The organism is Microbacterium sp. NPDC090007, assembly GCF_044748345.1.
Taxonomy (GTDB): domain Bacteria; phylum Actinomycetota; class Actinomycetes; order Actinomycetales; family Microbacteriaceae; genus Microbacterium.
The window spans coordinates 967249-1024919 of record NZ_JBIVFV010000001.1 but is presented as its reverse complement, the minus strand read 5'-3'; the positions used below and the strand labels follow the sequence as shown (position 1 = coordinate 1024919).

The 57671-nt window shown below is 69.4% G+C and carries 57 protein-coding genes (1 of these 57 running past the window's edge); 4 read left to right on the top strand and 53 right to left on the bottom strand.

What is annotated here, in order from left to right; translation table 11 throughout:
• Positions 1–111 carry the 5' portion of a hypothetical protein gene (locus tag ACIPVB_RS04785; protein ID WP_400367375.1) on the bottom strand. It extends 372 nt beyond the left edge of the window, so the window shows 111 of its 483 coding nt (coding positions 1–111); it begins with the start codon at positions 109–111; its stop codon lies off the left edge, out of view.
• 279 nt (positions 112–390) lie between these two features.
• Between ACIPVB_RS04785 and ACIPVB_RS04780 the strand changes: the two genes are divergently transcribed.
• Positions 391–2130, top strand: coding sequence for a DUF4012 domain-containing protein (locus ACIPVB_RS04780; protein WP_400367374.1), 1740 nt, complete (start codon positions 391–393; stop codon positions 2128–2130).
• Between the two features lie 169 nt (positions 2131–2299).
• Positions 2300–2848, top strand: a complete 549-nt coding sequence (locus ACIPVB_RS04775) for a hypothetical protein (RefSeq protein ID WP_400367373.1) — start codon at positions 2300–2302, stop codon at positions 2846–2848.
• A gap of 97 nt (positions 2849–2945) precedes the next feature.
• On the opposite strand, the gene ACIPVB_RS04770 is transcribed toward ACIPVB_RS04775, so the two are convergent.
• The 47 genes from ACIPVB_RS04770 to ACIPVB_RS04540 all read right to left on the bottom strand — a co-directional run bounded on the left by ACIPVB_RS04770 (position 2946) and on the right by ACIPVB_RS04540 (position 43430).
• On the bottom strand, positions 2946–3638 hold the full coding sequence (locus tag ACIPVB_RS04770; RefSeq protein ID WP_400367372.1) for an endonuclease/exonuclease/phosphatase family protein: 693 nt from the start codon (positions 3636–3638) through the stop codon (positions 2946–2948).
• A gap of 68 nt (positions 3639–3706) precedes the next feature.
• Positions 3707–4564: a tRNA pseudouridine(38-40) synthase TruA gene (truA, locus tag ACIPVB_RS04765; RefSeq protein WP_400367371.1), complete on the bottom strand. Its 858-nt coding sequence runs from the start codon at positions 4562–4564 to the stop codon at positions 3707–3709.
• A gap of 82 nt (positions 4565–4646) precedes the next feature.
• Complete coding sequence (rplQ, locus tag ACIPVB_RS04760; RefSeq protein ID WP_400367370.1) at positions 4647–5189, bottom strand: 50S ribosomal protein L17; 543 nt, start codon at positions 5187–5189, stop codon at positions 4647–4649.
• 43 nt (positions 5190–5232) lie between these two features.
• Complete coding sequence (locus ACIPVB_RS04755) at positions 5233–6222, bottom strand: DNA-directed RNA polymerase subunit alpha (protein ID WP_055959305.1); 990 nt, start codon at positions 6220–6222, stop codon at positions 5233–5235.
• A 175-nt stretch (positions 6223–6397) separates the two neighbouring features.
• A complete protein-coding gene (rpsK, locus tag ACIPVB_RS04750) occupies positions 6398–6796 on the bottom strand; it encodes a 30S ribosomal protein S11 (RefSeq protein WP_013583990.1) in 399 nt (132 codons plus the stop codon).
• Between the two features lie 36 nt (positions 6797–6832).
• Positions 6833–7207 (bottom strand): 30S ribosomal protein S13, encoded by a 375-nt coding sequence (gene rpsM, locus ACIPVB_RS04745; protein ID WP_058623963.1) that lies wholly within the window; start codon positions 7205–7207, stop codon positions 6833–6835.
• 145 nt (positions 7208–7352) lie between these two features.
• Entirely contained in the window at positions 7353–7469 is a 117-nt protein-coding gene (gene rpmJ, locus ACIPVB_RS04740) for a 50S ribosomal protein L36 (RefSeq protein ID WP_005050492.1), read from the bottom strand.
• A gap of 60 nt (positions 7470–7529) precedes the next feature.
• On the bottom strand, positions 7530–7751 hold the full coding sequence (infA, locus tag ACIPVB_RS04735; protein WP_013583992.1) for a translation initiation factor IF-1: 222 nt from the start codon (positions 7749–7751) through the stop codon (positions 7530–7532).
• Positions 7752–7891: 140 nt separating this feature from the next.
• Positions 7892–8593: a DsbA family protein gene (locus ACIPVB_RS04730; protein ID WP_400367369.1), complete on the bottom strand. Its 702-nt coding sequence runs from the start codon at positions 8591–8593 to the stop codon at positions 7892–7894.
• The gene (gene map, locus ACIPVB_RS04725; protein ID WP_400367368.1) at positions 8593–9432 is read right to left on the bottom strand and encodes a type I methionyl aminopeptidase; all 840 of its coding nucleotides are present in this window, start codon (positions 9430–9432) and stop codon (positions 8593–8595) included. Before map ends, ACIPVB_RS04730 begins: the two co-directional genes overlap by 1 nt.
• Position 9433: 1 nt before the next feature.
• Positions 9434–10021, bottom strand: a complete 588-nt coding sequence (locus ACIPVB_RS04720) for an adenylate kinase (RefSeq protein ID WP_400367367.1) — start codon at positions 10019–10021, stop codon at positions 9434–9436.
• On the bottom strand, positions 10018–11340 hold the full coding sequence (gene secY / locus ACIPVB_RS04715) for a preprotein translocase subunit SecY (RefSeq protein ID WP_400368183.1): 1323 nt from the start codon (positions 11338–11340) through the stop codon (positions 10018–10020). Before secY ends, ACIPVB_RS04720 begins: the two co-directional genes overlap by 4 nt.
• A gap of 109 nt (positions 11341–11449) precedes the next feature.
• Complete coding sequence (gene rplO, locus ACIPVB_RS04710; RefSeq protein ID WP_400367366.1) at positions 11450–11983, bottom strand: 50S ribosomal protein L15; 534 nt, start codon at positions 11981–11983, stop codon at positions 11450–11452.
• On the bottom strand, positions 11983–12168 hold the full coding sequence (gene rpmD, locus ACIPVB_RS04705) for a 50S ribosomal protein L30 (RefSeq protein WP_013583998.1): 186 nt from the start codon (positions 12166–12168) through the stop codon (positions 11983–11985). Before rpmD ends, rplO begins: the two co-directional genes overlap by 1 nt.
• Positions 12168–12848, bottom strand: a complete 681-nt coding sequence (rpsE, locus tag ACIPVB_RS04700) for a 30S ribosomal protein S5 (protein ID WP_013583999.1) — start codon at positions 12846–12848, stop codon at positions 12168–12170. Before rpsE ends, rpmD begins: the two co-directional genes overlap by 1 nt.
• Complete coding sequence (gene rplR, locus ACIPVB_RS04695) at positions 12845–13204, bottom strand: 50S ribosomal protein L18 (protein WP_108317400.1); 360 nt, start codon at positions 13202–13204, stop codon at positions 12845–12847. The genes rpsE and rplR overlap by 4 nt, the downstream gene beginning before the upstream one ends.
• 2 nt (positions 13205–13206) lie before the next feature.
• Positions 13207–13743, bottom strand: coding sequence for a 50S ribosomal protein L6 (gene rplF / locus ACIPVB_RS04690; RefSeq protein ID WP_400367365.1), 537 nt, complete (start codon positions 13741–13743; stop codon positions 13207–13209).
• Positions 13744–13749: 6 nt separating this feature from the next.
• Positions 13750–14148, bottom strand: coding sequence for a 30S ribosomal protein S8 (rpsH, locus tag ACIPVB_RS04685; protein ID WP_013584002.1), 399 nt, complete (start codon positions 14146–14148; stop codon positions 13750–13752).
• 93 nt (positions 14149–14241) lie between these two features.
• Positions 14242–14832: a 50S ribosomal protein L5 gene (gene rplE / locus ACIPVB_RS04680; protein ID WP_400367364.1), complete on the bottom strand. Its 591-nt coding sequence runs from the start codon at positions 14830–14832 to the stop codon at positions 14242–14244.
• Between the two features lie 2 nt (positions 14833–14834).
• Positions 14835–15194, bottom strand: a complete 360-nt coding sequence (gene rplX / locus ACIPVB_RS04675; protein ID WP_094736303.1) for a 50S ribosomal protein L24 — start codon at positions 15192–15194, stop codon at positions 14835–14837.
• Positions 15195–15196: 2 nt separating this feature from the next.
• Positions 15197–15565, bottom strand: a complete 369-nt coding sequence (rplN, locus tag ACIPVB_RS04670) for a 50S ribosomal protein L14 (protein ID WP_013584005.1) — start codon at positions 15563–15565, stop codon at positions 15197–15199.
• 35 nt (positions 15566–15600) lie between these two features.
• Positions 15601–15927, bottom strand: coding sequence for a 30S ribosomal protein S17 (gene rpsQ, locus ACIPVB_RS04665; protein ID WP_076673706.1), 327 nt, complete (start codon positions 15925–15927; stop codon positions 15601–15603).
• Entirely contained in the window at positions 15927–16241 is a 315-nt protein-coding gene (gene rpmC / locus ACIPVB_RS04660; RefSeq protein WP_058623969.1) for a 50S ribosomal protein L29, read from the bottom strand. The genes rpsQ and rpmC overlap by 1 nt, the downstream gene beginning before the upstream one ends.
• On the bottom strand, positions 16241–16660 hold the full coding sequence (gene rplP / locus ACIPVB_RS04655; RefSeq protein ID WP_056226254.1) for a 50S ribosomal protein L16: 420 nt from the start codon (positions 16658–16660) through the stop codon (positions 16241–16243). Before rplP ends, rpmC begins: the two co-directional genes overlap by 1 nt.
• Positions 16660–17418 carry a 30S ribosomal protein S3 gene (rpsC, locus tag ACIPVB_RS04650; protein ID WP_400367363.1) on the bottom strand — a complete coding sequence of 253 codons (759 nt, stop codon included), beginning with the start codon at positions 17416–17418 and terminating at the stop codon, positions 16660–16662. Before rpsC ends, rplP begins: the two co-directional genes overlap by 1 nt.
• On the bottom strand, positions 17418–17816 hold the full coding sequence (rplV, locus tag ACIPVB_RS04645; protein ID WP_013584010.1) for a 50S ribosomal protein L22: 399 nt from the start codon (positions 17814–17816) through the stop codon (positions 17418–17420). The genes rpsC and rplV overlap by 1 nt, the downstream gene beginning before the upstream one ends.
• Positions 17817–17838: 22 nt before the next feature.
• Positions 17839–18120 carry a 30S ribosomal protein S19 gene (gene rpsS / locus ACIPVB_RS04640; protein WP_013584011.1) on the bottom strand — a complete coding sequence of 94 codons (282 nt, stop codon included), beginning with the start codon at positions 18118–18120 and terminating at the stop codon, positions 17839–17841.
• A 12-nt stretch (positions 18121–18132) separates the two neighbouring features.
• The gene (rplB, locus tag ACIPVB_RS04635; RefSeq protein WP_013584012.1) at positions 18133–18972 is read right to left on the bottom strand and encodes a 50S ribosomal protein L2; all 840 of its coding nucleotides are present in this window, start codon (positions 18970–18972) and stop codon (positions 18133–18135) included.
• Between the two features lie 24 nt (positions 18973–18996).
• On the bottom strand, positions 18997–19296 hold the full coding sequence (gene rplW, locus ACIPVB_RS04630) for a 50S ribosomal protein L23 (protein WP_056226248.1): 300 nt from the start codon (positions 19294–19296) through the stop codon (positions 18997–18999).
• Positions 19293–19955 carry a 50S ribosomal protein L4 gene (rplD, locus tag ACIPVB_RS04625; RefSeq protein WP_400367362.1) on the bottom strand — a complete coding sequence of 221 codons (663 nt, stop codon included), beginning with the start codon at positions 19953–19955 and terminating at the stop codon, positions 19293–19295. The genes rplW and rplD overlap by 4 nt, the downstream gene beginning before the upstream one ends.
• Before the next feature lie 2 nt (positions 19956–19957).
• Positions 19958–20617, bottom strand: coding sequence for a 50S ribosomal protein L3 (rplC, locus tag ACIPVB_RS04620; RefSeq protein ID WP_056226244.1), 660 nt, complete (start codon positions 20615–20617; stop codon positions 19958–19960).
• 8 nt (positions 20618–20625) lie between these two features.
• A complete protein-coding gene (gene rpsJ / locus ACIPVB_RS04615) occupies positions 20626–20934 on the bottom strand; it encodes a 30S ribosomal protein S10 (RefSeq protein ID WP_013584016.1) in 309 nt (102 codons plus the stop codon).
• A 434-nt stretch (positions 20935–21368) separates the two neighbouring features.
• Positions 21369–21587 (bottom strand): hypothetical protein, encoded by a 219-nt coding sequence (locus tag ACIPVB_RS04610; protein WP_400367361.1) that lies wholly within the window; start codon positions 21585–21587, stop codon positions 21369–21371.
• 158 nt (positions 21588–21745) lie between these two features.
• Entirely contained in the window at positions 21746–22939 is a 1194-nt protein-coding gene (tuf, locus tag ACIPVB_RS04605) for an elongation factor Tu (protein WP_108317909.1), read from the bottom strand.
• A gap of 159 nt (positions 22940–23098) precedes the next feature.
• Positions 23099–25213: an elongation factor G gene (fusA, locus tag ACIPVB_RS04600; RefSeq protein ID WP_400367360.1), complete on the bottom strand. Its 2115-nt coding sequence runs from the start codon at positions 25211–25213 to the stop codon at positions 23099–23101.
• An 87-nt stretch (positions 25214–25300) separates the two neighbouring features.
• Entirely contained in the window at positions 25301–25771 is a 471-nt protein-coding gene (gene rpsG, locus ACIPVB_RS04595) for a 30S ribosomal protein S7 (protein ID WP_013584050.1), read from the bottom strand.
• Positions 25772–25776: 5 nt separating this feature from the next.
• Positions 25777–26145, bottom strand: a complete 369-nt coding sequence (gene rpsL / locus ACIPVB_RS04590) for a 30S ribosomal protein S12 (RefSeq protein ID WP_013584051.1) — start codon at positions 26143–26145, stop codon at positions 25777–25779.
• A 350-nt stretch (positions 26146–26495) separates the two neighbouring features.
• Positions 26496–27314, bottom strand: a complete 819-nt coding sequence (locus tag ACIPVB_RS04585) for a hypothetical protein (RefSeq protein ID WP_400367359.1) — start codon at positions 27312–27314, stop codon at positions 26496–26498.
• Positions 27311–28924 carry a DUF5684 domain-containing protein gene (locus tag ACIPVB_RS04580; RefSeq protein WP_400367358.1) on the bottom strand — a complete coding sequence of 538 codons (1614 nt, stop codon included), beginning with the start codon at positions 28922–28924 and terminating at the stop codon, positions 27311–27313. Before ACIPVB_RS04580 ends, ACIPVB_RS04585 begins: the two co-directional genes overlap by 4 nt.
• Positions 28921–31338, bottom strand: coding sequence for a transglutaminaseTgpA domain-containing protein (locus tag ACIPVB_RS04575; RefSeq protein ID WP_400367357.1), 2418 nt, complete (start codon positions 31336–31338; stop codon positions 28921–28923). Before ACIPVB_RS04575 ends, ACIPVB_RS04580 begins: the two co-directional genes overlap by 4 nt.
• A gap of 92 nt (positions 31339–31430) precedes the next feature.
• Positions 31431–32807: a DUF58 domain-containing protein gene (locus ACIPVB_RS04570; RefSeq protein ID WP_400367356.1), complete on the bottom strand. Its 1377-nt coding sequence runs from the start codon at positions 32805–32807 to the stop codon at positions 31431–31433.
• Between the two features lie 46 nt (positions 32808–32853).
• Positions 32854–33819 carry an AAA family ATPase gene (locus ACIPVB_RS04565; RefSeq protein ID WP_400367355.1) on the bottom strand — a complete coding sequence of 322 codons (966 nt, stop codon included), beginning with the start codon at positions 33817–33819 and terminating at the stop codon, positions 32854–32856.
• 51 nt (positions 33820–33870) lie between these two features.
• Positions 33871–39816 (bottom strand): Ig-like domain-containing protein, encoded by a 5946-nt coding sequence (locus ACIPVB_RS04560; protein ID WP_400367354.1) that lies wholly within the window; start codon positions 39814–39816, stop codon positions 33871–33873.
• On the bottom strand, positions 39813–40949 hold the full coding sequence (locus ACIPVB_RS04555) for a serine/threonine-protein kinase (protein WP_400367353.1): 1137 nt from the start codon (positions 40947–40949) through the stop codon (positions 39813–39815). The genes ACIPVB_RS04560 and ACIPVB_RS04555 overlap by 4 nt, the downstream gene beginning before the upstream one ends.
• Before the next feature lie 103 nt (positions 40950–41052).
• A complete protein-coding gene (locus ACIPVB_RS04550) occupies positions 41053–41715 on the bottom strand; it encodes a spermidine/putrescine ABC transporter substrate-binding protein (protein ID WP_400367352.1) in 663 nt (220 codons plus the stop codon).
• Positions 41716–41812: 97 nt separating this feature from the next.
• On the bottom strand, positions 41813–42295 hold the full coding sequence (locus ACIPVB_RS04545) for a hypothetical protein (RefSeq protein WP_400367351.1): 483 nt from the start codon (positions 42293–42295) through the stop codon (positions 41813–41815).
• A 10-nt stretch (positions 42296–42305) separates the two neighbouring features.
• Entirely contained in the window at positions 42306–43430 is a 1125-nt protein-coding gene (locus ACIPVB_RS04540; RefSeq protein ID WP_400367350.1) for an ABC transporter, read from the bottom strand.
• A gap of 119 nt (positions 43431–43549) precedes the next feature.
• Between ACIPVB_RS04540 and ACIPVB_RS04535 the strand changes: the two genes are divergently transcribed.
• Complete coding sequence (locus tag ACIPVB_RS04535; RefSeq protein WP_400367349.1) at positions 43550–44134, top strand: hypothetical protein; 585 nt, start codon at positions 43550–43552, stop codon at positions 44132–44134.
• Positions 44135–44174: 40 nt separating this feature from the next.
• Here ACIPVB_RS04535 and ACIPVB_RS04530 read toward each other — a convergent pair whose 3' ends face one another.
• From ACIPVB_RS04530 to ACIPVB_RS04510, 5 genes are all read right to left on the bottom strand, one after another.
• On the bottom strand, positions 44175–44774 hold the full coding sequence (locus ACIPVB_RS04530) for a hypothetical protein (protein WP_400367348.1): 600 nt from the start codon (positions 44772–44774) through the stop codon (positions 44175–44177).
• A 208-nt stretch (positions 44775–44982) separates the two neighbouring features.
• Positions 44983–48858, bottom strand: a complete 3876-nt coding sequence (rpoC, locus tag ACIPVB_RS04525; protein WP_400367347.1) for a DNA-directed RNA polymerase subunit beta' — start codon at positions 48856–48858, stop codon at positions 44983–44985.
• 56 nt (positions 48859–48914) lie between these two features.
• On the bottom strand, positions 48915–52412 hold the full coding sequence (locus tag ACIPVB_RS04520) for a DNA-directed RNA polymerase subunit beta (protein WP_400367346.1): 3498 nt from the start codon (positions 52410–52412) through the stop codon (positions 48915–48917).
• A gap of 272 nt (positions 52413–52684) precedes the next feature.
• Positions 52685–54241 carry a 5-oxoprolinase/urea amidolyase family protein gene (locus ACIPVB_RS04515; RefSeq protein WP_400367345.1) on the bottom strand — a complete coding sequence of 519 codons (1557 nt, stop codon included), beginning with the start codon at positions 54239–54241 and terminating at the stop codon, positions 52685–52687.
• Entirely contained in the window at positions 54235–54987 is a 753-nt protein-coding gene (locus ACIPVB_RS04510) for a 5-oxoprolinase subunit PxpA (protein ID WP_400367344.1), read from the bottom strand. The genes ACIPVB_RS04515 and ACIPVB_RS04510 overlap by 7 nt, the downstream gene beginning before the upstream one ends.
• Positions 54988–55150: 163 nt before the next feature.
• Between ACIPVB_RS04510 and ACIPVB_RS04505 the strand changes: the two genes are divergently transcribed.
• The gene (locus ACIPVB_RS04505; RefSeq protein WP_400367343.1) at positions 55151–56818 is read left to right on the top strand and encodes an ABC transporter ATP-binding protein; all 1668 of its coding nucleotides are present in this window, start codon (positions 55151–55153) and stop codon (positions 56816–56818) included.
• Positions 56819–57671: the final 853 nt, after the last annotated feature.

The following is a 57671-nucleotide window of genomic DNA, read 5'->3' as shown; positions in this document are numbered from 1 at the left end:
CGACAGCGTCGACCAGTAGTCGACGGTCGCCCCCACCGCACCGGCGGTCAGCGTGCGCTGGGTGGAGCCGCTCGACAGGTCGTTGCGAACCGGTTGCGGCGCCGCGGTCATGGAGGGCGCGGACGTCGTCGCCGCCGGCTCCTGCCCGCCGCCCTGCGCCCACGGAGGAGCTCCACACCCGCTGAGCAGGAGCAGCGATCCGCCCATCAGCGCCGCGACAGCGGCACACTTGCCTCGTGGTCCTACGACGCCCATGAACACTCCCCCGGATCGTCTTCTCAGTGTAGGTGTCGTGTCCGACCGGTGACGTACTCGCCGAGACGCCGCGTCTATGGTGGCCGGGTGGTCGACAGGTCCCCGTCTCGCTCCCGTCCTCCCCGCCTCCGTCGCGTGGTCGGTGCAGCGGTGATCGTCGCCGTTGCACTCGGAGCTGCGGCGGGGCTGTGGGTCGGTGTCCGCCTGGCGCTCGCCGCCGACCACCTGACCGCGGCGCGATCCACCGTGGCCGCCGCCGCGGAGGCGGTCGAAGACCCCGAGGTCGCGGTGTCGATGCTCACCCCGGCGGGCGGGGAAACCGCCGCCGCCCGCGCCCTGACGAGCGATCCGATCTGGCGTGCGGCAGAGATGGTGCCCTGGATCGGTCCGCAGTTGGATGCCGTCTCCCGCACGGCCGCGGCGGCCGACGACGCCGTCCGAGAAGGCCTCATCCCCCTCCTCTCGGTCGCCGACGAGATCTCGGCCGCCGCGCTGCGGCCTTCGGGCGGGGTCGTCGACGTCGCCCGCATCGCCGCGGCCGCGCCGGCCGCGGCCGCCGCTTCGACGGCACTGCGACGCAGCGCCGAAGAGGTGGAGGGAATCGATCACGCTCCCCTGCTCGGACGTGTGTCCTCGGGCGTCGCCCACACCGCCGAGATCCTGAGCACCGGCGCCGATCGTGCCGATGACCTGCGGCGCGCGACCATCCTGGTCCCGCTCATGCTCGGGGCCGAGGGGCCGCGATCCACCCTGGTGCTCTTCCAGAACAACGCGGAGTGGCGCTCACTCGGCGGCGTGGTCGGCGCGGTGGCCCAGATCGATGCGCTGGGGGGACGCCTCAGCCTCTCGGCCCAGGCATCCTCCGGCGATTTCGCCGAACTGAGCGCGCATCCGGTGGCCGCCCTGCCGGACGACGTCCGGACGCTGTACGACACACGTCCGGCCCGCTACATCCAGAACACGACGCAGGTCCCCGACTTCACCGTGGGTGCACCCCTCGCGCGCGAGATGTGGCGTCGGGTGCACGGGACCAGCGTGGATGCGGTGGTCGCGGTGGATCCCGTCGCCCTGTCCTACCTGCTGCGCGCGACCGGTCCGATCGAACTCCCCTCCGGAGAGGAGATCACCGCCGACACGGCGGTCCCCTTGCTGCTGCATGACGTCTACGCGCGTTTCGCCGATCCGGAGGCGCAGGACGCGTTCTTTCAATCGGCCTCCGCGGCGGTCTTCGACGCGCTCGCCCGGGGGCGGGCGGACCCCGTCGCCCTCGTCCACGCGCTCACGCGCGCGTCGACCGAGCGGCGGCTCCTGATCTGGAATGCGGATGCCGCGGCACAGGCCGTCCTGGACGGCACCACGCTGCAGGGAGTATTGCCCGTGTCAGACGCGGCGCGCTCCACCATCGGGGTCTACTTCAACGACGGCACGGGGTCGAAGATGGATTACTACCTGAACCCCCGGGTGGAGACGGCGTGGTGCGCCCCGGGGACGGCCTCGGTGCACGTCGAGCTCCGCAGCGATGCGCCCGATCCCGCGATGCTGCCGCCCTACGTCACCGGCGACGGCGCGTACGGCGTCCCCGCGGGCGACGTCGTGACGGGTGTCTACGTGTACCTCCCCCCGGGCGCGTCGGTCGTCGACCAACGCTCGTCGAGCGGCAGCGCGATCCCGCCTGGCTTCGCGGGTGGCACTCACGACGGCCGCACCGTCGTGAAGTGGTCGGTCGAGCTCTCTCCGGGACGCAGCGCCACGCTCGATCTCGAGGTGACCCTGCCGTTCACAGCGATCCTGGATGCCGTGTCGACGCCGACACGGGACCCCGACCATGTGCCCATCCAAGGCGTATGTCGTTTCCCTCCCGGCTCGGGGCGATGAAGAGGGAGGACACCAGGTGAAGTCCGCGCCGATTGTTCGTGAAACCCGGCCGCTCTCCGGGGGAACGACGGTTCCTCGGCAGGAGAATTCCGGACAGGGCCATGCGAAGCGCGGCGAAGCTCGCGACTCGCTCGACCGGCTCGACCACGCACAGCAGATGGGGCACACCATGAAGACCACGATCCTCCGAGCTATCGTCGCGGTGTCGATCGCCGCGGCCGCGGTGATGGCTCCGACGGCCGCCAACGCCTACGTCGACCCCGTCACGGTCATCGCGACGCCGTCGGTCATCCCCGCGGGCGGGCAGACGACGTTCACGACGAGTCGCCCCGCGCTGCAGGGCGACGAAGACATCCTCATCTCGATCACCGGGACCAATGCGAACGGGGTCACCCTCGCCTCGGTCGTTCAGACCAACACCTCGTTGCGCAGTAAGGCCGTCAACGGGGACCTCCGCGTCCCTGTCACGTTCCCCCAGAACGCGCGCGGGCGCTACGACGTCACCTTCACCGGAGCCCGCAGCGGAACCGTGTTGCGGGGTTCCGTCACCGTCACCGGTTCCCCGTCCTCACCTGCGAAGGGTGGCCTGGCGGTCACCGGCTTCGACGCGAGCACCTCGACGGGTATCTGGCTCGCCGGTACCGGTCTCGTCGTTGCCGGCGGTGCCGTTGTCGCCGGGGCGGCCGTCCGTCGCCGTCGTCGTACGACGCACCGCTGAATCAGGCACCGCACCGGGGGCCCCGTCGCACGCCGGGGCCCCCTCGGCATTCACGGAACCACGGCGACCTCGGTGACCGCGACAGGGCGAACGCTCCTCACACCCCTCCGCCGATGTGACTGGCCGTCACCTCGGCCGTGACGAGGATCGGCAGGTGATCGCTCAGCCCCTGCGGCAGCGTCTTGATGTGCGCGATATCGAAGCCGACCGAGGTCGCGAAGTCGTAGTGCCCCCGGAAGAACCGATAGCGCGTGTAGGTTCTGGCGTCACTCAAGGTGAGCTCGTATCCCTGGTCACGGACCTTCTGGCCGAGGTTCTCCTTGAACACGGGGTAGTTGTAATCACCCACCATCAGCGCGGGGATGTTCGGCCCCAAGTCCTGCAGTTCCGACAGAGCGGTTCGGATCTGGTGCCGTCGAAGCGAGTTCAAGGCCGTCAAGGGTGCCGCGTGAAACGACGCCACGATGACGTCCCGACCGTGATCGATGTCCCGCAGCCTCACGCCCAGCATGCGTTCCTCGGCCGGCTTGAGGACGTAGTCGTGTAGCGACTTCTTCAATCCGATGGTGCGGACATCCTCGGCACGAAACGTGTTCTCGCGATAGTAGACCGCGAGACCCAGCCGGTTGCGCTGGGTCGCTTCAGCGAGGCGCAGGCCCCCGATGCGGTCAGGGATGTCGCTCGAGTCGCACTCCTGCAGGCACAGGACATCGGCCTCGTGCTTTTCGACGAGATCGATGAGTTCACCGGCCGCGCGGTGCTTGTTGAGGTTGTACGAGATGACCTTCATGGCCTGGACAGCCTACGGCGGGGACGGATGCCGCAGCCGAGGGGTTGCACCCGCAGACGACGGGTGACTCAGGATGCCGGGTCGTCGGCATCCCGACGATTGCGGGTCTGCTCGGCGCGTGCCGCCAGCAGATCGTCAGCGGGATATCCGACCTCGGCCAGCACGAGACCGCGCGCGGCCAGGACCTTGGTCTCGGGGATGCGCAGCCGGGCGTCGCGGATGGCGACGACGTCGTCGACCGCGATGCGCCCCTCCCCCACGGCCACACACGCGCCGACGAGTGCGCGGACCATACTGTGGCAGAAGGCGTCCGCCCGGACATTGGCGATCAGAACCCCGTCGTCCGAGCGACGCCAGTCGTATTCGAGCAGGGTGCGGATCGTCGTCGCCTCGTCGCGCGCCTTGCAGTAGGCCGCGAAGTCGTGCAGTCCGATGAGTCGGCTCGCAGCGGCATCCATCGCCTCGACGTCGAGCGCGCTGCGTACCGTCGTCGTCCACTGCCGAGCGAGCGGGTCGTAGCGCGTCATCGAATCCGCCAAGCGATACGAGTAACGACGCCACACGGCAGAGAACCGGGCGTCGAAGCCCTCGGGCGCCTCGGCAGTGCGACGGACGGTGACGTCCGGATAGGCACCCAGTACGCCGCGGAGTCGCCCCGCCAGCGCGGCCACCGCATCGGCCTCATCGCCGTCGCGGCGACGGCGCGGCACGCGCGCGACCTGATCGGCATCGAGGTCGAGATGGGCCACCTGACCCGACGCGTGCACCCCGGCATCGGTTCGGCCGGCGACGATCAGCCGCGGCGAGCCTCCCACGATGCGAGCGAGCGCCTCCTCGAGCTCGCCCTGGACGGTGCGGAGTCCCGGTTGACGCGCCCAGCCACGGAAGTTCGTGCCGTCGTAGGCGATGTCGAGACGGATGCGCACCCCATCAGCCTACGAGCGTCCGCGGCCCGGAAACGACGAAGCCCCCACCCGAGGGGGTGGGGGCTTCGTACGAGCACGATGCTCAGGCCTTGGCGTCGTCCTGGACGGCGTCGTCGGCGGCAGCTTCTGCGGCCGCGCCCTCGGCGGGCGACTCGGCGCCGGCCTCGGCAGCCTCATCGGTCGAGGGCTGCTCGGCGGCGGGCTCCTCGGCGGCGGGGGCGGCAGCGGCGGGCGCCGCCGCGGTCGTGCGGGAGGCCTTCTTCGCGACGGGCTCGAGGACGAGCTCGATCACGGCCATGGGGGCGTTGTCGCCCTTGCGGTTGCCGACCTTGGTGATGCGGGTGTAGCCGCCGTCACGCTCGGCCACCAGGGGCGCGATCTCGGTGAAGAGGGTGTGAACGACCTCTTTGTCGCCGATCACGCTCAGCACGCGACGACGCGCGTGCAGGTCGCCGCGCTTGGCGAAGGTGATGAGGCGCTCGGCGAGCGGACGCAGGCGCTTGGCCTTGGTCTCGGTCGTCTTGATGGACTTGTGCGTGTACAGGGCTGCCGCGAGGTTCGCGAGAAGCAGACGCTCGTGGGCCGGGCCGCCTCCGAGGCGGGGACCCTTCGTGGGCTTGGGCATGTCTTGTTACTCCAGGGAAAGGTTCGTTCGGGGTCCGACGAGGTCAGACGGTTTCTTCGTCGTAGCCGCTGTAGAACTGGGCACCGTCGAAACCGGGCACCGAGTCCTTCAGCGACAGGCCGAGCGAGGTGAGCTTGTCGCGCACCTCGTCGACCGACTTCTGACCGAAGTTGCGGATGTTCATCAGCTGCGTCTCGGAAAGGGCGACCAGCTCCGAGACGGTGTTGATGCCCTCGCGCTTGAGGCAGTTGTACGAGCGGACCGACAGGTCGAGGTCCTCGATGGGCATCGAGAGCTCGTTGGAGAGGACGGTCTCGACCGGCGCGGGGCCGATCTCGATACCCTCGGCCTCGACGTTCAGCTCGCGAGCGAGGCCGAACAGCTCGGTCAGGGTACGTCCGGCCGATGCCACGGCGTCGCGCGGGGCGATCGAGGCCTTCGACTCGACGTCCAGGACGAGCTTGTCGAAGTCCGTACGCTCACCGGCACGGGTGGCGTCGACGCGGTAGCTCACCTTGAGGACGGGCGAGTAGATGGAGTCGATCGGGATCTGGCCCGCCTCGGCGTACTCGTTGCGGTTCTGCGTCGCCGAGACGTAGCCGCGACCGCGCTCGATGGTGAGCTCGAGCTCGAACTTCGCGGTGTCGTTCAGGGTGGCGATGACCAGCTCGGGGTTGTGCACCTCGACGCCCGCCGGAGCGGAGATGTCGGCGGCGGTGACCTCACCGGAGCCGGTCTTGCGCAGGTACGCCGTGATGGGTTCGTCGCGCTCGCTGGAGACGACGAGCTGCTTGATGTTCAGGATGATCTCGGTGACGTCTTCCTTCACGCCCGGGATGGTGCTGAACTCGTGCAGGACGCCGTCGATGCGGATGCTCGTGACGGCCGCGCCGGGGATCGACGACAGAAGGCTGCGACGCAGCGCGTTGCCGATCGTGTAACCGAAGCCGGGCTCCAGCGGCTCGATGACGAAACGGCTGCGGAACTCCCCGATCTTCTCCTCGGTCAGAGTGGGACGCTGTGCGATGAGCACTATGTGTTCCTTTCGATCACGTGCCCGCTATATGACACGTGTAATGGGGTGAGGTGTTGAGTTGTACTCGCCGGCTGCCGACGCACCCGAGGGCGCGTATCGGCGTCCGGAAAACTGTGACGCGTGAGCGCAGCGTTCCCGGGGAGCGACGAGCACTCCCCGGGAACGACTCGCGTCAGACGCGGCGACGCTTGGGCGGACGGCAGCCGTTGTGGGCCTGGGGCGTCACGTCCTGGATCGAGCCGACCTCGAGGCCGGCGGCCGTCAGCGAACGGATCGCGGTCTCACGACCCGAACCCGGACCCTTCACGAAGACGTCGACCTTCTTGACGCCGTGCTCCTGCGCCTGGCGGGCAGCCGACTCCGCGGCCATACCGGCGGCGTACGGCGTCGACTTGCGCGACCCCTTGAACCCGACACCGCCGGACGAAGCCCAGCTGATGACGGCACCCGAGGGGTCGGTGATCGAAACGATGGTGTTGTTGAACGTCGACTTGATGTGGGCCTGACCCACAGCGATGTTCTTCTTCTCTTTGCGGCGCGGCTTGCGCGCGGCGGACTTGGCCTGTGCCATGTGCGTTCTCCTGAATCCTGACGCTCAGCCCGCGGCTTAGCGCGCCTTCTTCTTGCCGGCGACGGTGCGCTTGGGACCCTTGCGGGTACGCGCGTTCGTCTTCGTGCGCTGACCGCGCACCGGGAGGCCGCGGCGGTGGCGCAGGCCCTCGTAGGAACCGATCTCGACCTTGCGGCGGATGTCGGCGGCGACCTCGCGACGGAGGTCACCCTCCACCTTGTAGGTGCCCTCGATGTGGTCGCGCAGGGCGACCAGCTGGTCGTCGGTGAGGTCCTTGACGCGGATGTCCTGGCTGATGCCAGTGGCGTTCAGGATCTCGACGGAGCGGGTGCGACCCACGCCGTAGATGTAGGTAAGTGCGATCACCACGCGCTTGTCGCGCGGGATGTCGACGCCGGCGAGACGTGCCATGCGGCTCTCCTCAGAGTGTCGTGGAGGTGTGGAGCAGGATCGGTGCTCGGGCCTCCGCCCCGAGGTGTCCCCCGCCCGCTCTCGCGGGTGGGATCTGATCCTGCCGGTGTGTATTCAGTTGGGAAGATGTCGAACTGGGAGGAGCTCAGCCCTGGCGCTGCTTGTGGCGCGGGTTGCTCTTGCAGATCACCATCACGCGCCCGTGGCGACGGATCACCTTGCAGTGGTCGCAGATGGGCTTGACGGAGGGGTTGACCTTCATGATGTTCCTGTTTCGCTGTCTTCGAACGCGCGAGCGCGGCTCGTTACTTCTCGGCCGGACTCAGCGGTAGCGGTAGACGATACGACCGCGAGTGAGGTCGTACGGGCTCAGCTCGACGACGACGCGGTCTTCGGGGATGATGCGGATGTAGTTCTGTCGCATCTTTCCCGAGATGGTGGCCAGCACCTTGTGACCGTTCGTCAGCTCGACACGGAACATCGCGTTGGGCAGTGCCTCGGACACCGTGCCCTCGATCTCGATGACACCGTCTTTCTTCGCCATAAACTCGCTCACGCTCAGTTGCAGACCGGCCGGTCTGCGGTGGATGGGATTCGGTGCCTCGACACGCCAATGAAGGCGCAACGCACCAAAGGACAAGCATACGTGGTAGAACGCTCCCCGGCAACTCGCCGGGAGTGTCGTCACCCGTCGAGACGAGCGACGATGTCCTTCTGCGGGTCTCCGGTCAGGTCGGTCTGGTTCGCGAGGACGGTACCGTTCACCGCGATCGTCGGAGTCGCCACACCCTGACCGCCCGGCTGCACGGGCGTCTTCTGCGTCATCGCGGCGACGAACCTGGAATAGGTCCCATCCGCGATGCAGGAGGAAACGGCATCCGAAGCCCCCGCCGTGGTCGCGATCGAGGTCAGCGTCGCATCGTCGAGCCCGGAGGTGTTCTCCGACGGCTGCTGCGCGTACATCGCCGTGACGAACCCGGGGATGTTCGCCGCGTCGTCGACGGCGACGCAGTACGCGGCGTTCGCGGCGCGCGTGGAGTACTGCGTGCCCTGGGACGCCCGGTCGAGGATCGAGATCGGGTGGATGTTCAGGGTGATGGTGCCGTCGTCGACGAGCTGCTGGAGCGTCGGGCCGTACGCCTGCTCGAAGGAGTTGCAGACCGGGCACATGAAGTCGACGTAGGTGTCGACCGTCTGCTCTCCCGTTCCGACGGAGATCGCACCGGTCTCGGTGTTCACCGCGGACGTCTCGGGAAGGGTCCCCGGCCCGGCCGCCTGACTGTTGGCGAACCACACCACCCCGCCGACGATCAGGACGACGACCACCGCCGCAGCCGTCACCCCGATCGCGAACCAGTTCGTGGATTTGCGCACAGCAGCCATCATCAGTCGATCTCCTTCGGCACCACACCGAACGGTGCCAGCTTCTCGGCACCGCCGTCGTGAGCGGTGAGGACCCAGATTCCTCCATCATGCACGGCGACGCTATGTTCCCAGTGGGAGCCGTCGGTACCGTCCACCGTCGAGACCGTCCAACCGTCGTCCTCGACCAGCGTCGCCTGGTCACCGATGACCACCATCGGCTCGATGGCCACAGCGAGTCCCGGCCGCACCTCCGCGCCCCGCTCGGAGGTGGCGTAGTTGAAGATGCTCGGCGACTCGTGCATCTTGCGACCGATGCCGTGCCCGACATAGTCGCGCAGGATGCCATAGCCCCCCTCGGGGCCATGCTCCTCGATGTACTCCTCGATGGCGGCACCCACTTCGCCGAGGTGCGCCGCGCGACTCAACGCCGCGATTCCCGCCCACAGCGACCCCTCGGTCACGTCCGACAGCCGGCGCCGGGGTGCCACCAGCGATTCGGGCGCGTCACCGGGGACGATGATCGTGAACGCGGAGTCGCCGTTCCACCCCTTGTACTGGGCACCGGCGTCGACCGAGAGGATGTCGCCCGCCCGGAGCGGACGATCGTCCGGGATCCCGTGGACGACCTGTTCGTTGACCGACGCGCAGATGGTGTGACGGTACCCACGCACCATCTGGAAGTTGGACGACGCGCCTCGGGCACCGATGACGCCGGCCGCGGCGGCGTCGAGCTGAAGGGGCGTCACCCCGGGCTCGACCATGGCGCGGACCGCAGCCAGCGCGTCGGCCGTGATCAGCCCCGGCTCGATCATGGAGCGCAGCTGCGCGGGCTTCTTGTAGACGGAAGAACGCAATCCCACGTCAACGAGCCGAGATGCCGCGCGCCTCGAGAGCGGCGAAGATGCGGGCGGTGACCTCGTCGAGGCTGCCGACGCCGTCGACCTCGTCGAGGATGCCGCGGGTGCCGTAGACGTTCAGGATCGGTGCCGTCTCGCGCTCGTAGATGCCCAATCGCGTGGCGATGGCCTCTTCGGTGTCGTCGGCCCGCCCCTGCTCGGCGGCGCGGGCGGTCAAGCGCGAGAGCGACTCCTCACGCGGGACGATCAGTGCGATGACGGCATCCAGCGACTCGTCACGACCCTCGAGGAACTCGTCGAGGTGCATCACCTGGGCGAGGTTGCGGGGGTAACCGTCCAGCAGGAAGCCGGCGGCGGCGTCGTCCTGCGCGAGGCGGTCACGCACCACGGCGCTCGTGAGCTCGTCGGGGACCAGATCGCCCCCGTCGATGATCGATGTGACCTGGAGACCCAGCTCGGTGCCCTCTTTGACATTGGCACGGAACACGTCTCCGGTCGACACGACCGGGATGCCCAGGACGTCGCCGATGCGGACGCCCTGCGTCCCCTTGCCCGAGCCCTGCGGTCCGACGATCAGTAGACGCGCGGTCATCGCAGAAGCCCTTCGTAGTGACGCTGCTGGAGCTGCGCGTCGATCTGCTTCACCGTCTCGAGACCGACACCCACGATGATGAGGATGGAGGCTCCGCCGAACGGGAAGTTCTGGTTGGCGCCGACCGTCGCGAGGGCGACGAGCGGCAGCAACGCGATCAGCCCGAGGTAGATCGACCCCGGCAGCGTGATGCGCGTGAGGACGTAGTCGAGGTACTCCGCCGTCGGACGGCCGGCGCGGATACCGGGGATGAAGCCGCCGTACTTCTTCATGTTGTCCGCGACGTCGACCGGATTGAACGTGATCGCGACGTAGAAGTAGGCGAATCCGATGATGAGCAGGAAGTAGATCAGCATGTACAGCGGGTGGTCACCGCGAGTGAGGTACTGCGAGATCCAGGTCACCCACGGCGCCGGCTCCTGCCCGACCTGCGGCTGATTGAACTGGGCGATGAGCGCCGGGATGTACAGCAGCGACGAAGCGAAGATCACCGGCACGACACCGGCCATGTTGACCTTGATCGGGATGTACGTGTTCGTGCCGCCGTAGGTGCGACGACCCACCATGCGCTTGGCGTACTGCACCGGGATCCGACGCTGGGACTGCTCGACGAAGACGACCAGGGCCACGATGACGATGCTCACGGCCAGGACGAGGAGGAAGACCTCGACACCACGGGCGTTGAGGATCGACAGCATGGCGCCGGGGAACGTGGCGGCGATCGAGGTGAAGATGAGGATCGACATGCCGTTGCCGACACCCCGCTCGGTGACCAGCTCCGCGAACCACATGACCAGGCCGGTGCCGGCGGTCATGGTGATGATCATGAGCAGCTGCGCCCACCAGATGTCGTTGGTCAGCAGCTGCTGGCACTCGGGCACGCCGGCCGAACCGAACAGCTGGCCCGAGCGCGCGACGGTCACGAGCGTCGTGGACTGCAGCAGCGCCAGCGCGATCGTCAGGTAGCGGGTGTACTGCGTGAGCTTCGCCTGACCGGCCTGACCCTCTTTGTAGAGCGTCTCGAAGTGAGGGATGACGACGCGCAGGAGCTGGACGATGATCGTCGCCGTGATGTAGGGCATGACCCCGAGGGCGAAGATCGACAGCTGCAGCAGGGCACCGCCGGAGAACAGGTTGACGAGGGAGAGCAACCCCTCGGTCCCACCGGACTGATTCAGACACTGCTGAACGTTCGGGAAGTCGACGAACGGCGTCGGCACGTGGGCACCCAGCCGATAGATGGCGATGATCCCCAGCGTGAAGGCGATCTTCCGCCTCAGGTCGGGCGTGCGGAAAACCCGCGCGATGGCGCTGAACAAGGGAGAGTCCTCCAGAACGATCTCGGCGCGCGACGAAGCGCACACCCCAGCAGACTAACCCAGAAGGGGCCGACGGCCGTAAGGCCGCCGGCCCCCTCGGGGTCGGGTGTCAGTTGACGGAGCCGCCAGCGGCGACGATCTTCTGCTCTGCAGAGCCGGAGACCTTGTCGACCGAGACGGTCAGCGCGACCGAGATGTCGCCGGTGCCGAGCACCTTGACCTTCTCGTTCTTGCGCACAGCACCCTTGGCCACCAGGTCGGCGATGGTGACATCGCCGCCCTGCGGGTAGAGCTCGCCGAGCTTGTCCAGGTTCACGACCTGGTACTCGACGCGGAAGGGGTTCTTGAAGCCGCGGAGCTTCGGGGTGCGCATGTGCAGGGGCATCTGCCCACCCTCGAAACCGACCTTGACCTGGTAACGGGCCTTGGTTCCCTTGGTTCCACGACCGGCGGTCTTACCCTTGGAACCCTCACCGCGACCCACACGGGTCTTCGCGGTGCGAGCGCCCGGGACGGGACGCAGGTGGTGGACCTTGAGCACGCCGGGGCGCGCCGCAGGGGCTTCGTTCTTGTCGGCCGTCTTACGAGCCGCAGCCTTCTTCGGGGCGTCGACCGTAGCGGTCTCGTCCTTCTTGGCAGCCATTAGTCGATCTCCTCAACCTTGACGAGGTGGGCGACGGTCTTGACGTAGCCGCGCGTCTGCGCGTCGTCGGGACGGACGACCGAGTCGCCGATCCGCTTGAGACCCAGCGAACGCAGCGTGTCACGCTGGTTCTGCTTCTCGCTCACCTTGGACTTGATCTGCGTGACCTTCAGACGCTCGGCCATCAGGCACCTACCTTCTGAGCGGCGGCCTCGGCGCGCACGAGGCGGGCCGGGGCGACCTGGTCGAACTCCAGGCCACGGCGTGCCGCCACGGCGCGGGGCTCTTCGAGGGACTTCAGCGCCTCGACGGTCGCGTGCACGATGTTGATCGTGTTCGACGAACCGAGCGACTTCGAGAGCACGTCGTGGATACCGGCGCACTCGAGGACGGCGCGGACGGGACCACCGGCGATGACACCGGTACCGGCGGCGGCGGGGCGCAGGAGCACCACACCGGCAGCCGCCTCACCCTGGACGGGGTGGGGGATGGTCGAACCCGAGCGCGGGACGCGGAAGAAGTTGCGCTTGGCCTCTTCGACACCCTTCGAGATGGCGAGAGGAACCTCACGGGCCTTGCCGTAGCCGACGCCCACGACGCCGTTGCCGTCGCCCACGACGACCAGCGCCGTGAAGCTGAAGCGACGACCACCCTTGACCACCTTCGACACGCGGTTGATCGTCACGACGCGCTCGAGGAACTGGCTCTCGTTGCGGTCGCGCGAGCCACGGTCGCGCTGGTTGGTGTTGCGCTCGCGACCACCGCGACGCGGCTCGCGCTCACGCTCGGCGGGGGCCGTGGCCGCAGCCGCACCCTCTGCCGGTGCAGTCTGCTCGGTCACTTCGGTCTCCTTGTTGTCACTCACAGGTTCAGCCCTCCTTCGCGAGCTCCGTCGGCGATCGCGGCGACGCGGCCGGCGTAGCGGTTGCCGCCACGGTCGAACACGACGTCGGAGATGCCCACGGCCTTGGCGCGCTCGGCGACGAGCTCGCCGACCTTGCGGGCCTTGGCGGTCTTGTCACCGTCGAAACCGCGCAGGTCGGTCTCGAGGGTCGAGGCAGAGGCCACGGTGTGACCCTTGCTGTCGTCCACGACCTGGACGAACACGTGACGCGCCGAACGCGTCACGACGAGACGGGGACGCAGCTCGGTGCCGACGACCTTCTTGCGAAGACGCGCGTGACGACGAGCACGAGCGACGGACTTTGTCTTGACAGCCATGGTCACTTACCACTCTTTCCGGCCTTGCGACGCACGACCTCGCCCGCGTACCGCACGCCCTTGCCCTTGTAAGGCTCGGGCTTGCGGATCTTGCGGATGTTGGCGGCGGCCTCGCCGACGGCCTGCTTGTCGATGCCGCTCACGGTGAGCTTGTTGTTGCCTTCGACCGTGAGGGTGATGCCCGCGGGCGGGTCGATCAGCACGGGGTGCGAGAAGCCGAGGGCGAACTCGACCGAGCTGCCCTTCTGAGCGACGCGGTAACCCGTGCCGACGACCTCGAGGCCCTTGGTGTAGCCCTGGGTGACACCGATGATGTTGTTGTTGATGAGGGTGCGGGTCAGGCCGTGGAGCGACCGCGACTCGCGCTCATCGTCGGGGCGGGTGACGAGAACCTGGTTCTCCTCGACCGACACCTCGAGAGGCTGGGCGATGGTGAGCTGGAGCTCGCCCTTGGGGCCCTTGACGGAGACCTCCCGGCCGTTCACCGAAACGGTGACGCCGGCGGGGATGTCGATGGGAAGACGTCCAATACGCGACATGTCAGATCACCACACGTAGGCGAGGACTTCCCCGCCGACGCCCTTCTGCTCGGCCTGACGGTCCGTGAGGAGACCGGAGGAGGTGGAAAGGATGGCCACGCCCAGGCCACCGAGGACCGTGGGGACCTCGGTCGACTTCGCGTACACGCGCAGGCCGGGCTTGGACACGCGCTTGATGCCGGCGATCGACCGCTCGCGGTTCGGGCCGTACTTCAGGGTCATGTTGAGGGTCTGGCCGACGCGAGCGTCTTCGACGCTCCAATCGGCGATGTAACCCTCCTGCTTGAGGATGGCGGCGATGTTGGTCTTGAGCTTCGAGCTCGGCATCGACACGGAGTCGTGGTGCGCCGAGTTCGCGTTGCGCAGACGGGTCAGCATGTCTGCGACCGGGTCTGTCATCGTCATGTGTTGCTTCTTTCTTTCATGAGGTTTCGGCTGCCGTTACGCGACAGCCGACCTTCGATGACGGGCCCCCGGAAATCCCGGGGGCCCGAGTGTTCAGGACTGGGCGTCAGCCGACTGGAACGGGAAGCCGAGCTGGCGGAGCAGCGAGCGGCCCTCGTCGTCGGTCTTCGCCGTGGTGACGATCGTGATGTCGAAACCACGCACGCGGTCGATGCGGTCCTGGTCGATCTCGTGGAACACGGACTGCTCCTGGAGACCGAAGGTGTAGTTGCCGTTGCCGTCGAACTGCTTGGCCGACAGACCGCGGAAGTCGCGGATGCGGGGCAGCGCGAGGTTGACCAGACGGTCCACGAATTCCCAGGCGCGGTCGCCACGCAGGGTGACGTGCGCGCCGATGGCCTGGCCCTCACGCAGCTTGAACTGCGCGATGGACTTGCGGGCCTTGGTGACGACGGGCTTCTGACCGGTGATCTTGGTGAGGTCGTCGACCGCACCATCGATCACCTTGCTGTCACGAGCGGCCTCGCCGACACCGGTGTTCACGACGACCTTGACCAGGCCGGGGATCTGCATGACGTTCTCGTAGCCGAACTCGTCCTGCAGCGCCTTCTTGATCTCGGCGTTGTACTTCTGCTTGAGGCGGGGCTGGATCTTGCCAGTCTCCGCGGCAGTCACGGTGCTCATGTTCAGAGGTCCTTGCCTGACTTCTTCGCGAAGCGCACGCGGACGGTGCGCTTGACGCCGTCCTTCACCTGCTCCTCGACGCGGTGACCGACACGGGTCGGCTTCTTGGTCGAGGGGTCGACGAGCGCGACGTTGGAGATGTGGATCGGGGCCTCGAACGTCTCGATGCCACCGGTCTTGGTTCCGCGCTGGGACTGACCCACGCGGTTGTGCTTGGTGACGTAGTTCACGCCCTCGACGATGACGCGGTTCTGCTCGGTGAGGACCTCGAGGACCTTACCCTGCTTGCCACGGTCGCCGCCGCGCTCGGGCTTGGCGCCCGAGATGACCTGAACCAGGTCACCCTTCTTGATTTTCGCCATGATCAGATGACCTCCGGGGCGAGCGAGACGATCTTCATGAACTTCTTGTCACGAAGCTCACGACCGACCGGTCCGAAGATGCGGGTGCCGCGGGGCTCCCCGTCGTTCTTCAGGATCACGGCGGCGTTCTCGTCGAACTTGATGTACGAGCCGTCAGGACGGCGGGTCTGCTTGACGACACGGACGACGACGGCCTTGACCACGTCGCCCTTCTTGACGTTTCCACCCGGGATCGCGTCCTTGACCGTGGCGACGATGACGTCGCCCAGGCCGGCGTAACGGCGGTTGGAGCCGCCGAGCACGCGGATGGTGAGCAGCTCTTTGGCGCCGGTGTTGTCGGCGACCTTCAGCCGGGATTCGTTCTGAATCACTGTTTACTCCTTGGGTTCCAAGCAAGCCGCGAGGCTTACTTGGCCTTCTCGAGGATCTCGACCAGGCGCCAGCGCTTGGTGGCGCTGAGCGGACGGGTCTCGTTGATGACGACCAGGTCGCCGATGCCCGCCGAGTTGGTCTCGTCGTGCGCCTTGACCTTGGAGGTCCGGCGGATGACCTTGCCGTAGAGCGGGTGCTTCACACGGTCTTCGACCTCGACGACGATGGTCTTGTCCATCTTGTCGCTGACGACGTAGCCACGACGCGCCTTGCGGTATCCACGAGCGTTCTCGTCGCGGACGTCGTTCTCGGCGTGCTCGTGGCCGGCGACCTGCGCCTCGGCCTTCTTCGCGGTAGCCATTACTCCGCCTCTTCCTTCGCGGCGTCGTCAGCGGCATCCGCCTTCTTCGCCTTGCTCTTCTTCGCCTTCGCCGGGGCCTCGACCGGAGCCGGGGTGGCGCGGATGCCGAGCTCGCGCTCACGGATCACGGTGTACAGGCGCGCGATGTCGCGCTTGACTGCACGGATGCGACCGTGGCTCTCGAGCTGGCCGGTGGCCGACTGGAAGCGCAGGTTGAACAGCTCTTCCTTGGCCTTACGCAGCTCCTCGACGAGGCGCTGGTCTTCGAACGTGTCGAGCTCGCTCGGGGCGAGCTGCTTGGTGCCGATCGCCATTACGCGTCGCCCTCCTCGCGCTTGATGATGCGTGCCTTCAGGGGCAGCTTGTGAATTGCACGGGTCAGGGCCTCGCGAGCGAGCTGCTCGTCGACACCCGCGACCTCGAAGAGGACGCGGCCCGGCTTGACGTTGGCGACCCACCACTCGGGCGAACCCTTTCCGGAACCCATGCGGGTTTCGGCGGGCTTCTTCGTCAGGGGGCGGTCGGGGTAGATGTTGATCCACACCTTTCCGCCACGCTTGATGTGACGCGTCATCGCGATACGAGCGGACTCGATCTGACGGTTGGTCACGTAGGCGGGGGTCAGTGCCTGGATCCCGAACTCACCGAACGACACCTGCGTGCCACCGGTGGCCTGGCCCGAACGGCCCGGGTGGTGCTGCTTGCGGTACTTGACCTTGCGGGGGATGAGCATTACGCCGACGCTCCTTCTGCCACGGGGGCCTCGTTGCGAGCGCCACGGCGACGGTCGCCGCCGCGGTCGTCGCGACCACGGGACTTGGGCGCGTTGGCCTGCTCGCGGGCGAGCTCCTTGTTGGTGAGGTCGCCCTTGTAGATCCAGACCTTCACGCCGATGCGGCCGAAGGTGGTCTTGGCCTCGTAGAAGCCGTAGTCGATGTTCGCACGCAGAGTGTGCAGGGGCACACGGCCTTCGCGGTAGAACTCCGAGCGGCTCATCTCGGCGCCGCCGAGGCGGCCCGACACCTGGATGCGAACGCCCTTGGCGCCGGCGCGCTGGGCGCCCTGCAGGCCCTTGCGCATCGCGCGGCGGAAGGCCACACGAGCGGTGAGCTGCTCGGCGACGCCCTGCGCCACCAGCTGAGCGTCGGCCTCGGGGTTCTTGACCTCGAGGATGTTCAGCTGGATCTGCTTTCCGGTGAGCTTCTCGAGGTCGGCGCGGATGCGCTCGGCCTCGGCGCCGCGGCGACCGATCACGATGCCCGGACGGGCGGTGTGGATGTCGACGCGGACGCGATCACGCGTGCGCTCGATCTCGATGTTGCTGACACCGGCGCGGTCGAGCGAGGTGGTCAGCAGGCGACGGATCTTGATGTCCTCGGCGAGGTAGTCGGCGTAGCGCTGACCGGCCTTCGTCGAGTCCGAGAACCACCGCGACACGTGGTCGGTGGTGATGCCGAGGCGGAAGCCGTACGGGTTGACTTTCTGTCCCATTACTTGCTCGCCTTCTTGTTGGCGCGAGCCGGGGCCGCTTCGGCGGTCTCGGGCGTCGCGAGCACGACCGTGATGTGGCTCGTGCGCTTCTTGATCTGGAAGGCGCGACCCTGAGCGCGGGGCTGGAAACGCTTGAGCGTCGTGCCCTCGTCGACGTACGCGTTCTTCACGTACAGGTCGGCGTCATCCAGGTACTCGTTCGTCTTGTCGGCCGTGACGCGAGCGTTCGCGATGGCCGAGGCGACGAGCTTGTAGATCGGCTCGCTCGCACCCTGGGGCGCGAACTTCAGGATCGCGAGGGCCTCTTCGGCCTGCTTGCCCTTGATGAGGGCGACGACGCGACGAGCCTTCTGAGGGGTCACGCGGATGTGTCGCACACGTGCGATGGACTCCACCATTTCTCTCTCCTCCTCGGTCGCCTTAGCGGCGACGGCCCTTCTTGTCGTCCTTCACGTGGCCGCGGAAGGTGCGGGTGGGCGAGAACTCGCCCAGCTTGTGGCCGACCATGGTCTCGGTCACGAACACGGGGATGTGCTTGCGACCGTCGTGCACGGCGATGGTGTGTCCCAGCATGGCGGGGATGATCATCGAACGGCGCGACCAGGTCTTGATGACGTTCTTCGAACCGGCTTCGTTCTGCGAGACGACCTTGCGAAGCAGGTGCTCGTCGACGAAGGGGCCCTTCTTAAGGCTGCGAGGCATCTTCCTCTACTCCTACTTGCGCTTCTTGCCGGCGGTGCGACGGCGGACGATGAGCTTGTCGCTCTCCTTGTTCGCGTGGCGGGTGCGGCCTTCGGCCTTGCCCCACGGCGACACAGGGTGACGACCACCGGAGGTCTTACCCTCACCACCACCGTGCGGGTGGTCGACCGGGTTCATGGCGACACCACGCACGGTCGGGCGGACGCCCTTCCAGCGCATGCGGCCGGCCTTGCCCCAGTTGATGTTCGACTGCTCGGCGTTGCCGACCTCGCCGATCGTGGCGCGGCAGCGCACGTCGACGTTGCGTATCTCACCGGAGGGCAGACGCAGCTGCGCGTACGGGCCGTCCTTGGCGACCAGACGCACCGAGGCGCCGGCCGAACGGGCCATCTTGGCACCGCCGCCGGGGCGGAGTTCGATCGCGTGGATCACGGTACCGGTGGGGATGTTGCGCAGCGGCAGGTTGTTGCCGGGCTTGATGTCGGCGCCCGCGCCGGACTCGACCACATCACCCTGCGACAGCTTCGCGGGGGCGAGGATGTAGCGCTTCTCGCCGTCGGCGTAGTGCAGCAGCGCGATGCGCGCGGTGCGGTTGGGGTCGTACTCGATGTGCGCGACCTTGGCGTCGATGCCGTCCTTGTCGTTACGACGGAAGTCGATCAGACGGTACTGACGCTTGTGTCCGCCACCGATGTGACGCGTGGTGATGCGGCCCTGGTTGTTGCGGCCACCGGTCTTCGACAGCGGGCGCAGCAGCGACTTCTCGGGCGTCGATCGGGTGATCTCGGCGAAGTCGGCCACCGACGAGCCGCGGCGACCGGGGGTCGTGGGCTTGTACTTGCGAATAGCCATTGTTGTTGTCCTCTATCCCGACCGTCAGCCGACAGACGTGAAGATGTCGATGGTGCCCGACTTGAGCGACACGATGGCGCGCTTGGTGTCCTTGCGCTTGCCGATGCCGAAGCGGGTGCGGCGGGCCTTGCCGACGCGGTTGATCGTGTTGACCGAGGCCACCTTGACGCCGAAGATCTTCTCGATCGCGAGCTTGATCTCGGTCTTCGACGAACGGGGGTCCACCAGGAAGGTGTACTTGCCCTCGTCGATGAGCGAGTAGCTCTTCTCGGAGACGACCGGCTTCAGGATGATGTCGCGCGGGTCCTTGTTGACGGTGGTCATGCCGAGACCTCCTCGGTGGCTGCGGACTTCGACGAGACGAACGCGTCGTAGGCGGCCTTGGTGAAGACGATGTCGTCGGAGACGAGCACGTCGTAGGTGTTCAGCTGGCCGACGGTCAGCACGTGGACGTACGCGAGGTTGCGCACGCTCTTGATGGTCAGCTCGTCGTCGCGGTCGATGACCACGAGGACGTTCTTGACGGCACCGAAAGCCTTCAGCGCAGCGGCGGCGGCCTTGGTCGAGGGGGCACCCTCGATCGCGAAGCTGTCGACGATGTGCAGACGCTGCCCACGAGCACGGTCGCTGAGCGCACCCAGGAGGGCGGCCGCGATCATCTTCTTGGGGGTGCGCTGGCTGTAGTCGCGGGGCTTGGGGCCGTGGACGATGCCACCACCGGTCATGTGCGGCGCGCGGATGGAGCCCTGACGGGCGTTACCCGTGCCCTTCTGCTTGAAGGGCTTGCGACCGGCACCGGAGACCTCGCCACGACGCTTGGTCGAGTGCGTGCCCTGGCGAGCCGCGGCGCGCTGCGCCACGACGACCTGGTGGATGAGGGGAATGTTCGTCTTGACGTCGAAGAGCGCGGCGGGCAGCTCGACAGAGCCGGCCTTGTTGCCGTCGGCCTTCACGACGTCGAGCGCGAGAGTCGAGTCAGCCATGATTAGGCACCCTTCACTGCGTTGCGGACGTAGACGATGCGGCCACGAGCACCGGGGACGGCGCCCTTGACGAGCATCAGACCCTTCTCGGCGTCGACGGCGTGCACCGTGAGGTTGAGGACGGTCACGCGCTCGCCACCCATACGGCCGGCCATGCGCATGCCCTTGAAGACACGGCTCGGAGTCGACGACGCGCCGATCGAGCCGGGCTTGCGGTGGTTGCGGTGCGCACCGTGCGAAGCGGAGACGCCCTTGAAGTTGTGACGCTTCATGACACCGGCGGTGCCCTTGCCCTTGCTGGTGCCGACGACGTCGACCAGCTGGCCGGCCTCGAAGAGACCGTCCACGGTGAGCTCCTGGCCCAGCGCGTAGTCGGCGGCATCCGCGGTGCGCACCTCGGTGAGGTGGCGGCGCGGGGTGACACCGGCGGCGTCGAAGTGAGCCGTGAGGGGCTTGTTCACCTTGCGGGGGTCGATCTGGCCGTAGCCGATCTGGACGGCGTTGTAGCCGTCCTTCTCGAGCGAGCGCAGCTGGGTCACGACGTTCGGGGCGACCTCGATGACGGTGACGGGAACGAGCTTGCCGTTCTCGTCCCACACCTGGGTCATGCCGAGCTTGGTGCCGAGGAGGCCCTTGGAGATCTTGGAGTTGATGTCAGCCATGTCGAACCTCAGAGCTTGATCTCGATGTTGACATCGGCCGGGAGGTCGAGGCGCATCAGCGAGTCGACGGCCTTGGGCGTCGGGTCGATGATGTCGATGAGGCGCTTGTGGGTGCGCATCTCGAAGTGCTCGCGGCTGTCCTTGTACTTGTGGGGCGACCGGATGACGCACACGACGTTCTTCTCGGTCGGAAGGGGGACCGGGCCCACCACGGTGGCGCCGGCACGGGTCACGGTGTCGACGATCTTGCGCGCCGACGAGTCCAGCCCGGCGTGGTCGTACGACTTCAGGCGAATGCGGATCTTCTGTCCCGCCATTGTCTGCTCTCTCTCTTTCAGCGTCTTACCCGACCTGGGGCATTGGACGCACGGTGGTGCTGACGCACCCTGGCACTTCCCCTCGCTTGCGCGAGAGATGCTGCACCGCTGTTCAGCTGTCAAACCGCCTGCGGAGCAAGCGGCCCGCCCCGCGCACGCACGCGTGCGAATCCCGTGAAGGATGAGGGGTTCGGTGTGGTGTTCTGCTGCCCGCGGCCCAGGACCCTGCGCATACGCGCCGCCTGTGCACTGCCCTGGCAGTGATCCTGGCGCACGCCGAGCGCGCACCGGAATGTGGAACTGGACTAGTCTACGGAGCCGTCCGTCATGTCGCAAACCCGGGCGTGTCGCATCCGGTGGATGCACAGCATCTGACCGCAAGACGACGGTGCCGCCCCCGCCGAGACGAGGACGGCACCGCGGTGTTCTGCGCCTCAGGCGTTGCCGATGTTCTTGTCGACGTTCGTGCGGACCTCGTCGACCTTGCCGTGGTGCTCCGCCGGCACGACCTTCTTGATGGCCTCGGCCGCTCCGTCGAGGATCTTGTCGCTGACCTCTTCGGCCTTCTCGCTCTTGAGCGCCTCTTCGATCTTGCCGCGATTGTCGTCGAGAAGCTTCTTGCCCTTCGCGATGATGCCGTCCACGCCGCTCATGTGCGCCTCCCTCGATGATCCGGATCGACCCGTCTGTCGATCTCGTCTTCATTCTGGACGGGGTCTCCTCGATCGCGGAACCCCCATCTGCCACCGGGCGGGAACGACAAAGGCCGGGCCCGAAGGCCCGGCCCGTGCCGAGTGGAGTCTGGAGAGACTTACTTGATGATCTTGGTGACGGTGCCGGCACCGACGGTGCGGCCACCCTCACGGATCGCGTAGCCGAGGCCCTCTTCCATGGCGATCGGCTGGATGAGCTCGACCGACATCTCGGTGGTGTCACCGGGCATGACCATCTCGGTGCCCTCGGGCAGCGTGATGACGCCGGTCACGTCCGTGGTGCGGAAGTAGAACTGCGGGCGGTAGTTCGTGAAGAACGGGTTGTGACGGCCGCCCTCTTCCTTGGACAGGATGTACGCCGTGCCCTCGAAGTTGGTGTGCGGGGTGACCGAACCGGGCTTGACGACGACCTGGCCGCGCTCGACATCGTCACGCTTGGTGCCGCGGAGGAGCAGACCACAGTTCTCGCCGGCCCAGGCCTCGTCGAGCTGCTTGTGGAACATCTCGATACCCGTGACCGTGGTCTTCTGCGTCGGGCGGATGCCGACGATCTCGACCTCGGAGTTGATCGCGAGGGTACCGCGCTCGGCGCGGCCCGTGACGACCGTTCCACGACCGGTGATGGTGAAGACGTCCTCGATGGGCATGAGGAACGGCTTGTCCTTGTCACGCACCGGGTCGGGGATGGAGGAGTCGACGGCCTCCATGAGCTCGACGATCGAGTTGACCCACTGCTCGTCACCCTCGAGGGCCTTGAGGCCCGAGACGCGGACGACGGGCGCGTTGTCACCGTCGAAGTCCTGCGACGACAGCAGCTCGCGGACCTCGAGCTCGACGAGCTCCAGGATCTCCTCGTCGTCGACCATGTCGCTCTTGTTCAGCGCGACGAGCAGGTACGGCACGCCGACCTGCTTGGCGAGCAGAACGTGCTCACGGGTCTGAGCCATCGGGCCGTCGGTGGCGGCGACCACGAGGATCGCGCCGTCCATCTGAGCGGCACCGGTGATCATGTTCTTGATGTAGTCGGCGTGACCGGGGGCGTCGACGTGAGCGTAGTGACGCTTGGGGGTCTCGTACTCGACGTGCGAGATGTTGATCGTGATGCCGCGCTGACGCTCTTCGGGCGCGGAGTCGATCGACGCGAAGTCACGCTGAACGTTGGTGGCCGACGGGAACTTGTCGGCGAGCACCTTCGAGATGGCAGCGGTGAGCGTGGTCTTGCCGTGGTCGACGTGACCGATCGTTCCGATGTTCACGTGCGGCTTGGTCCGCTCGAACTTGGCCTTAGCCACTGGGTCCTCCTCAGGACGGTAGATGCGGATTGCGGGCGCTGGATTGCGACCGGTTCTCCGCGGGGATGGTTCTCAGGTTACTAGAGAGTCGATGTTCAGTTTGAGCGGATGCCGGGAACCCGGGCCGGAGCCGGGTTCCCGGCATCCATCAGAGCGACGTTACTCGCCCTTGTTCTTCTGGATGATCTCGTCGGCCACGGCCTTCGGGACGTCGGCGTAGCTGTCGAACTCCATCGAGTAGACGGCACGGCCCGAGGTCTTCGAGCGCAGGTCGCCGATGTAGCCGAACATCTCGGACAGCGGCACGTTGGCCCGGACGACCTTGACGCCGGCGGCGTCCTCCATCGACTGGATCTGGCCACGACGCGAGTTCAGGTCGCCGATGACGTCGCCCATGTACTCCTCGGGAGTGCGCACCTCGACGGCCATGATCGGCTCGAGGATGGTGGGGTTGGCCTTGCGGACAGCCTCTTTGAAGCCCATCGAGCCGGCGATCTTGAACGCCATCTCGGACGAGTCGACGTCGTGCGACGCGCCGTCGAGCAGGATCGCCTTGACGCCCACCATGGGGTAGCCGGCGAGCACGCCGACGTTCATGGCGTCCTGGAAGCCCTGGTCGGTCGGCGAGATGTACTCGCGCGGGATACGACCACCGGTGACCTTGTTCTCGAACTCGTAGGTCTTGTCGGCCGTGACCTCGAGCGGCTCGATCGCGAACTGGATCTTCGCGAACTGTCCCGAACCACCGGTCTGCTTCTTGTGGGTGTAGTCGTGACGCTCGACCGACTTGCGGATGGTCTCGCGGTAAGCCACCTGGGGCTTTCCGACGTTGGCCTCGACCTTGAACTCGCGCTTCATGCGGTCCACGAGGATGTCGAGGTGGAGCTCGCCCATGCCCTTGATGACCGTCTGGCCGGTCTCGGCGTTCTGCTCGACGCGGAAGGTGGGGTCCTCTTCAGCGAGCTTCTGGATGGCGACACCCAGCTTCTCCTGGTCGGCCTTGGTCTTGGGCTCGATGGCGACCTCGATGACCGGCTCGGGGAAGGTCATCGACTCGAGGACGACCTGGTTGGCCGGGTCGCAGAGGGTGTCACCGGTGGTGGTGTCCTTGAGGCCGATGACCGCGTAGATGTGACCGGCGGTGACCGAGTCGACCGGCATCTCCTTGTTGGCGTGCATCTGGAAGATCTTTCCGATGCGCTCCTTCTTGCCCTTGGTCGCGTTGACGACCTGGGCACCGGAGTCGAGGTGACCCGAGTACACGCGGATGTAGGTGAGGCGACCGAAGAACGGGTGCGTCACGATCTTGAACGCGAGGGCCGCGAAGGGCTCTTCGCGGTCGGCGTGGCGCTCGATGACGACCTCTTCGTCCTTGGGGTCGCGCGCCTCGATGGCGGGCACGTCCAGGGGCGAGGGCAGGTAGTCGACCACCGCGTCGAGCATGGGCTGCACGCCGCGGTTCTTGAATGCCGAACCGCACAGCACGGGGTAGACCTCGCTGGCGATCGTCATCTTGCGGATGGCGCCCTTGATCTCTTCGTGCGTGAGCTCTTCGCCGCCGAAGTACTTCTCGAGCAGCGCGTCGTCGGACTCGGCGACGGTCTCGAGGAGCTTCTCGCGGTACTCCTGCGCCTTCTCGACGAGGTCGGCCGGGATCTCCTGGATCTCGTACTTGGCGCCCATGGTGACATCACCCTTGGCGTCTCCGGGCCAGACCAGCGCGCGCATGTAGACCAGGTCGATGACGCCGACGAAGTCGTTCTCGGCACCGATCGGGATCTGCAGCACGAGAGGCTTGGCCTTGAGGCGGTTGATGATGGTGTCGACCGTGAAGTAGAAGTCGGCGCCCAGCTTGTCCATCTTGTTGACGAAGCAGATGCGGGGCACGTCGTACTTGTCGGCCTGACGCCACACGGTCTCGGACTGGGGCTCGACGCCCTCCTTGCCGTCGAAGACGGCGACGGCGCCATCGAGCACGCGGAGCGAACGCTCCACCTCGACGGTGAAGTCGACGTGACCGGGGGTGTCGATGATGTTGATCTGGTTCTTTTCCCAGAAGCAGGTGACGGCGGCGGAGGTGATCGTGATGCCACGCTCCTGCTCCTGCTCCATCCAGTCGGTGGTGGCCGCACCATCGTGCGTCTCACCGATCTTGTGGTTGACGCCCGTGTAGAACAGGATGCGCTCGGTCGTCGTCGTCTTGCCGGCATCGATGTGCGCCATGATGCCGATGTTGCGGACCTTGTGGAGGTCGGTGAGCACGTCTTGTGCCACGGGTGTCTTCCTTACCTGTTGGGAGGTTGATGCCGGGCCCATCGGAGGGTCCGAGACCGGGGTGCGGTCACGGACCCTCCGCGGGATTTACCAGCGGTAGTGCGCGAAGGCGCGGTTCGACTCGGCCATCTTGTGGGTGTCTTCGCGGCGCTTGACCGCGGCACCGAGGCCGTTCGAGGCGTCGAGGATCTCGTTCTGCAGACGCTCGGTCATCGTCTTCTCACGACGACCCTTCGCGTAGCTGACGAGCCAGCGCAGCGCGAGCGTGTTGGCGCGGTGCGGCTTGACCTCGACGGGAACCTGGTAGGTCGAACCACCGACGCGGCGGCTCTTGACCTCGAGGGTGGGACGGACGTTGTCGAGCGCCTTCTTCAGCGTGGCGACGGCGTCCTGGCTGTTCTTCGCCTCGACACCCTTGAGGGCGTCGTAGACGATCGATTCGGCGATGGACTTCTTGCCGTCGACGAGGATCTTGTTGACCAGCTGGGTGACGACGGGAGCGCCGTACACCGGGTCGTTGACGACGGGACGCTTCGGGGCGGGACCCTTACGAGGCATGGTTCTCAGCCCTTCTTCGCGCCGTAGCGGCTACGAGCCTGCTTACGGTTCTTGACAGCCTGGGTGTCGAGCGCACCGCGGACGATCTTGTAGCGGACACCGGGGAGGTCCTTCACACGACCACCACGGACGAGCACCAGCGAGTGCTCCTGGAGGTTGTGGCCCTCACCGGGGATGTACGCGGTGACCTCGGTGCCGTTGCGCAGCTTCACGCGGGCGACCTTGCGCATGGCCGAGTTCGGCTTCTTCGGGGTCGTCGTGTACACGCGGGTGCACACGCCGGCCTGCTGGGGGTTCGACTTCAGCGCGGGAGCCTTGGTCTTCGAGACCTTCGGCGAGCGGCCCTTGCGAACCAACTGCTGAATGGTTGGCACGTTCTCTCCTTGATTGGCTGGACGGTCCCTCGCGGTCACGCCCAGGTGCTGCACGGTGACAGCGGTCGTGTCTCCCCCGGCACGTCGCTCATCTTGCGATTCGTGTCGTGTCGGGCTCACGTGTGATCCGCCACGCGTCAGAATGATCGGACGCGGTTGTGGTGGATATGCCGTGGGGGTGACCTGTTCGCAGGTCATTCCCTGAGATGGTGCGAGCGTTGATCCGCGCGACTCGCCCGGAGGCACGACGCACGGCGCGCGTGAACGCACACCCGCCCCATGATACGCGGTTGCGCGGGGTGCGGCAAACGAGTCCGGCTGGGGATCTCTTCCGAGCCGGATGCCGTGTCTCAGGCGAGCAGGAGCATCAGGCAGGCCGTGGCGGCGGCGACCAGGGCCGCGGCCGTCACCACGACGATCGCCATCCGCCCGATCCCCCGCCGACGACGGGGACGGACGGGGGCCGGTCCGGTCCCGGGGCGCTCGGGGCGGGCCCGCGTCCGCGGGACGCGGACAGCCTCGTCCCGACGCGGCGCGTACGACTCGCGCGCGAGCGCGATCGGCGATCTCGGAAGTCGGGCGGCGTCGACGGGGGGTACCGCCGCCGCGGGCACGGACGACGACGACTGCCGGCGATGGCGGCGGCTTCCGGCCGCGGTGTCGGCGTCGATTCCCGCCGCAGACGCGTCGCGCGGACGCGTCGACTCCTCGATCGCAGGGCTCGCAGCGGGCGGGGAGACGCGTGATGCGGCGCCGCGGCGCGGGGCGGTGGTCTCGGCATCCTCGCCCCCGGGGCGCGAGGGCGTCGCGACCGGCCGGCGGCGCGGGCGGGCCGCCGTCTGCTCATCGGTGTCGGTCGGGACGGAGCTCACCGTGTCGTCGTCAGCCGCCTCACGGGCGGACAGGACCGTGTCATCACCCGGCTCGAACGGACGCGAAAGCACCGTGTCGTCATCAGCCGCCTCACGGGCGGACAGGACCGTGTCATCACCCGGCTCGAACGGACGCGAAAGCACCGTGTCGTCCCCAGCCGCCTCACGGGCGGACAGGACCGTGTCGTCGTCAGGATCGTCGGCAGGGGCCGGCGGCGGCGTGGGCCAGGCCCGCAGGCGACCGGCCCACAACGTGACGTCGTCGGGGTCGTCAGTGCGGTCGGAGGGTCCGCTCATGCCTCGCTCCGGGCCAGGCGCACCTCCGCGTCGCCCAGGAAGAACCGCTCCCCCGCCTCGATCTCTTCGCCCGGGGGCGCCTCGACCTCGGTGCCCATGAGGGTCGCGAACAGGACGCCGTTGGTGGAGTGCAGATCGGTCACGTACCAGGTGTCGCCGCGCAGTTCGAGGCGCGCGTGCGTCTTGGACACCGTTCGCGTGTCGTCGCTGATGGACACCAGCTGCGCGTCCGGGAAGGCGGCGTCCGGACCCGGCCGACGACCGAGGATGACGACGGAGGACATGAGGTCGATCGGGCCCCCGCTCGGCGGGACCAGCGCCCACGGGATCCGCTTCCGCCGCGTCACGACCGTGCGATCGAGCGCGTCGAAATCGTCCTCCGCCACGGCGGGGACCTCGGGCTGCGTGTACAGCGACGACACCGAGGTGCGCGCGGAGCGGGGGGAACCGGCATCCGGGGCCTCGGACACCGCCGAGACGGCCTCGGACGACTCGGGGAAGTCGTCACCCGGGTTCGGCAGCGGCGCACGGGACGCCGCCGCCGGCTCCGGAGCCGGGCGGGTCAGAGGGACCTCGGCGATGGGCGCATCGGCCGGTACGGACGTGGCCGATCGGCGCGGAGGCGTGACCCACGGGGCGACGACCTCGGCGGGCGCATCCGGATCGGCGCCGTCGCCGGACTCGGCGGGGGCGGTCCCCTGCCCCGCCGTCCGCGCCGGCGGCGTCTCGACCTGCGCCGGCGTCGTCGGGATCGCCCGGGTGGCCGGCTCGGGCTCGGACGGCGCCGGGGCCGCGGACGCAGAGGAATCGGCGCCCTCTTCGGGCGAGCGGTCGCGCAGAGCGTCGAGAACGTCGAACACCGAAGCCGCCGACGGCAGGGGCTCGGCCTCGGCACGGGAGGAGCGGCCCTCGTCGGCGCGCGGCGGCACCTGGGCGGGAGGCGCCCAGTCATGGCCGGACGGCACGGCGTCCGCGAGCGACCCGCTGGGCGCCGCGAAGGGCAGGACGACGGGCTCGGACACGGCGGCTGGCCGCGCGTCGGTGGGCGCGGCATCGTCGGGCCGCGCGAAACCGAGGTCCGCCAGGTCGGCGTGCGCACCCTCGGACCGCGACGGCTCGGACGGATCGGAGGTGACCGCGGGACCGGGCGTCCACCCGCCGATGAGCGGCACATAGGGGCCGTCGAATTCGCTGCGGCGGCGGATGGGCGCGGAATCCTCGTCGACCGATCCGGAGCGACGGATGCCACCCTCCCACCGCGCGGAGCCCCAGCCGAGGATGCTCGCCCACACCATCGGCAAGAGCGCCCCCACGACCGTCATGCCCGCGCCCGCGCCGAACGAGGTCGTGATGCGGTGCACCGCCACGATGAACACCGCGACGAACGCGATCAGACCGAAGATCGGGACGATGTTCAGCAGCACGAGCCACGGGGAGAAGCCGCCCAGGCCCAGGATCGTGGCGAGGTTGTAGACGGGGATCCACGCCTTCCACGCCGGCTCGCCCATCTTGCCGAAGAGAGCCGCCAGCGCGAGGGAGAACCACACGTAGAGCACGATCACGAGGGCGAACGACGTCGCCTGCAGAACCACCATTGTCGATTCGGTCATGTCGTGTCGCGACCCCCCGGTGCGGTGGGACGCTTCCCCCTCTCGTCGCGATGCGGCGTCCCCCGCCGCGAACGGCGCGGGGCGAGGAACCGCAGGAACGATCTCAACGATAGGGCCGCGCGCACGCGGTGCCAGAAGCCTCGCTGGCGCGCCATCGTACGTCGCTCGTCGTCGACGATGCGCCAGAACTGCGCGACCTCGTCGGCGTCGACCTCCCGGGTCGAGAACACGGCCCGGTCGGCGTCGTCGGCGAGACGCGTGCCCGCGGGCGTGGCGAACGCCGCCGCGACCTCTCGGCGCGTCGGGGAGCGCGGCACGGAACGACCGGAATCCACTCCGGCGTCGACGTACTCCTCCCACCCGCCGGCGATCGCCGCACGCGGATCCGGATCGCGGCGCCGACCGCGCCGGCGGAGCACCTTGACCACGACGACCGCGAGGAACGGGCCGCCCAGGATGAGCAGGATCGACAGCGCGAGCCCCACGACGCGCAGAGCCGCCCACAGCCCCGCCAGATCGAGGCCGTCGTCCGTGCGCGCGTCGTCGTCGAGGGAGTTGTCCTCCTGCACCGGCTCGGGCGGGACGACCTCGTCCACCGTGTTCGGGCGGACCTCGGTGACGTTCTCGGGATCCTGCTGCTGCGTGACCTCGAGACTGGGCGACTTCTCCCACTGCGGGGTGACGTCGATGGCACTCCAGCGTCCGTCCGCGCCGCGCACCTCGGTCCACGCGCTCAGGTCGCGGGCCCGGCACTCCCCCGCGTCGCAGGCGGCGAGAGATGGATCCGTCGACGTCAGGCGAGCGCCGACGACCACCCGGGCGGGAAACCCCAGCTCGCGCGCGATGAGCGCGGTGGCGACCGCGAACTGCTCGTCGTCCCCGACCGCGGCGACGAAATTGTCGGACGCCTCCGCACGAGGGTCGTCCTCGCGCTCGAGGAGTCGCTCGAACATGCGGTCGATGCGCGCGACCGAGTGACCCGACGCGCTCGGCTGCAGCTGGTAGCCGGGGAGATCCGCCGTCCACGCCGGGGGCGCCGCGCCCTCGGGGGCGAGGCTGTGGCTGAGGTAACCCCGCTCGCGGAGGAGCTGGACCAGAGCCTGCAGCGCAGCACCGTCCGAGCCGGTGGCGTGCTCCTCGACCCACCGCCGCAGGTTGTCGCCGCCGGCCACGCCCGTCCGGTCGCCGGGCGGACGCATCGCCGCCACATCCGCACTCGGGGGCTCCACCGCCGACAGACGGTAGGCGTCGCCGGACTCGAGGCCGCCATCGGCGATCTGCACCCCCGCCTCGGCGTCGGCGCTGTAGTAGAAGCGGTCGGTGAGGGCCGCGCTGCGCTCCCCCTCGAAGGCCGCCGACGACAGCCGGCCGGCGGTCGGCATCCAGATGCCGCCCAGATCGACGATGTCGATGTCGGCGCGGACGGCGCGACCGTCCCCGGCGTCGCGCGACGACGGCAGCCGGACGAAGCCGCCGGCTTCGTCGCCGGAAGCCCGGAAGACCTCGCCGTCATACGCGTCGAGCGTCGCGATGCGGATGCGTTCGGGCAGGGCGTCGCCGCCGCTCACCCGGAACAGGACGTCGTCCGCCCGCGCGTCCGAGAACATCGACCGATACTCCGAGAGGGGGCTGACGGCCTCGGCGATCAGCCGCTGCGGACCCGCCGCCGAGCGCAGGACCTGACGGTCCGCGTCGCGTGCCAGGGAAGGGACCACCGCCACCGTCAGGACGACGGCCACGATCAGCATCGCGGCCCCCAGGGCGTGACGGCGCCGATTCGTGGCCGACGAGCCGCGTCCGACGGTGACGGACGACACCTCGCTCGCACGCGTCAGGGCGCGACCGCGTTCTTCGCGCGCACGCCAGGACAGCCACAACACGGCGGCGAGGAGGGCTCCCAATCCGACCGCCGTCTCGACCGGCGCGGACAGGACGACGGGGCCGAGGACGAATGGCGAACTGGTCACGGAGCGTCCGAAGAAGAGACCGAAGCCGATCATCGTCAGCCCCGGGACGACCGCCGCCACCGCGCGTCGGTCGGCGCGCAGGGCGAAGGACGAGGTGAGCGCGGTACCCACGAGGAAGACGACCAGGGCGGGCACGAGCAGGTTGCGGTAGGCGCCCACCGGGAGATCGACCGTGACGAGGTCCTTCCACGCTACGAGAAGTCCGCCGAACGACTCGCCGAGACCACGAGCGACGTCCAGGGGCGAGGTCAGCCGCGACGGCACCGCAAGGGGGACGCACAGCAGGGCGAAGGCCACGAGGAGCCCGCCCGCGAGGGTCCACCCGCTCCACCGCCGCCATGCCACGAAGGCGGCCCAACCCGCGCCCGCCAGCGACGCGACGACGACGAGCACGATGAACGCGGTCGTGGCATACACCGGCCAGGCCGCGACCGCCGCGAGGAGCACGCACGCCGCGGTGTACACCGCTGCCGCGCTCCGGCGCGACCGCGCGGAGGGATCGTGCCGCCGGACCACTCGGCGCGGATCGCGACGGGCGCTCACGCCGTCGCCCCGCGCACGAGCAGACCCGAGAGGTCGTCGAGTGTGCCGATGGTCAGCACGGTCAGACCGGCGACGCTCTGCATGCGCGGGTGAGCGCGCTCGTCGCAGATCACCGTGGCGACGGCGGTGTCGGCGGGGAAGGCGAGCGCGGCCTGCCTGAGCCGCGTCAGGGGAACGGCCGAACCGACGACGACGAACGCGATGGACAGGCGCTCGTTCGCCTCGGATGCGAGGCGGCACACGTCTTCGACCGACATGGTGTTGTCGTGGCGGTCCAGGGCGCTGAAGCCGTCGAGCATCGCCCGCGGAGACACGACCGGCACGTGGCGGATGGCTCGGAGCCGCCCTTTGACCACCCGCGGGATCTCGGAGCCGGCGACGACGTCGATGTCGCGGGCGTCGCGCACCGCGCGCAGCCCCAGCGAGGCCGCCGCCGACACCGCGAGCTCGTACTCCTCGGCATCCGCGTACTCCGACGACGCGGCGGCGAGCACCACGGCCATGCGCGAGCGCCGCGACTCCTCGTACTGACGCACCATCAGGCGGCCGGTCTTCGCCGTCGACTTCCAGTGCACCTGTCGTCGCGAATCGCCGGGGACGTACTCGCGGATGGCATGGAACGACATGTCGGCGTCCACCAGCCGACGCGTCGCGTTGCCCTCGAGGTCGCGGACCAAGCCCGCGCTGGTCGACGGAAGGGCGACGGTGCGCGGGTGGACGTAGAGGTCGTGCACATCGTCGAAGGCGTGTTCGCGCCGGAGCAGACCGACCGGATCGCTGCGCACGGTGGTGACGGGCCCGACACGCACCACCCCGCGCGGAAGCGGCGGTATCACGAGCGGTTCGGTCGCCACCTGACCGGGCCGAAGGAACGGCACCCCGAACTCGACGAGGCCCCGTCCGACGGGGATGTCCAGCCGCCCCGGAAGAGCGGCGCGGGTGCCGTCGTTGCGCACCACGATCTCGCCGGTGACGCCCGTGCCCGCCACGACACGCTCGTGGGCGAGGGCGAGGGCGACGTCGTACGAACGCGCGCCGAAGAGGAACGGCACGCTCATCGCGAGCAGAACGAGCGCCGCCGTGCCCGCGACCATCCACTCCACCCACCCGAAGAGGAGCCCGGACAGCAGCCCGATGCTCGCCGCGACGGCGACGACCGCACCCGCGGGCCGGATCGTCCTCCCCGCCCACCGCACCCCCGCGGTCACCGCTGCGCGGATGACGCGCCACATCTCGGCGAGTCGCACCACGGCCCGGACGATGCGGCGTTGACGCCGCACGGACGTCGAGGTGATCGACGTGCGCGAGCCGGTGCGGAAGGTGCCGGCCGACGTGCGCGTCAGGCGCGACTCGGTCAGGTTCACATCGGGCACCGCGCACCTCCCGGCGGCGGCGCGGACGTCGAGCGAAGCTCCACGCTCACGCGCTCTCGCGCTGCGTGGGCGGCAGGGTGTCGAGCAGCACCTGCCCGATGACGGCCTCCTGGGTCACACCGTCGAACTCCGCCTCGGGGTGCAGGATCAGGCGGTGCGCGAGCACCGCGACGGCGAGCGCCTTGACGTCGTCGGGGGTGGCGTACGTACGGCCCTGCGACGCCGCCCGCGCGCGTGTCGCGCGCGTGAGCGCGAGTGCTCCGCGGATGCTGACGCCGAGGCGGACCTCGTCGGCCGTGCGGGTGGCATCCACCAGACGGGCGATGTAATCGAGCACGAGGGCGTCGACGTAGACGGATGCCGCGAGGTCGGCCATCCCCACCATCGCCTGCGGCGTGATGATCGGGCGCAGCTCGGCGGTGGCGACGGCGGCGCCGTCGAGGATGCGCACGGTCGCGGCGTGGTCGGGGTAGCCCAGCGAGGTGCGCAGGAGGAACCGATCGAGTTGCGCCTCGGGCAGACGGTACGTGCCCGCCTGCTCGACGGGGTTCTGGGTCGCCAGGACGAGGAACGGAACGCCGACCTCGCGGGAGACTCCGTCGATGGTGACCCGGCCCTCCTCCATCACCTCGAGCAGCGCCGATTGGGTCTTGGGGCTGGCCCGGTTGATCTCGTCGGCGAGGACGATGTTGGCGAAGATCGGTCCGGTGTGGAACTCGAACGCGCCCGTCTTCTGGTCGTAGACGGTGATGCCCGTGATGTCGCCGGGGAGCAGATCCGGCGTGAACTGGATGCGGGTGTTGGTGCCCTGCACGGACTGGGCCACCGCGCGGGCCAGGGACGTCTTGCCCGTTCCCGGGACGTCTTCGAGCAGCACGTGGCCGTCGCTGAGCATCGCGGTCAGAACGAGCTCGACGACGTGGCGTTTGCCGAGGACAGCGCGCTCGACGTTGTCGGCGATCTGCGAGAAGGTCTGGGAGAACCAGGTGGCCTGCTCCTGGGTGATCGTCATGTCGAATCCTTCGAGGGCGTGTGTCGGGGATGGTCGGCGAGGAGCCGGGGCTCAGGATGCCGGGGTGCCGGGCGTGCAGGTGCCGGACAACGTCGAGGTGGCCGTGTCGAGGTTCCAGCCCTGCGCCGACCAGTCCACGCTGACGCCGATGTTCTCGACCCGGGTGGCGCCGGCGGGGACCAGGGTGGGGTTGTCCGCGTTCCTGGGCAGTTCGGCGCCGTTCTCGTCTCGGTAGCGCACGTTGTCGTAGGTGAACGCGAAGGTCGCGCGGTCTCCGGCCGAGGAACCGTCGGCACGCAGGGTTCCGCCGGCCTCGCAGCTGCCGAGCACCCACCGCGCCTGCACCTGGTAGGGGGCGCTGCCGCTCGCGGGGGTCACGGAACCCCGCTGCGACTCGGTGCCCCAGACCTGGTGCTTGAAGTAGACCTTGATCCCGGGATCGCGGTCGAAGACGCTGCTGGTCTTGCCGTCCCAGCCTTCGTAGAGCACGTCGTTGCGGCGAGGTGCGGCGTCGCCCTCGTCGATCTCGGCGATGCGCCAGCGTGCCACGCCCTGGGCGTCGTCGACGCTCGGACGCGAGCCGACGGTGAAGGTGTAGCCCTTCGGCGCCTCTTTGCTCTGCGACGCGTCGACCTGCTGATCGAGCGCGACCTCGCCGAACGATCGACCGTCGAAGAACGATTCGGCGCACATCGTGTAGGTGTATGTGTCGCCGTCGCGCACCTTGGCGAACTGCTGCACGTCTCCGCCCGTCTTCGGGTTGCAGATGCGTCCCTCGGGGACGATGTCGAACCGCATCTCGCTGCCGGTGCCGTTCTGCTGGGCGGTCGCACGCGCGTCGATCGTCGCCGTCCCGTCGCCGTTCGACGTCGAGGTGAGGGTCAACGTCGGGTTGATCGGCGCACCCACGCCGTGCGCGCTGCCGACCAGCTCGCTGCCGTTCGCCGCACCCCCCAGGCCCGGCGGCGTCGAGAAGCGCGAGATCGGCTTGACGGTGATGCTCGTGGCGGAGTTGGAGCCCACGGTGAACCGGCGTACCTGCACGGTGTCTTGGTTTCGGCCGACGTTGACCCGGATCTTGTCCCCGACCGGGCTGGAGATCTCGAGTGTGCCGGTCTCGGCGCTGTCGACGCCCGTGACGACGAGATCCGCGACCCCGCCCTCTCCGTTCGTCTGCACGGGGGTGAAGGTCAGCGCGCCGGGCCTGTTCGGGGAGCGGTAGGCCCACCCCGTGGTGCGCACTGCGCCCCGGGACTCGCCCACGCCGTTGACGGCGGTGACGACGTAGTCGCGCTGTTCGCCGTTCGGCGCGGAGAAGGGCGGGCACGACCCGTCCGACGAGCACTGGCCGACGACCTGGCCGCCCGATCGGACGGTGAAGCCCGAGAGACCCGGATATGCGCGCCGGGACTCGCCCGGGTCGACGCGCAGGGTGACCGTGCCGTCGCCGAACGCGGTCTGGCGCACGCTCGCCGGGGGGCGCGGGTAGCCGAGCAGATCGAGCACGACGCGAGCGTCGCGGGTGGCGGCGGTGGTGCGTCCCTGCGCATCGCGGAGGGTCACGCTGGCGCTGCAGGTGGCGCCCGGAGCGTCGTCGTTCCACGAGGCCAGGACGCCCGAGGTCGACGCGACCGAGAAGTCGACGCCGGCGCAGCTCGCGGTGGGGCGCACGGCGACCACCTCGAGAGGGGTGCGCGGCAGCGGGTTCACCTCGCCGCCGGCGCCGACGACGCCGATCGAACAGCTCGACCCCGACGCCTGCGAGCACTGCGCCGACGTGGTGCCGCCCTGCGGAAGGGTCGACGGCGCCGACCCGACCCGCAGCACGAGTCGAGCCGGGGCGACGGCGTTGTGGCTGGTGACCGAGACGACCGCGGCGTTCTCGGTCCCCGGCACGGCGCGGTCGCTGCCCGTGACCGTGACGGTCGAGCCATCGAGTGACACGGCGAAGGCGGAACCCGAGTACTCCATCGCGTAGCGGATGCCGGCCCAGTCCTCGCGCCCGAGCTGCCACGAGGTCATGTTGCGCAGGTCGAAGCTCGCCGTCTCGCCCGGTCCGACCGTCAGGGCACCCGGACGCAGCTCGGGCTGGGGATCACGCGCGACGACACCGATCGGCACCGACAGCACGGTCCACTCCTCGCTGCCGGTCACCCGCACGGGGACGCGGCACGCGTCGGTGTACGGCGAGCCCGCACCGGCGTCGTAGGTCACGACCGACCCCGCGACCGAGCAGCGCCCCTCGGCCCGGACGCCGCTGGCCCCGACGTCGGCCCCGACCTCGAGCGTCGCACGACGGGGGACGGCGACCAGGGATGCCATGTCGAAGGCGACCGACGCGAGCTCGTCGACGCGCTGGGCCGCGCCCGGGCGCAGGGCGAGGGTCAGGTCGTCGTCGCCGGGCACGCGCAGGAACGCGTAGGTGGTCACGACGGCGTCTCCGATCCGCCCGGTGACGGCGAAGGGGATGACCCGTCGCGCGGCCGGGAGTGCTCCCGAGATGCGACGGCCGTCGAGGGTGAGATCGGTGGGGTCGCCCCACAGCGACACGTCGAGGTCGGCCACCTCGCCGCCCGACCACGTGGCCCGCCCCGCGATGACATCGACGCCGGTGGCGAAGTCGTCCCGGGTCTCGGCGGTGAGCACGGTGTCCGTGACCACCGGGTAGTCCGGGACGCTCTCGCGCACCACCTTGACGACCACGAGCCCGCGGCCCGTGTTGCCCGAGTCGGACTCGACGTCGTAGAGGAACGACATGGTGCCCGGCTGCTCCCCCGCACGCAGTACCACCCCGGTGTCGGTGACGGCGTCGATGAAGCCGTTCAGACGCGCGAACTCGGGGTTGTCGCTGCCGTCGACCAGCGTCTCGGGCAGGTCCGGACGCACGTCCGTCAGCGTCAGACGGCCCTGCGTCGGATCGATGTCGTTGGCGAGAGGGCTGACCCTGATGGTACGGTCGGCGCCCGCCTGGACCTGGACGTAGTCGGTGAAGGTGATCGGACTCGGGTTCGCCTCGGCATCCAGGACCCCGATGCGTACCGTGCCCTCTCCGGTGGTCCCGGAGGAGTCGGAGACGCGGTAGCGGAAGGTGACCTGGCCGCGGTCGCCGGGGATCGAGGTGTACAGGATCGCGGAGCCGTCGGGAGAGAGGGAGGCTGTGCCCCGATCGGGCTGCGCGGCGATGCGATCGAGGGTGACGGCGTCGCCGTCGGGGTCGACGCCGAAGCCCTCGAAATCGATCGAGGTGGTTCCGCCGCTGAGGACCCGCCCCTCGAGGGTGTCGGGCAGGGGGGCCCGGTTCGCGTCGCCGCCGAGGACGGTGATGCGCACCGTCGCCTCGTCCCACAGGCCGGGGGTCCCGGTCGTGTAGACGCGGTACGTGACCTCGTACGCGCCCGGAGCGGTGGGGGCGAGGTAGCGCAGCACTCCACCGGAGGCGAAGGCGAGGGCGTCGCTCGCCGGGAGGGCCTGGACGCTCGACGGGTCGAGCGTGGGACGGCCGCCGGCGGGAGAGAGGTCGTTGTCGAGCACCGGGATGTCGACCTGCGCGCCCGCGCGGACCGTGACCGTGTCATCGACCGCGATCGGTGCGATCTCGGGGGCCGGCGGAAGAAGATAGACGGTGGCCTCTCCGACCACCCGTGATCCGGCGTCGTCGGTGCCGTCCGAGACGGTGTAGGCGACGGTGCCGAGCAGTCCGGCCGCGCCGTCCGGCGTGCTGCCGGAGACGCGGAGGTCGTTCTGACCGACCGTGTCGACCGTCAGCGAGGCGCCGTCCTCGGCCGCGGCGGCGACATCGCTGAGCAGGAGCACGCGCCCGGTGGGGTTGGACACCGCACTGAAGACGTCGAGCGTGGCGTCCTCTTGCGGACGGACGAACGCCACGACCGGCGCCGTCGACAGCTGCGCCGGCGCATCGCCGGGCAGCATAGTGATGCGGGCCGTGCCGTTGGCGTCACGGCCGCCGGCGTTGACGGTGAAGTCGACACGGTAGACCCCCGCCTGCGACGCGGTGAAGTCGAAGGTCGTGCTGGCGCCGACCACCGTCGCGGTGGCGTCGGCGTCGTCGAGCACGCGCACCGAGGTCAACGAGACGTCGCCCGCGGTGCCCGTGACGTGCGGGCCCACGTCGACGGTCAGCGAGGAGCCGACGGTGTCGATCGCGGCGAAGGACTGCACGGTCAGCCCGGGGTCGGGGGCGACGCGCACGACGAGGGCCTTCGTCGCGACCGCGCCGCGGGTGTCGGCCACCGTCACGTCGAGCTGGACGTTCTGCTCCCCGCCCGAGCCGTCGTCCGCGTGCTGATAGACGACCTCACCGCCCGGGGTCGCCGCGACGGTACCGACTCCTCCGGGGTTGTCGACAGACAGCAGGAGCAGGGGGTCGCCGTCCGGGTCGACCCAACCGGGGAGCACCGGAATCGTGACCGTGCCGCCGCGCGCGACCTCGGGGGTCGGCCAGGGCTGGAGGCACTTCTCGACCCCGCACCAGACGGGTGCGGCGTTGGCGCCGTCGGAGGAGACGGTCAGGGTGACGGTCGTGGGGGCCGAGGTCAGCCCGTCGGCGGCCGTTCCGTCGGTGACCGTGTACCCGAAGGTCGCCGCGCCGGTCGCCCCGGGCGCGACGCGCACCGCCAGGCGCTGCCCCGAGTCGGTGACCGAGAGCGTGCCGAACCCGGGGTCGAGGCCCGTCACGCTCTCGGCGACGATGCTGAGGACGTCCTCGTTGGGGTCGTGGTCGTTCAGCAGGACGGGGAGCGTGGTCAGCCGGCCCGGGCGCACGCCGAACGCATCGGGTTCGGCGATCGGGGGCTTCGGGTCGAGGACGACGCTGAGCTGCTCGTCGCTCTGCACCGCCGTCTGCTCGGTGCGGTCGTCGAGAGACCAGTTCTGACTGGATGCCACGAGGGCACCATCCGGCACCGTCCACACCCAGCCGGTGCGCGTCTCGTTGAGGATGACCGCGTGATCAGTCGCGACGAAGACGGGCCGGCGCTGGTCGGGCATGGTCGCGCCGGCGTAGTCGAGACCGGTCTCTCCGCTGTCGGAGCGCCACAGGGTGCCTCGGGAGTCGCCCGGCAGCAACCAGGCGGCGTAGCCGACCCCCCGGTGCGTCAACGGTCGCGCGGGTTGCCCGAGGACGTTCCCGCCGCCGCCGACCTCGCGGCGCGGCTCGGAGCCGTCGACCGGGATGCTCCACAGCGACTGATCGTCGGCGACGTAGACGTCCCGCGCGTCCGGGTCGGCGTCGCCCACGACGACCTGGTCGCCCGTATCGATCGTCACGGGGTCTTCGCCGCGCACCCAGACGCGACCGGCATCGGCGTCGACGAGCACCCACCGGTCGCCCGCGGCCGAGAGGACGGGAGAGGCGACGTCGACCTGGAGGGCGTCGCGCCCGCGCAGCTCGTCGGCCTCGAGGTCGTAGCGGATGACGGAACCGTCGGCCGACGAGTAGGCGAAGAGCATGCCTCGTTCATCGAGCGCGATGGCCTCCGCGGTGTACGACGGCACGTCGTCGTCGCCGGCCGTGTCGAAGGGGTCGAGCTCGCTTGCCGCCTGTCCCGCGCGGCTCAAGCGACTGCCGAAGAGCGTGCCGGTGTCGGTGCGGTAGACGGCGTAGTCGCCCGCCGTGGCGACGGACGTCGTCCCGGGCGGTGTGTCGGGTGCGGATTCGAGCTGCTCCTGCTGCAGGTCGACCGGCTGGGCCTCGTCGATGCGCGTGAGCTTGCTGAAGCTGTCGGTGAAGAGGTAGGCCCCGTCGCTCCCCTGTGCGACCTGGCTCGGGTTGCCGGCGGTGCGGACGGTGTCGAGTTCGCCCACCGTGGTGTTCACGCGGGCGTAACGCTGGCCGTCGCCGGTCTGCAGCGCCCAGACCGAGGTGTCGACCTCGGGGGTCTGCTGCGCGTCGAGACCGGGCCACACGACGCTCGCGGTGACGACGAGAGCCGCGGTCGCCAGGCTCGCGGCGAGTCCCGCGACGGTGCGCCGCCTCATCGCAGCACCCCCGTCGCCACCAGGGCCGCCACGACCACGGCACCGGCCGTCACCACGGTCGCCGAGGCGAGCACCCACGGCAGCACCGGGGATCCCGACACCGCGGGAGCGGCGATGTCGGTGTCTTCGTCGCGGGCGTAGCCGGCCATGCCGGACGGGTCGCGCAGCTTGCGGGCGCCCTCTCGCTCGATGCGCGAGCGGACGGGACCGCGCAGCGTGCCGTCGGCGAAATCGACGGAGCGGGCGGCGGGAGCCCACTCGGCCGCCGGCACCTCGAGCGGGGTCGCCGCCAGGCCCGCCTCGGTCTGCACCGCCTGCAGGGCCTCGCCGAACGCACGAGCGCTCGGATAGCGCTGTGCGGGGTCGCGCGACATCGCCGTCGCCAGCACGCTCTGCAATCCCGCCGGCACGTCGGCGCGCGGGAGGGCGGTGTACGAGGCACGGGCGATCCGGCGGCGCAGTTGCTCGCGGGAATTCTGGCCCTTCTCGCGCCGCTCGAACGGGCTCTGGCCCGCCAGCAGCGAGTAGACGGTGGCGCCCAGGCTCCACACCTCGCTGGCGACGGTGCCGGCGGTCTGCTCGGCCACGACCTCGGGCGCGCTCCACGGCACCGACATCGCCAGCATCTCGTCGGCGCCCTGGCGCACCAGCGACGACGAGATGCCGAAGTCTGCCAGGACGGGCGCCCCGAACGTCGTCACGAGGATGTTGCTGGGCTTGACGTCGCGGTGGATGAGACCGGCGTGGTGGGCGGACTCGAGCGCCCCCGACATGCGTACGCCGATCGAGAGCACCTCGGCGACCGGCATCCGTTCGACGCGGTACCGCTGAGCGAGGGAGCCGGGGCAGAACTCCATCACGATGTAGGGCCGACCGTCCGCCGAGATGCCGGCCTGATACACCGTGACGATCGAGGGATGCGCGGACAGGTGTGCGAGGACGTCGGCCTCGGCGTTGAACATGCGCAGCAGATCGGGGTCGCGCACGTTGCTGGGCAGGACCTTGACCGCGACGTCGCGGCGGGGCATGTCCTGCCCGTAGAGGAAGACGTCGGCGAAACCGCCCGACCCGAGGGGCCGGATGTACGCCAACCCGGGCAGGATGGGCGGCGACGACGGAAGCCGCTGCGGCATCGAGCCCCCTCCCTCGGACGACGTGTCCGCGACGCGACGAGCGGACAACCCGTCGATGCTAACAAAAGCCCCTGGCGCGCCCGTGCGCCTGGGGAGTCGGGGATCAGGATGCCGGTGGCTCCGCCTCCCGCGGATCGAAGGGGGCGTCGAGGGACCGGGTGAGGTCGTCCAGCATCGCGGCGATCTGCGGCTCGACGTATTCGGCGACGGCCGCCTGGATGCGCAGACGGTGGTGCAGCAGGATGGTGCAGATCTCGCGGCCGATCATGTTGGCGTAGTCGTCGGCGAGCCCGACCTCCTGGCGCAAGGCCGCCTTCGCGGCATCCGTCAGCGGAGGCAGGGCCGGGATCTCGGCGTCCTCCTCGGCCGCGAGACCCGACAACGTGAAGAGGAAGGGCGCCCCCGGCTCGGGGTCGGGATCGAGCGGCATCCCCTCGAATTCGGGCTCGAGGCCCTCGGCCGGGCGGTACGACCGCCGGCGGTTGCGCTCGGCCTGTTGGTCCAGCTCGGCCTGCAGCGTGGGGAGGTTCCGGGCCGTGTAGTCGGCGACCGCGTGGTCGACGATCCCCTTCACCCGGGTCGACAGTCCGTGCTGCACGCCGTGCGGAACGTCGGCCCCCAGGCCCGCGGCCGAGAGCACCGGCGACCCGAAGCACCGACGGCAGGGGGCGACGCGACCGCGGTGATGGGCGGGTTCCCAGCGCGGCAACCAGCGCAGCCAGGCGTCCACCGCCTGACCGACCTGGCTCTCGAGCGACCGCTCCACCCCTCTACGCTAGCCCGACACGCCCGGGAAGACGGGGATGCCGGGGCCACCGGCACGTCGCGCCGGTCACCCCGCGAACACCGGCACGCGGCCGGGGTCAGGGCTCGGGCTCCTCGTCCTCCCACCGCCACCGCGGACCGCTCGAACGCGAACGAACCAGGAACACCCCCAGCAGACCCGCCACGAGGGCGGCGAGCGCCACGACGGGGCCCGCGAAGCCGAGGGCGACGCTCCCGGACGCGGAGATCCCGCGCGCGAGGTCCGCCCCGCTGACGAGGGCGCCGACGACGACACCGACGACCTCGCCGACATAGGCCCCGATCGCGCAGGGGACCGCCGTCAGGTACCCCGGCGGGTCGGCGCGCAGCCCCCACCACAGCACACCGGCGAAGGCGGCGAGCGCCCCCAGCTGACCGATCACGCCGGGGATGGGGCCCAGTCCGCGCACGGGGATGACGTCGGCGTCGAGGACGAGGCTCGTCACCCCCAGCGTCGCGATGGACAGGGCGATGAACGTCACCGCCGCGAAGACCACCGCGACCGGCGGGGTGACCCCCGCCGGTCGCGGCTCGTTCGTCATGTCGTCGGTCTCAGCGCTGCGAGAGCTGAGGACCCGCCTCGAGGGTGCGCTCGTACTCCCGCTGCGCCTCGGCGTTGATCTCGGTCACGCGGCGACCACGGGCGGACACCCAGGCGCCGAACCAGATGGTGAGCTCGCGGCCGAGGACGAAGGCGACGATCGCGAGGGGTGCCAGCACGTTGTCCTGCAGCAGTTCGAGGGACTGGCGAGCCGTGACCATCCAGAACGGGGCCGCGAGCAGGACCCCCAGCAGGTGCCCGGCCCATGCGACCACACCCACCATCAGACCCCAGACGACCCAGTGGCCCCAGCGCCCACGGTTGATGAGGGCGCCCAGGAACCAGAAGCCGAGGTAGAAGGCCACGGTGGGCACCCACAGGCCCCACGTGGTCAGTGCCGACAGTGCCGCCTGGCCCAGGTCGGCCACCCGGACGTCGCCGGTGAGCAGTCCCAGTCCCAGCGTGGCCGCCAGGTAGAGCACCGCGAACGACACGGCGGCGAGCAGACCGATCGCGCCCGCCGCGCCGCGGTTGCCGCGCGGGCGCGGCGCCTCGGGGGCCTGCACGAAGATCGGCTGGGCCCCGCTGTAGGCGCGCGTCGGCTCGTCGTGGGTCGAGGCGGCGGCCGCCGCGCCCCCGGCGCCGGCGGCCGCGGCACCCGCGACGGGCGAGACGGCGGTGCGGGCGTCGTCGTGCGCAGCGGTCTCGTGACGCGGGGCGTCGAAACCGTTCGCGCGCGGCTCTTCGCGCGGGGCGTCGTCGTGTGCGGGCTCGGCGGAAGCGGCGTACGCGGCCCACCGGGCGTCCTCGTCGTCCAGATCGGTCGACGCCGTCCCCACCGCGGTCGCGGCGCTGCGCGGCTCGACGGGCGACGCGTCGTGCACGACCGGTGCGGCGTGCTCGCGACGCTCTGCGACCGCGGCCTCGCCCCGGCGCTCGTGCTCCTCGCGCTCGTCCCAGGCGGCTTCGGCGGCCTGGGGGTCGACCGCGTCACGGCGCGCCGCCTCGGCGTCGGCGAGGCCCTCGCGGGCGCGACCGACCACGTCGTGCTCTTCGTTGCGGGGCTCGGCGACGGGGTCGCCGTACGAGTCCTTGGGTTCAGCGACGGGGTCGCCGTACGACTGGTGGTCGCTCATGGGGTCTCCTCACGCGGTGCTAGCGGCGCAAGGCTATCCCGCGAACGGCGGCCGATCGCGGAGGCGTGCCGTCACATCTGCGTCTCGACCGTGTCGGCGGCGCACCTTAGGGTGTTCCCATGGCCCGTCCCCCGCTTCGCACGTCGGCCGCGGTCGCCCTCGTCGGCCTGTCCGCGATCGCCCTGAGCGCGTGCGCCCCCGCCGCGGACGACGCGGCCCCCGCACCCTCGCCACCGGTCGTGTCGACCAGCCCGACACCCATCCCGACCATCACGCAGACCCCCACGGCCGTCCGCCTGCCCGCCGACTGCAAGGCGATGCTGTCGACGGACGTGCTCGCGCAGCTCGGCTCCACTCCGCTGAACGATCCGTCGCTCGGCCCCTCGGGCGTCCAGCCGGACGGCTCGCTCATCTGCATCTGGCGCGATCCCGCAGCCGACACGACGGGCTTGGTCACGACGATCTCGCGCATGGACCGCGGGCCCGCGCTCGACATGCTCAACGAGCTCGTCACCACCCAGGGCTTCAGTTGCTACACCCCCGACGCGGGCACGCGCTGCGAGAAGACCTGGATCAACGACACCTACCCCGTCAACGACGGCCGCACCCTCTACTGGCGCGACGATGTGCTCATCGACACGCAGTACTCCAACCTCGCCCCCACCGGCTACACCGGCAGCATCATCTCGGCCATCTTCGGCTGACCGTGCGGGCCCGGGCCGCACGGCTCGGTCGCACCCGTCGTCAGCGGCCGAAGAAGGCGTGGGATGCCACCACCTCGGCGTAGCCGGTCGGCATCCATCCCGAGAGTGTCGACGACACCCACCTGTCCCCGCGCAGGTCGTGCACCTCGGTGACCTCACCCGCGGTGCGCTCGCAATGCGGGGCGTCGTCGCCCGCCGTACAGGTGAACCCCTGCGCGGAGAGCGTGGACGTCACGGTCGCGACGGCCTCGGGCGCCAGGGTCGACACCGTGGTCTCGACGAAACGGCCCCCGTCACCGCGCCAATGGCAGGTGACCACGACGGACGCGGCGGCGGCGGCCGCCGCCTCGGGCGTCGACAGCGGCGGGGTGCGCCGTTGCGACAGCAGCGCCTCGGGCGACCACACGAGCGACGACCACAGCGGCTGCGAGTACAGGTGCCGGCAGTCCGTCGCCGGGGTGGGTGGGGGACCCTCATCCGCGGGAAGGGGGGCGGTGGCCGCGCGCAACGTGTCGCCCACGAAGGCGACCGCCCCCGGGACGCCGGGCAGGGCCAACACCACCATCGCCGCGACCGCGGCGGCGCAGAACAGCCCCGCCGGCCATGCCAACCACAGGCTGCGTCCACCGATCCGGGCCATGCGTTCCTCCGCGTCCACGGTAGGCGAACTCCCCCGTCGCGGGCCGCACCCGACACGCCGCGTGCGCGAGCCGCCGTGCGATCGTCACCGCGCGGATACGACGATGGCCCTCGGCGCGAGCCGAGGGCCATCGGGGTCGGGACGTCCGCGCCAAGGCGCGGCATCCCGGGATCAGGAGGGAACCGGGCGGACCCGGCTCCCCCCTTGATCAGTTGTACGTGCCGGGCGTGAAGTCGTCCGTCGAGAAGCTGTCGAAATCGACGTAGCTCAGGTCGGCATCGCTGTACGCGCCGTCCGAGGCGAAGATGCGGTTGGGGTACCGCTCGCTCTTGGCCTCTTCCGTCGCCTCGACCGTGACGTTGCGATACTTCGCAAGGCCGGTTCCGGCGGGGATGAGCTTTCCGATGATGACGTTCTCCTTGAGGCCGACGAGCGGGTCGCTCTTGCCCTCCATGGCCGCCTGCGTCAGGACGCGGGTGGTTTCCTGGAACGACGCCGCCGACAGCCACGACTCCGTCGCGAGCGACGCCTTCGTGATACCCATCAGCTCGGGGCGGCCCGACGCGGGACGCTTGCCCTCGCCGACCGTCTCGCGGTTGATGCTCTGGTAGCGCTTGAAGTCCACCAGCTCGCCGGGCAGGAGGTCGGTGTCGCCGTGGTCGACGACGGTGACCTTGCGCAGCATCTGGCGCACGATGACCTCGATGTGCTTGTCGTGGATCGGCACACCCTGCGAGCGGTACACGCCCTGGACGCCGTTGACGAGGTACTTCTGCACCTCGCGGGCACCCTGCACGCGCATGACCTCCTTGGGGTCGAGCGTTCCGACCAGGATCGGCTCGCCCACCGCGACGTGCTGGCCGTCCTCGACCAGGAGCGTCGCGCGCTTGAGGACGGGGTAGACCACCGGCTCGTCGCCGTTGTCGGGCGTGAGGATGACCTTCTTGGCCTTGTCGGTCTCGTCGATCGTGATGCGGCCGTCGGCCTCGGCGATCGGCGACGCACCCTTGGGGGTACGGGCCTCGAAGAGCTCCTGCACACGGGGCAGACCCTGGGTGATGTCATCGGCCGACGCCGACCCACCGGTGTGGAAGGTACGCATCGTCAGCTGGGTACCGGGCTCACCGATCGACTGGGCCGCGATGATGCCGACGGCCTCGCCGATGTCGACGATCTTGCCGGTCGCGAGCGAACGGCCGTAGCACTTCGCGCAGACACCGACGGCCGAGTCGCAGGTCAGCACGGAGCGGACCTTGATCGTCTCGACGCCACCGGCGACCAGCTTGTCGATGAGCACGTCGCCCACGTCGTCGCCGGCCTCGGCCAGGACCGTGCCCTGCGCGTCGACGACCGCGGTCGCCAGCGTGCGGGCGAACACCGAGTTCTCGACGTTGGCGTCCTTGACCAGCGAACCGGTCGAGTCGACCGCGGCGATCGGGAGCTCGAGACCCTTCGACGTCCCGCAGTCCTCCTCGCGGATGATGACGTCCTGCGAGACGTCCACCAGGCGACGGGTCAGGTACCCCGAGTCGGCCGTACGGAGGGCCGTGTCGGCCAGACCCTTACGGGCACCGTGCGTGGCGATGAAGTACTCGGCGACCGACAGACCCTCACGGTACGACGAGATGATCGGACGCGGGATGATCTCACCCTTGGGGTTGTTCACCAGGCCGCGCATACCCGCGATGTTGCGGATCTGCAGCCAGTTACCACGGGCACCCGACGAGACCATGCGGTTGATGGTGTTGTCGGAGGGGAAGTTGTCCCGCATCGCCTTCTGGACCTCGTCGGTGGCCTCGGTCCAGATCTTGATGAGCTCCTGACGACGCTCGGCGTCGGTGGTGAGACCCTTCTCGTACTGGCCCTGGACCTTCGCGGCCTGCTTCTCGTAGCCCGCGACGATCTCCGCCTTGTTGGGCGGGGTGAGGATGTCGCTCAGCGCCACCGTGACACCCGAACGGGTGGCCCAGTAGAAGCCGGCGTCCTTGATGCGGTCGAGGGATGCCGCGACCTCCACCTTGGGGTACTCCTCGGCGAGCTTGTTGACGATCTGCGACAGCTTGCCCTTGTCGGCCTGCTCGCGCACGAACGGGTAGCCCTTGGGGAGCGTGTCGTTGAAGATCGCCTGTCCGAGCGAGGCGTCGACGAGACCGTGGGTCTCGTAGCCCTCGGGCGCCTGACCCTCGAGGAAGGTCAGGCCGGGGATGCGGATGCGCGCCTTGGCCTGCAGGTCGAGGGTTCCCTCGTCCTTGGCCAGGATCGCCTCGCCCACCGAACCGAACGCACGGCCCTCGCCCACGGCACCCTCCCGCAGGGTGGTGAGGTGGTGCAGACCGATGATCATGTCCTGCGAGGGCAGGGTCACCGGGCGGCCGTCCGACGGCTTCAGGATGTTGTTCGAGGCGAGCATCAGCACGCGGGCCTCGGCCTGGGCCTCGACCGACAGGGGCAGGTGCACGGCCATCTGGTCGCCGTCGAAGTCGGCGTTGAACGCCGCGCAGACGAGCGGGTGCAGCTGGATGGCCTTGCCCTCGACGAGCTGGGGCTCGAACGCCTGGATGCCGAGACGGTGCAGGGTGGGTGCACGGTTCAGCAGAACAGGACGCTCGCGGATGATCTCCTCGAGCACGTCCCAGACCTCGGGACGGTAGCGCTCGACGGCGCGCTTGGCCGCCTTGATGTTCTGCGAGTGACCGAGGTCGATCAGGCGCTTGATCACGAAGGGCTTGAACAGCTCGAGGGCCATCTGCTTGGGCAGACCGCACTGGTGGAGCTTGAGCTGGGGCCCGACGATGATGACGGAACGGCCCGAGTAGTCGACGCGCTTTCCGAGCAGGTTCTGGCGGAAACGACCCTGCTTTCCCTTGAGCATGTCGCTCAGGGACTTCAGGGCGCGGTTGCCGGTACCGGTGACGGGGCGACCACGGCGACCGTTGTCGAACAGCGCGTCGACGGCCTCCTGCAGCATGCGCTTCTCGTTGTTGACGATGATCTCGGGGGCACCGAGGTCGATCAGGCGACGGAGGCGGTTGTTGCGGTTGATCACACGACGGTAGAGGTCGTTCAGGTCGGAGGTGGCGAAGCGGCCACCGTCGAGCTGGACCATCGGACGCAGCTCCGGCGGGATCACCGGGACGACGTCCAGCACCATCGAGGCCGGCGACATGCCGGTCTGCAGGAACGAGTTGACGACCTTCAGGCGCTTGATCGCGCGGATCTTGCGCTGACCCTTGCCCTCGGAGATCTGCAGGTGGAGGCTGTCGGCCTCGGCCTGCAGGTCGAAGGTCTCGAGACGGCGCTTGATCGACTCCGCACCCATGTGGGCCTCGAAGTACTGACCGAAACGGTCCTGGAGCTCGTGGAAGACGTCGTCCTCGGGCTTGAGGGCGCCGACCTCGAGCGTGCGGAAGTCCTCCCACACGCGCTCGAGCTTGGCGATCTGCTCGTCGGCGTTCTTGCGGGCCGCCGTCATGTCCTTCTCGGCGGCGTCCTTGACCTTCTTCTTCTGGTCGGCCTTGGCGCCCTCCGCCTCGAGGGCGGCGAGCTCCTCCTCGAGCTTCGCCAGGCGCGCGGCGATGCGGGCATCGCGGCGGTCGCCGAGCGTCTTCAGCTCGAGACGGATGTTGTTCTCCTGCGTGGCCAGGTCGCGGTGACGAGCGTCTTCGTCGACCGAGATGACCATGTAGGCGGCGAAGTAGATGACCTTCTCGAGGTCCTTCGGCGCCATGTCGAGCAGGTAGCCCAGGCGCGAGGGCACACCCTTGAAGTACCAGATGTGCGTCACGGGCGCCGCGAGCTCGATGTGGCCCATGCGCTCACGACGGACCGAGCTCTTGGTGACCTCGACGCCGCAGCGCTCGCAGACGATGCCCTTGAAGCGGACGCGCTTGTACTTTCCGCAGGCGCACTCCCAGTCGCGGGAGGGTCCGAAGATCTGCTCGCCGAAGAGGCCGTCCTTCTCGGGCTTCAGCGTGCGGTAGTTGATCGTCTCGGGCTTCTTGACCTCACCGAAGGACCAACGACGGATGTCGTCGGCGGTGGCCAGACCGATACGGATCTGATCGAAAGTGGTTGATTCGAGCACTGGTTCTCCTGTGTCGGAATTCTCTGAAATCTGAGCTGGGTCGCTGAGCTGGAAGCTCAGATCTCGTCGATCGACGAGGACTCGAAGCGGCTGGAGATGTTGATGCCGAGCTCCTCCGCGGCGCGGAAGGCGTCGTCATCCGTGTCGCGCAGGTTGACCGCGGTGCCGTCGGCCGAGAGGACCTCGACGTTCAGGCAGAGCGACTGCATCTCCTTCATGAGGACCTTGAAGGACTCGGGGATGCCGGGCTCCTGGATGTTCTCGCCCTTGACGATGGCCTCGTACACCTTGACGCGGCCGAGGATGTCGTCGGACTTGATCGTGAGGAGCTCCTGCAGCGCGTACGCGGCACCGTAGGCCTCGAGCGCCCACACCTCCATCTCACCGAAGCGCTGACCACCGAACTGCGCTTTACCACCGAGCGGCTGCTGGGTGATCATCGAGTACGGGCCCGTCGAACGCGCGTGAATCTTGTCGTCGACGAGGTGGTGCAGCTTCAGGATGTACATGTAGCCGACCGAAATGGGCGCAGGGAACGGCTCACCGTGACGACCGTCGAACAGGATGGTCTTGCCGGTCGAGTCGATCAGCCGGTCGCCGTCGCGGTTCGGGATCGTCGAGTCGAGCAGACCCGCGATCTCCGCCTCGAAGGCGCCATCGAACACCGGCGTGGCGACCTTCGTGCCGGGGGCGGCTTCGCGAGCGACCTCGGGCAGCTGGGCGGCCCACTCCGGGGTGCCCTCGACCTTCCAGCCCTGCTGGGCGATCCAGCCGAGGTGCAGTTCGAGGACCTGACCGAAGTTCATGCGGCCGGGGATGCCGAGCGGGTTCAGGATGATGTCGACCGGCGTGCCGTCGGCGAGGAAGGGCATGTCCTCGATCGGGAGGATCTTGGCGATGACACCCTTGTTGCCGTGGCGGCCGGCGAGCTTGTCGCCCTCGGTGATCTTGCGCTTCTGGGCGATGTAGACCACGACGCGGCGGTTGACGCCCGAGCCGAGCTCGTCGTCGCCGTCCTCGGCGTTGAACTCCTTGACGGCGATGATCGTGCCCTGCTCGCCGTGGGGCACCTTCAGCGAGGTGTCGCGGACTTCGCGGCTCTTCTCGTTGAAGATCGCGCGGAGCAGGCGCTCCTCGGCCGAGAGCTCGGTCTCACCCTTGGGGGTGACCTTGCCGACGAGGATGTCACCGGGACGCACCTCGGCGCCGATGCGGATGATGCCGCGGTCGTCGAGATCCTTCAGCAGGTCGGGGCTGACATTGGGGAGGTCACGGGTGATCTCCTCTTTGCCGAGCTTGGTGTCGCGCGCGTCGACCTCGTACTCCTCGATGTGGATCGAGGAGAGGGTGTCGTCCTTCACGAGGTCCTGGCTGAGGATGATCGCGTCCTCGAAGTTGTGACCCTCCCACGTCATGAAGGCGACGAGGAGGTTCTTGCCGAGGGCGAGCTCGCCGTTCTCGGTCGCGGGACCGTCGGCGAGGACCTCGCCGGCCTCGACGCGCTCACCGGCCGAGACGACCACGCGCTGGTTGTACGACGTGCCCTGGTTGGAGCGGTCGAACTTGCGCAGGAAGTAGTCCTGCGTGCCGCCCTCGTCGAGCTGGACGGTCACGACATCGGCCGAGACCTCGAGCACCACGCCGGCCTTGTCGGCGGTGACGACGTCACCGGCGTCGATGGCGGCGAAGCCCTCCATACCGGTGCCGACCACGGGCGACTCGCTGCGCACGAGCGGCACGGCCTGGCGCTGCATGTTCGCACCCATGAGGGCGCGGTTGGCGTCGTCGTGCTCGAGGAACGGGATGAGCGAGGTCGCCACCGACACCATCTGGCGCGGCGAGACGTCCATGTAGCCGATCTCGTCGTTCGGGAACAGGTCGACTTCGCCACCCTGGCCGCGGCGCGCCAGGATGCGGTCCTCGACGAAGTGGCCGTCGGCCTGCAGGGCGACACCGGCCTGAGCGACGATGTGGTCGCTCTCTTCGCTCGCCGTGAGGTAGTCGATCTGGTCGGTCACTCGGCCGTCGACGACGCGACGGTACGGGGTCTCGATGAAGCCGAAGGCGTTGATGCGGGCGAACGATGCCAGCGAGCCGATCAGGCCGATGTTCGGGCCTTCCGGGGTCTCGATGGGGCACATGCGGCCGTAGTGCGAGGGGTGGACGTCGCGGACCTCGACGCCGGCACGCTCACGCGACAGACCGCCGGGGCCCAGGGCCGACAGGCGGCGCTTGTGAGTCAGACCCGCGAGCGGGTTGTTCTGGTCCATGAACTGCGACAGCTGCGAGGTTCCGAAGAACTCCTTGATCGCGGCGACGACGGGACGCACGTTGATCAGGGTCTGGGGCGTGATCGCCTCGATGTCCTGCGTGGTCATGCGCTCGCGCACGACGCGCTCCATGCGCGACAGGCCGGTGCGGACCTGGTTCTGGATGAGCTCGCCGACGGCGCGGATGCGACGGTTGCCGAAGTTGTCGATGTCGTCGGTATCGAGGCGGATCTCGGCCGCCTGGCCACCGCGCACACCGTCGAACGTGACGTCACCGCGGTGCAGACGGACGAGGTACTTGATCGTGGCGACGATGTCGTCGACCGTGAGCACCGAGTCGCTGAGCGGCTTGTCGAGACCGAGCTTCTGGTTGATCTTGTAGCGACCCACCTTGGCCAGGTCGTAGCGCTTGGCGTTGAAGTAGAAGTTGTCCAGCAGCGCGCGGGCGGCCTCGGCGGCGACCTGCTCGCCCGGGCGGAGCTTGCGGTAGATGTCGCGAAGCGCGTCTTCCTTGGTGAGGATGGTGTCCTTGGACAGCGTCTCCTCGATCGAGTCGAAGCCGCTGAACTCGGCGAGGATGTCCTCGCTGGTCAGGCCGAGGGCCTTGAGGAAGACGGTGACCGACTGCTTGCGCTTGCGGTCGATGCGCACGCCGACCTGGTCGCGCTTGTCGATCTCGAACTCGAGCCAGGCACCGCGGGAGGGGATGACGCGCACCGACACGATGTCCTTGTCGGAGGTCTTGTCGGGGGTCTTGTCGAAGTAGACACCGGGCGAGCGCACGAGCTGCGACACCACGACACGCTCGGTGCCGTTGATGATGAACGTGCCCTTGTCGGTCTGGAGCGGGAAGTCGCCCATGAAGACCGTCTGGGTCTTGATCTCACCGGTCTGGTGGTTCATGAACTCGGCCTCGACGTAGAGCGGGGCGGCGTAGGTCTTGCCGCGCTCCTTGCACTCTTCGATCGAGTACTTCTCGGGCTCGAGGTAGGGGTTCGTGAACGAGAGCTGCATGGTCTCGCTCAGGTCTTCGATCGGGGAGATCTCCTCGAAGATCTCTTCCAGACCGCTGATCTCGGGCACGTCGGTACGACCGGCGGCTTGGGCCTCGGCGACGCGCGCCTTCCAGGCCTCGTTGCCGACGAGCCAATCGAACGACTCGGTCTGCAGGGCCAGCAGATCGGGAACGGTCAGCTTGTCGGAGATCTTCGCGAACGAGAGGCGGGATGCTCCGCGTCCGCTCTTGGGGGTGGTGGTGGTGGATGCGGTGCTCGCAGCAGCCAAGGGAATAACCTCCAGAAGCCCGGGCGAGGGGCTCGTGATTCCTTGTCGTCAGGTGGAGTGCGTTCCTGCCCCCAGAACCTGCTCGTCGCACACCGCGGTGAGGCGGGGACGGACAGGCTCAGCCGACCACCATATGAGGGCAGGGGGAATCGAGGAGCGCAAAGTCCAAGCATACGCGGGAGGACTCGCCGTGTCCAGTCCAATTCTTGACGCGTCTGCGGACCTGCGGTATAACCGCGTGCGCCCGTCCGCCATTCCCTTCCACGACCGCGTCAGCCGCGCCGGAACCGCACCCGATTCCCCGGACGCGCCTGCGCGAGAGCGTCGAGGGCGGCATCCGCAACCACCCCGATCACGGGATACCCCCCGGTCACCGGCCCGTCCGCCAGCAGGATCACCGGTCGACCGTGCGGCGGCACCTGGACGGCTCCGGGGCGCATGCCCTCGCTCGGCAGTTCCTCCACGCGCGTGCGCCCGAGCGCGGGACCGTCGAGGCGGATGCCGACGCGGTCGGCGTCGGAGGAGACGGTCCAGCTCGCCCCCACGAGAACCTCGACCGCCCCGACGACGAACCGATCGGCGCGCGGCCCGGGCCGCAGCGCGACGTCCACCACCGCGGGCGGAACCGTCCAGGGAAACGCGTCGACGACCGAAACCGGCCGCGCCTGCCCACCCGACGAGACCGCGTCGCCCGCACGGAGGGGCGCGGGTCCCAGTCCGCCGAGCACGTCCGTCGCGCGCGAACCGAGGGTGACCGGGCCGACGACTCCCCCGCGCACCGCCAGGTACAGCCGCAGGCCCGCCCGCGCGGGGGCGACGAAGAGCTCGGCGCCCGCCGACAGCAGCACCGGGGCGTACGCGTCGACCGCACGGCCGTCGACACGCAGATCGGCGAGCGCCCCCGTCACCGCGATCCAGGTCTCGCGCTCGGCGCGGACGCGGAAGCCGCCGAGGGTGATCTCGATGCCGGCGGCGGTCTCGGCGTTGCCGACCAGGCGGTTCGCGACACGCAGCGCGCCCCGGTCGAGAGCGCCCGAGCGCGCGACCCCGAGGGCGGCACGGCCGGGACGCCCGAGGTCCTGCACGGTGGCCAGTGGACCGGACGCGAGGACGCGAAGGGCGGTGGCGGAACGAGAGGGGGCGGTGACGGCATCCGCTGTCTCAGCGGGGCCGCCGCGACCGGAGGCGGCGACCGGTACGCCGCGCACCCGCTCGCGCGCCGGCACGAAACGCACGCGCGCCCGCGGCGGCAGGAGCACCGGGTCGGCGGCATGCGGATCGAACAATGCCGCATCCGTCGAGGCGATCAGACGCCAGCCCCCGGGCGTCTCGCGGGGATACGCCCCGCTGAACGCCCCCGCGAGCCCCACCGCCCCCGCCGGCACACGCGTGCGCGGCCGAGGGAGGCGAGGGACGTCGAAGGGCCAGTCGTCGCTGACGAGATAGGCGAAACCCGGCGCGAAGCCGGTGAAGGCGACCGTCCACTCCGCCGCGGTATGGCGGGCGACGAGGTCGCCGGGTCGGATGCCGACGAGTGCCGCCGCGTCGTCGAGATCGGCGCCGTCGTACCGGACGGGGATGTCGACGCGGGGGCCGGGGGGCGCGGCATCCGCGACCGTGGTCGACGCCTCGCGGATCCAGGCGACGACGGCCGACGCGGCGATGCGCGCGGGGTCGAAGGCGACCAGCACCGTCCGAGCGGCGGGTACGAGGTCGTCGACGCCGCCGGGCGGGTCCGCGGCGAGCGCGGCGTGCAGACGCAGGACGGCGGCCAGGTCGGCGACCTCGGCGAGCAGCGCCCGCTCCCCCATCGGCCGGATCGTCACCATTGTGCGCGCACCTTTATGCCGGCCTCGTCCAGGGCGGCGCGCACCGCTCGCGCCATCGCCACCGCTGAGGGCGTGTCGCCGTGCAGGCAGAGCGAGGCGGCGCGCACGGCGACGACCGTGCCGTCGACGGCCTCGACCACGCCGTCGCGCACGAGCCGCAGCGCCCGCTCGGCGACGCGGTCCGGGTCGACGACGAGGGCCCCGGGCCGGTCACGGGGCACCAACCCTCCGGTCGGGGTGTATCCGCGGTCGAGGAAGGCCTCGTGCACGAAGGGCAGACCCGCGGATGCCGCGGCCGCGGCGATCGATCCGGGGAGTCCGAGCACGGGCAGGGGGCGTCCGAGGCGCGCCGAGAGATCGGCGACGGCGGCGACGAGGGCCCGGGCCTGCCCGGCGTCGGAGGTCACGGCGTGGTACAGCGCCCCGTGCGGCTTGACGTAGCGGACCTCGGCACCGGCGGACACGAGCGCATCGAGCTGCGCGGCAATCCGCACGCGCAGCTGCACGGGGTCGGGGTCGCGGCGGACGCGGCCGAAGTTCTCGCGGTCGTCGTACGAGGGGTGGGCCCCGACGGCGACACCGAAGCGTCCGGCCCGATCGACGGCGGCCCGCATGGATGCCGCGTCGCCCGCATGACCCCCGCACGCGACGTTGGCGCTCGAGATCACCGCGAACATCGCCTCGTCGTCGGCGGTCGGCATCCCCTCGACGGTCTCGCCGAGGTCCGCGTTCAGGTCCACCCGCATGCCGCCACGGTACCGGCGGGACGGGTGGTCGATGCCCTCGTCGTCGCGATGAGCCCGGGCCGGGGGCGCGAGCGGGGGCCGGGCGGGCGCGGGCGCGTTACGGGGGTGTGACGATGTGCGAGAAAAGGTGGGCGAAACCGCCCGCGCACGTGAGGATGGGGGGATGACCTCCGATGTCGCCGGTCCCCCCGCTCCGGCATCCCCCCAGCCCCTGCTCTCGGTCCGCGATCTGGCCGTCGACTTCGCCACCATGGACGGGCCCGTGCGCGCCGTCGACGGGGTGAACCTCGACATCCACGCGGGCGAGACCATCGCGATCGTCGGCGAGTCCGGCTCCGGCAAATCGACGACCGCCATGGCGATCATCGGTCTGCTGGCATCCGGCGGGCGCGTCGCCCGCGGACGAATCCTGCTCGACGGCGAGGACCTGACGACCTTCGGCGAAGCGCGCATGCGTCAAGTGCGCGGTCGCCAGATCGGCCTCGTCCCGCAGGACCCGATGTCGAACCTCAACCCCGTCGCCAAGATCGGCACGCAGGTCGCCGAGACACTGCTCGCGCACGGTCTGGCCGATCGCTCGACGGTGAAGGCGAAGGTCGTCGAGGCCCTCGAGGCCGCGGGACTCCCCGATGCCGACAAGCGGGCGACCCAGTATCCGCACGAGTTCTCGGGCGGCATGCGCCAGCGCGCGTTGATCGCGATCGGCCTCGCCTGCCGACCGCGCCTGCTCATCGCCGACGAGCCCACGAGCGCCCTCGACGTCACCGTGCAGCAGACCATCCTCGACCAGATCGACAAGCAGACGGACGAGCTGGGCGCCGCCGTCCTGCTCATCACGCACGACCTGGGCCTGGCCGCGGAACGCGCCTCCACGGTCGTCGTCATGCACCGCGGACGCGTGGTGGAGCAGGGGCCCGCGCGGCAGATCCTCGAAGACCCCCAGCACAGCTACACCAAGTCGCTCGTGGCGGCGGCTCCCTCGGTCGCGGCCGTGCGCCTGCGCCCCGAGGATTTCCGCACCGACCGCGAGGTCGAGGACACCCGCGATGACATCGTGCAGATCGAGAACCTGACCAAGATCTACCCCGTCCGCGGCCGCGGGGACGACTTCCGGGCCGTCGACGACGTGTCGCTGTCGATCCCGCGCGGTCAGACGGTCGCGATCGTCGGCGAGTCCGGCTCGGGCAAGACGACGACGGCGCGGATGCTGCTCAAGGTCGTCGAGCCGACGAGCGGGACGATCCGTTTCGACGGTCAGGACGTCTCGACCCTGAAGGGCGACGCGCTGCGGCAGTTCCGCCAGAAGGTGCAGCCCATCTTCCAAGACCCCTACTCGAGCCTGAACCCGATGTTCACGGTGGAGCGGATCGTCGAAGAGCCGTTGAACGTCTACAAGCGCGGGTCGAAGGCCGACCGGGCGAAGCGGGTGCGGCAGTTGATGGACGACGTCGCCCTCCCGGCATCCATGCTGCGTCGCTACCCCTCGGAGCTCTCGGGGGGCCAGCGCCAGCGCGTGGCGATCGCGCGTGCACTCGCCCTCTCCCCCGAGCTCATCGTGTGCGACGAGCCCGTCTCGGCGCTCGACGTGCTGGTGCAGGCGCAGATCCTCGATCTGCTCGGAGACCTGCAGCGGGAGTACGGCCTGAGCTACCTCTTCATCTCGCACGACCTCGCGGTGGTGCGCCTGATCAGCGACTACGTGTGCGTCATGAAGGACGGCCGCCTCGTCGAGGCGGCCTCGAGCGAAGAGGTCTTCACCAACCCTCGCGACCCGTACACGCGGCGCCTGCTGGCCTCGATTCCGGGCAACGAGTTGGGGCTCGCGGGCTGACGCGGCGGGCCGGGCTGCGGGGCGGCCGGGCGGCGCGGCGGGGCTGCCGAGCCCGGGCGGCGCGGCAACCGGCCCGCGCGGCGCGGCGGCCGGGCCGGGCGGCGCGACGCAGGGCCGGGGCGGCGCGACGCAGGGCCGGGGCGGCGCGACGCACGGCCGGGCGGCGCGACGCACGGCCGGGCGGCGCGACGCAGGGCCGGGCGGCGCGGCACGGGGCCGGGGCGGCGCGGCGCACGGCCGGGCGGCGCGGCACGGGGCGAGAACAGGGGATGCCACCAGAACAGGCCGATATGGCCGGAGACGGCCTGTTCTCGTGACGCCGCCTGTTCTCGTGACGCCGCCTGTTCTCGTGACGCCGCCTGTTTTTATGACGCCGCCTGTTCTCGTGACGCCGCCTGGTCTCGTGACGCCGCCGGGTCGCCGCGGCACCGACGCCACGACCCCGACTCGCGCGCGGGGACAGACCGGAAGACGCGCGCCGGGGTCAGACCAGAACGCGCGCGGTCATACGTCCGCGGACGGCGCGGGGCCCCGGGGCGCCACCCTCCCCGTCACCAGAACAGGGGATGCCACCGAAACAGGCTGACACGGCCGGAGGCGGCCTGTTCTCGCGACGACGCCTGTACTCGTGACGCCGCCTGTTCTCGTGACGCCGCCGGGTCGCCGCGGCACCGACGCCACGACCCCGACTCGCGCGCGGGGGTCAGACCGGCAGACGCGCGCCGGGGTCAGACCAGAACACGCGCGGTGCAACGCCCGCGGACGGCGCGGGGCCCCGGGGCGCCACCCTCCCCGTCACCAGAACAGGGGATGCCACCGAAACAGGCTGACACGGCCGGAGGCGGCCTGTTCT

Coding starts and splice junctions, on each gene's coding strand:
- ACIPVB_RS04775 (WP_400367373.1), top strand. CDS start 2,300: ATGAAGACCACGATCCTCCGAGCTATCGTCGCGGTGTCGATCGCCGCG.
- ACIPVB_RS04770 (WP_400367372.1), bottom strand. CDS start 3,638: ATGAAGGTCATCTCGTACAACCTCAACAAGCACCGCGCGGCCGGTGAA.
- rplQ (WP_400367370.1), bottom strand. CDS start 5,189: ATGCCCAAGCCCACGAAGGGTCCCCGCCTCGGAGGCGGCCCGGCCCAC.
- rpsK (WP_013583990.1), bottom strand. CDS start 6,796: ATGGCACAGGCCAAGTCCGCCGCGCGCAAGCCGCGCCGCAAAGAGAAG.
- rpsM (WP_058623963.1), bottom strand. CDS start 7,207: ATGGCACGTCTCGCCGGCGTCGACATCCCGCGCGACAAGCGCGTGGTG.
- rpmJ (WP_005050492.1), bottom strand. CDS start 7,469: ATGAAGGTCAACCCCTCCGTCAAGCCCATCTGCGACCACTGCAAGGTG.
- infA (WP_013583992.1), bottom strand. CDS start 7,751: ATGGCGAAGAAAGACGGTGTCATCGAGATCGAGGGCACGGTGTCCGAG.
- ACIPVB_RS04730 (WP_400367369.1), bottom strand. CDS start 8,593: ATGATGGCTGCTGTGCGCAAATCCACGAACTGGTTCGCGATCGGGGTG.
- ACIPVB_RS04720 (WP_400367367.1), bottom strand. CDS start 10,021: ATGACCGCGCGTCTACTGATCGTCGGACCGCAGGGCTCGGGCAAGGGG.
- rplO (WP_400367366.1), bottom strand. CDS start 11,983: ATGGCTGCCAAGAAGGACGAGACCGCTACGGTCGACGCCCCGAAGAAG.
- rpmD (WP_013583998.1), bottom strand. CDS start 12,168: ATGGCCGAGCGTCTGAAGGTCACGCAGATCAAGTCCAAGGTGAGCGAG.
- rplR (WP_108317400.1), bottom strand. CDS start 13,204: ATGGCTGTCAAGACAAAGTCCGTCGCTCGTGCTCGTCGTCACGCGCGT.
- rplF (WP_400367365.1), bottom strand. CDS start 13,743: ATGTCGCGTATTGGACGTCTTCCCATCGACATCCCCGCCGGCGTCACC.
- rpsH (WP_013584002.1), bottom strand. CDS start 14,148: ATGACGATGACAGACCCGGTCGCAGACATGCTGACCCGTCTGCGCAAC.
- rplE (WP_400367364.1), bottom strand. CDS start 14,832: ATGAGCACCGTGACTGCCGCGGAGACTGGCAAGATCCAGCCCCGCCTC.
- rplX (WP_094736303.1), bottom strand. CDS start 15,194: ATGGCGAAAATCAAGAAGGGTGACCTGGTTCAGGTCATCTCGGGCGCC.
- rpsQ (WP_076673706.1), bottom strand. CDS start 15,927: ATGGCTACCGCGAAGAAGGCCGAGGCGCAGGTCGCCGGCCACGAGCAC.
- rpmC (WP_058623969.1), bottom strand. CDS start 16,241: ATGGCGATCGGCACCAAGCAGCTCGCCCCGAGCGAGCTCGACACGTTC.
- rplP (WP_056226254.1), bottom strand. CDS start 16,660: ATGCTCATCCCCCGCAAGGTCAAGTACCGCAAGCAGCACCACCCGGGC.
- rpsC (WP_400367363.1), bottom strand. CDS start 17,418: ATGGGACAGAAAGTCAACCCGTACGGCTTCCGCCTCGGCATCACCACC.
- rplV (WP_013584010.1), bottom strand. CDS start 17,816: ATGGTGGAGTCCATCGCACGTGTGCGACACATCCGCGTGACCCCTCAG.
- rpsS (WP_013584011.1), bottom strand. CDS start 18,120: ATGCCTCGCAGCCTTAAGAAGGGCCCCTTCGTCGACGAGCACCTGCTT.
- rplB (WP_013584012.1), bottom strand. CDS start 18,972: ATGGCTATTCGCAAGTACAAGCCCACGACCCCCGGTCGCCGCGGCTCG.
- rplW (WP_056226248.1), bottom strand. CDS start 19,296: ATGACCACCGTCAACAAGGACCCGCGCGACATCATCCTGAAGCCGGTC.
- rplD (WP_400367362.1), bottom strand. CDS start 19,955: ATGGCTGACTCGACTCTCGCGCTCGACGTCGTGAAGGCCGACGGCAAC.
- rplC (WP_056226244.1), bottom strand. CDS start 20,617: ATGGCTGACATCAACTCCAAGATCTCCAAGGGCCTCCTCGGCACCAAG.
- rpsJ (WP_013584016.1), bottom strand. CDS start 20,934: ATGGCGGGACAGAAGATCCGCATTCGCCTGAAGTCGTACGACCACGCC.
- ACIPVB_RS04610 (WP_400367361.1), bottom strand. CDS start 21,587: ATGAGCGGCGTGGACGGCATCATCGCGAAGGGCAAGAAGCTTCTCGAC.
- rpsG (WP_013584050.1), bottom strand. CDS start 25,771: ATGCCTCGTAAGGGTCCCGCCCCGAAGCGTCCCGTCGTCAACGACCCG.
- ACIPVB_RS04585 (WP_400367359.1), bottom strand. CDS start 27,314: ATGAGCGGACCCTCCGACCGCACTGACGACCCCGACGACGTCACGTTG.
- ACIPVB_RS04580 (WP_400367358.1), bottom strand. CDS start 28,924: ATGACCGAATCGACAATGGTGGTTCTGCAGGCGACGTCGTTCGCCCTC.
- ACIPVB_RS04565 (WP_400367355.1), bottom strand. CDS start 33,819: ATGACGATCACCCAGGAGCAGGCCACCTGGTTCTCCCAGACCTTCTCG.
- ACIPVB_RS04560 (WP_400367354.1), bottom strand. CDS start 39,816: ATGAGGCGGCGCACCGTCGCGGGACTCGCCGCGAGCCTGGCGACCGCG.
- ACIPVB_RS04555 (WP_400367353.1), bottom strand. CDS start 40,949: ATGCCGCAGCGGCTTCCGTCGTCGCCGCCCATCCTGCCCGGGTTGGCG.
- ACIPVB_RS04545 (WP_400367351.1), bottom strand. CDS start 42,295: ATGACGAACGAGCCGCGACCGGCGGGGGTCACCCCGCCGGTCGCGGTG.
- ACIPVB_RS04540 (WP_400367350.1), bottom strand. CDS start 43,430: ATGAGCGACCACCAGTCGTACGGCGACCCCGTCGCTGAACCCAAGGAC.
- ACIPVB_RS04535 (WP_400367349.1), top strand. CDS start 43,550: ATGGCCCGTCCCCCGCTTCGCACGTCGGCCGCGGTCGCCCTCGTCGGC.
- ACIPVB_RS04530 (WP_400367348.1), bottom strand. CDS start 44,774: ATGGCCCGGATCGGTGGACGCAGCCTGTGGTTGGCATGGCCGGCGGGG.
- ACIPVB_RS04515 (WP_400367345.1), bottom strand. CDS start 54,241: ATGGTGACGATCCGGCCGATGGGGGAGCGGGCGCTGCTCGCCGAGGTC.
- ACIPVB_RS04510 (WP_400367344.1), bottom strand. CDS start 54,987: ATGCGGGTGGACCTGAACGCGGACCTCGGCGAGACCGTCGAGGGGATG.
- ACIPVB_RS04505 (WP_400367343.1), top strand. CDS start 55,151: ATGACCTCCGATGTCGCCGGTCCCCCCGCTCCGGCATCCCCCCAGCCC.